At 64.5% G+C, this 56,660-nt stretch carries 54 protein-coding genes and 2 tRNA genes (2 of these 56 cut by a window edge); 22 read left to right on the top strand and 34 right to left on the bottom strand.

All coding sequences use genetic code 11. The features are described from left to right. From FJV43_RS24530 to mobB, 13 genes are all read right to left on the bottom strand, one after another. Positions 1-350: the start of an ABC transporter substrate-binding protein gene (locus FJV43_RS24530; protein ID WP_239621659.1), read on the bottom strand. Its footprint begins 847 nt before the window's first position; 350 of the gene's 1,197 nt are visible here — the first part of the coding sequence; the start codon lies at positions 348-350; its stop codon lies off the left edge, out of view. Positions 351-366: 16 nt separating this feature from the next. Next, positions 367-1,224, bottom strand: a complete 858-nt coding sequence (locus FJV43_RS24525; protein WP_239621658.1) for an alpha/beta hydrolase — start codon at positions 1,222-1,224, stop codon at positions 367-369. Next, complete coding sequence (locus FJV43_RS24520; RefSeq protein WP_239621657.1) at positions 1,221-1,664, bottom strand: hypothetical protein; 444 nt, start codon at positions 1,662-1,664, stop codon at positions 1,221-1,223. Before FJV43_RS24520 ends, FJV43_RS24525 begins: the two co-directional genes overlap by 4 nt. A gap of 136 nt (positions 1,665-1,800) precedes the next feature. After that, a complete protein-coding gene (locus FJV43_RS24515) occupies positions 1,801-2,883 on the bottom strand; it encodes a HupE/UreJ family protein (RefSeq protein WP_239621656.1) in 1,083 nt (360 codons plus the stop codon). A gap of 12 nt (positions 2,884-2,895) precedes the next feature. Continuing rightward, positions 2,896-3,369 carry a Cys-tRNA(Pro) deacylase gene (gene ybaK, locus FJV43_RS24510; RefSeq protein ID WP_239621655.1) on the bottom strand — a complete coding sequence of 158 codons (474 nt, stop codon included), beginning with the start codon at positions 3,367-3,369 and terminating at the stop codon, positions 2,896-2,898. 223 nt (positions 3,370-3,592) lie between these two features. Further along, complete coding sequence (gene fdhF, locus FJV43_RS24505; RefSeq protein ID WP_239621654.1) at positions 3,593-6,361, bottom strand: formate dehydrogenase subunit alpha; 2,769 nt, start codon at positions 6,359-6,361, stop codon at positions 3,593-3,595. Continuing rightward, positions 6,358-8,064 carry an NADH-ubiquinone oxidoreductase-F iron-sulfur binding region domain-containing protein gene (locus FJV43_RS24500; RefSeq protein ID WP_239621653.1) on the bottom strand — a complete coding sequence of 569 codons (1,707 nt, stop codon included), beginning with the start codon at positions 8,062-8,064 and terminating at the stop codon, positions 6,358-6,360. The genes fdhF and FJV43_RS24500 overlap by 4 nt, the downstream gene beginning before the upstream one ends. A 383-nt stretch (positions 8,065-8,447) precedes the next feature. Then, positions 8,448-10,100, bottom strand: coding sequence for an OFA family MFS transporter (locus tag FJV43_RS24495; RefSeq protein ID WP_239621652.1), 1,653 nt, complete (start codon positions 10,098-10,100; stop codon positions 8,448-8,450). A 341-nt stretch (positions 10,101-10,441) separates the two neighbouring features. Continuing rightward, positions 10,442-12,466, bottom strand: coding sequence for a cache domain-containing protein (locus tag FJV43_RS24490; RefSeq protein WP_239621651.1), 2,025 nt, complete (start codon positions 12,464-12,466; stop codon positions 10,442-10,444). Beyond that, entirely contained in the window at positions 12,459-13,892 is a 1,434-nt protein-coding gene (locus FJV43_RS24485) for a sigma-54 dependent transcriptional regulator (protein WP_239621650.1), read from the bottom strand. The genes FJV43_RS24490 and FJV43_RS24485 overlap by 8 nt, the downstream gene beginning before the upstream one ends. Positions 13,893-14,034: 142 nt before the next feature. Beyond that, entirely contained in the window at positions 14,035-14,268 is a 234-nt protein-coding gene (locus tag FJV43_RS24480; RefSeq protein WP_061024365.1) for a sulfurtransferase TusA family protein, read from the bottom strand. Positions 14,269-14,314: 46 nt separating this feature from the next. Next, complete coding sequence (gene glp / locus FJV43_RS24475) at positions 14,315-15,571, bottom strand: gephyrin-like molybdotransferase Glp (RefSeq protein ID WP_239621649.1); 1,257 nt, start codon at positions 15,569-15,571, stop codon at positions 14,315-14,317. A 9-nt stretch (positions 15,572-15,580) separates the two neighbouring features. Then, positions 15,581-16,108 carry a molybdopterin-guanine dinucleotide biosynthesis protein B gene (gene mobB, locus FJV43_RS24470; RefSeq protein ID WP_239621648.1) on the bottom strand — a complete coding sequence of 176 codons (528 nt, stop codon included), beginning with the start codon at positions 16,106-16,108 and terminating at the stop codon, positions 15,581-15,583. Positions 16,109-16,315: 207 nt separating this feature from the next. Between mobB and fdhD the strand changes: the two genes are divergently transcribed. Further along, complete coding sequence (gene fdhD / locus FJV43_RS24465) at positions 16,316-17,206, top strand: formate dehydrogenase accessory sulfurtransferase FdhD (RefSeq protein WP_239621647.1); 891 nt, start codon at positions 16,316-16,318, stop codon at positions 17,204-17,206. A gap of 1 nt (position 17,207) precedes the next feature. Beyond that, entirely contained in the window at positions 17,208-17,843 is a 636-nt protein-coding gene (gene mobA, locus FJV43_RS24460) for a molybdenum cofactor guanylyltransferase MobA (RefSeq protein ID WP_239629584.1), read from the top strand. A gap of 5 nt (positions 17,844-17,848) precedes the next feature. On the opposite strand, the gene FJV43_RS24455 is transcribed toward mobA, so the two are convergent. From FJV43_RS24455 to FJV43_RS24440, 4 genes are all read right to left on the bottom strand, one after another. After that, entirely contained in the window at positions 17,849-18,160 is a 312-nt protein-coding gene (locus tag FJV43_RS24455) for a hypothetical protein (RefSeq protein WP_239621646.1), read from the bottom strand. Between the two features lie 90 nt (positions 18,161-18,250). After that, positions 18,251-20,200: a molybdopterin biosynthesis protein gene (locus FJV43_RS24450; RefSeq protein ID WP_239621645.1), complete on the bottom strand. Its 1,950-nt coding sequence runs from the start codon at positions 20,198-20,200 to the stop codon at positions 18,251-18,253. A 13-nt stretch (positions 20,201-20,213) separates the two neighbouring features. Next, the gene (locus FJV43_RS24445; RefSeq protein ID WP_239621644.1) at positions 20,214-21,320 is read right to left on the bottom strand and encodes a molybdopterin-binding protein; all 1,107 of its coding nucleotides are present in this window, start codon (positions 21,318-21,320) and stop codon (positions 20,214-20,216) included. 54 nt (positions 21,321-21,374) lie between these two features. Next, positions 21,375-22,202, bottom strand: a complete 828-nt coding sequence (locus tag FJV43_RS24440; protein ID WP_239621643.1) for a substrate-binding domain-containing protein — start codon at positions 22,200-22,202, stop codon at positions 21,375-21,377. A gap of 286 nt (positions 22,203-22,488) precedes the next feature. Here FJV43_RS24440 and FJV43_RS24435 point away from each other — a divergent pair, with 286 nt between their 5' ends. Together FJV43_RS24435 and FJV43_RS24430 are read left to right on the top strand one after the other, a co-directional pair. Next, positions 22,489-23,382, top strand: a complete 894-nt coding sequence (locus FJV43_RS24435) for a helix-turn-helix transcriptional regulator (RefSeq protein ID WP_239621642.1) — start codon at positions 22,489-22,491, stop codon at positions 23,380-23,382. 99 nt (positions 23,383-23,481) lie between these two features. Beyond that, complete coding sequence (locus tag FJV43_RS24430; RefSeq protein ID WP_239621641.1) at positions 23,482-24,696, top strand: ABC transporter substrate-binding protein; 1,215 nt, start codon at positions 23,482-23,484, stop codon at positions 24,694-24,696. Positions 24,697-24,885: 189 nt separating this feature from the next. Here the strand turns inward: FJV43_RS24430 and FJV43_RS24425 are convergent, their stop codons facing one another. After that, entirely contained in the window at positions 24,886-25,860 is a 975-nt protein-coding gene (locus tag FJV43_RS24425) for a TAXI family TRAP transporter solute-binding subunit (protein ID WP_239621640.1), read from the bottom strand. A 106-nt stretch (positions 25,861-25,966) separates the two neighbouring features. Between FJV43_RS24425 and FJV43_RS24420 the strand changes: the two genes are divergently transcribed. The 6 genes from FJV43_RS24420 (at position 25,967) to FJV43_RS24395 (ending at position 32,570) form a co-directional block, all read left to right on the top strand. Then, the gene (locus FJV43_RS24420) at positions 25,967-26,941 is read left to right on the top strand and encodes a tripartite tricarboxylate transporter substrate binding protein (protein WP_239621639.1); all 975 of its coding nucleotides are present in this window, start codon (positions 25,967-25,969) and stop codon (positions 26,939-26,941) included. A gap of 403 nt (positions 26,942-27,344) precedes the next feature. After that, positions 27,345-27,420, top strand: a tRNA-Ile gene (locus tag FJV43_RS24415). A gap of 333 nt (positions 27,421-27,753) precedes the next feature. Then, complete coding sequence (locus tag FJV43_RS24410) at positions 27,754-28,512, top strand: restriction endonuclease (protein WP_239621638.1); 759 nt, start codon at positions 27,754-27,756, stop codon at positions 28,510-28,512. 5 nt (positions 28,513-28,517) lie between these two features. Then, positions 28,518-28,991, top strand: coding sequence for a hypothetical protein (locus FJV43_RS24405; RefSeq protein WP_239621637.1), 474 nt, complete (start codon positions 28,518-28,520; stop codon positions 28,989-28,991). Positions 28,992-29,216: 225 nt separating this feature from the next. Then, complete coding sequence (locus tag FJV43_RS24400) at positions 29,217-31,160, top strand: ATP-binding protein (protein WP_239621636.1); 1,944 nt, start codon at positions 29,217-29,219, stop codon at positions 31,158-31,160. Positions 31,161-31,640: 480 nt separating this feature from the next. Then, positions 31,641-32,570, top strand: coding sequence for a DUF4238 domain-containing protein (locus tag FJV43_RS24395; protein WP_239621635.1), 930 nt, complete (start codon positions 31,641-31,643; stop codon positions 32,568-32,570). A 121-nt stretch (positions 32,571-32,691) separates the two neighbouring features. On the opposite strand, the gene FJV43_RS24390 is transcribed toward FJV43_RS24395, so the two are convergent. The 8 genes from FJV43_RS24390 to FJV43_RS24355 all read right to left on the bottom strand — a co-directional run bounded on the left by FJV43_RS24390 (position 32,692) and on the right by FJV43_RS24355 (position 36,944). Continuing rightward, on the bottom strand, positions 32,692-33,642 hold the full coding sequence (locus FJV43_RS24390) for a hypothetical protein (RefSeq protein ID WP_239621634.1): 951 nt from the start codon (positions 33,640-33,642) through the stop codon (positions 32,692-32,694). A gap of 45 nt (positions 33,643-33,687) precedes the next feature. Beyond that, positions 33,688-33,792, bottom strand: a tRNA-OTHER gene (locus FJV43_RS24385). Continuing rightward, a complete protein-coding gene (locus tag FJV43_RS24380; RefSeq protein WP_239629582.1) occupies positions 33,793-34,281 on the bottom strand; it encodes a helix-turn-helix domain-containing protein in 489 nt (162 codons plus the stop codon). Positions 34,282-34,510: 229 nt separating this feature from the next. Further along, a complete protein-coding gene (locus tag FJV43_RS24375; RefSeq protein WP_239621633.1) occupies positions 34,511-34,738 on the bottom strand; it encodes a hypothetical protein in 228 nt (75 codons plus the stop codon). A gap of 111 nt (positions 34,739-34,849) precedes the next feature. Next, positions 34,850-35,185 (bottom strand): helix-turn-helix domain-containing protein, encoded by a 336-nt coding sequence (locus FJV43_RS24370; RefSeq protein ID WP_239621632.1) that lies wholly within the window; start codon positions 35,183-35,185, stop codon positions 34,850-34,852. Between the two features lie 242 nt (positions 35,186-35,427). Next, on the bottom strand, positions 35,428-36,225 hold the full coding sequence (locus tag FJV43_RS24365) for an adenylate/guanylate cyclase domain-containing protein (protein WP_239621631.1): 798 nt from the start codon (positions 36,223-36,225) through the stop codon (positions 35,428-35,430). A gap of 280 nt (positions 36,226-36,505) precedes the next feature. Continuing rightward, entirely contained in the window at positions 36,506-36,718 is a 213-nt protein-coding gene (locus FJV43_RS24360) for a hypothetical protein (RefSeq protein WP_197967483.1), read from the bottom strand. Between the two features lies 1 nt (position 36,719). Next, on the bottom strand, positions 36,720-36,944 hold the full coding sequence (locus tag FJV43_RS24355) for a hypothetical protein (protein ID WP_239621630.1): 225 nt from the start codon (positions 36,942-36,944) through the stop codon (positions 36,720-36,722). Positions 36,945-37,460: 516 nt separating this feature from the next. On the opposite strand from FJV43_RS24355, the gene FJV43_RS24350 reads away from it, so the two are divergent. Together FJV43_RS24350 and FJV43_RS24345 are read left to right on the top strand one after the other, a co-directional pair. Continuing rightward, the gene (locus tag FJV43_RS24350; RefSeq protein WP_239621629.1) at positions 37,461-37,829 is read left to right on the top strand and encodes a rhodanese-like domain-containing protein; all 369 of its coding nucleotides are present in this window, start codon (positions 37,461-37,463) and stop codon (positions 37,827-37,829) included. 207 nt (positions 37,830-38,036) lie between these two features. Continuing rightward, positions 38,037-38,216 carry a hypothetical protein gene (locus FJV43_RS24345; protein WP_239621628.1) on the top strand — a complete coding sequence of 60 codons (180 nt, stop codon included), beginning with the start codon at positions 38,037-38,039 and terminating at the stop codon, positions 38,214-38,216. Positions 38,217-38,513: 297 nt separating this feature from the next. On the opposite strand, the gene FJV43_RS24340 is transcribed toward FJV43_RS24345, so the two are convergent. Beyond that, positions 38,514-39,704, bottom strand: a complete 1,191-nt coding sequence (locus FJV43_RS24340; protein WP_239621627.1) for an adenylate/guanylate cyclase domain-containing protein — start codon at positions 39,702-39,704, stop codon at positions 38,514-38,516. 116 nt (positions 39,705-39,820) lie between these two features. Then, on the bottom strand, positions 39,821-40,405 hold the full coding sequence (locus FJV43_RS24335; protein ID WP_239621626.1) for a HutD family protein: 585 nt from the start codon (positions 40,403-40,405) through the stop codon (positions 39,821-39,823). Positions 40,406-40,619: 214 nt separating this feature from the next. Between FJV43_RS24335 and FJV43_RS24330 the strand changes: the two genes are divergently transcribed. Beyond that, a complete protein-coding gene (locus tag FJV43_RS24330) occupies positions 40,620-41,075 on the top strand; it encodes a hypothetical protein (RefSeq protein WP_239621625.1) in 456 nt (151 codons plus the stop codon). A gap of 5 nt (positions 41,076-41,080) precedes the next feature. On the opposite strand, the gene FJV43_RS24325 is transcribed toward FJV43_RS24330, so the two are convergent. Further along, positions 41,081-43,177: an adenylate/guanylate cyclase domain-containing protein gene (locus FJV43_RS24325; RefSeq protein ID WP_239621624.1), complete on the bottom strand. Its 2,097-nt coding sequence runs from the start codon at positions 43,175-43,177 to the stop codon at positions 41,081-41,083. A gap of 305 nt (positions 43,178-43,482) precedes the next feature. Between FJV43_RS24325 and FJV43_RS24320 the strand changes: the two genes are divergently transcribed. Genes FJV43_RS24320 through FJV43_RS24305 form a run of 4 tightly spaced genes read left to right on the top strand, consistent with a single transcriptional unit; the run spans position 43,483 to position 46,027 of the window. Beyond that, the gene (locus FJV43_RS24320; protein ID WP_239621623.1) at positions 43,483-43,788 is read left to right on the top strand and encodes a DUF2282 domain-containing protein; all 306 of its coding nucleotides are present in this window, start codon (positions 43,483-43,485) and stop codon (positions 43,786-43,788) included. 43 nt (positions 43,789-43,831) lie between these two features. After that, positions 43,832-44,749 (top strand): DUF692 domain-containing protein, encoded by a 918-nt coding sequence (locus FJV43_RS24315; protein ID WP_239621622.1) that lies wholly within the window; start codon positions 43,832-43,834, stop codon positions 44,747-44,749. Next, positions 44,739-45,521: a DNA-binding domain-containing protein gene (locus tag FJV43_RS24310; protein WP_239621621.1), complete on the top strand. Its 783-nt coding sequence runs from the start codon at positions 44,739-44,741 to the stop codon at positions 45,519-45,521. Before FJV43_RS24315 ends, FJV43_RS24310 begins: the two co-directional genes overlap by 11 nt. Continuing rightward, positions 45,518-46,027, top strand: coding sequence for a DoxX family protein (locus FJV43_RS24305; RefSeq protein ID WP_239621620.1), 510 nt, complete (start codon positions 45,518-45,520; stop codon positions 46,025-46,027). Before FJV43_RS24310 ends, FJV43_RS24305 begins: the two co-directional genes overlap by 4 nt. 130 nt (positions 46,028-46,157) lie before the next feature. On the opposite strand, the gene FJV43_RS24300 is transcribed toward FJV43_RS24305, so the two are convergent. Genes FJV43_RS24300 through FJV43_RS24290 form a run of 3 tightly spaced genes read right to left on the bottom strand, consistent with a single transcriptional unit; the run spans position 46,158 to position 48,241 of the window. After that, entirely contained in the window at positions 46,158-47,003 is an 846-nt protein-coding gene (locus FJV43_RS24300) for an SDR family oxidoreductase (protein ID WP_239621619.1), read from the bottom strand. A gap of 1 nt (position 47,004) precedes the next feature. Continuing rightward, positions 47,005-47,565 carry a carboxymuconolactone decarboxylase family protein gene (locus FJV43_RS24295; RefSeq protein WP_239621618.1) on the bottom strand — a complete coding sequence of 187 codons (561 nt, stop codon included), beginning with the start codon at positions 47,563-47,565 and terminating at the stop codon, positions 47,005-47,007. Next, entirely contained in the window at positions 47,543-48,241 is a 699-nt protein-coding gene (locus FJV43_RS24290) for a TetR/AcrR family transcriptional regulator (protein WP_239621617.1), read from the bottom strand. Before FJV43_RS24290 ends, FJV43_RS24295 begins: the two co-directional genes overlap by 23 nt. A 166-nt stretch (positions 48,242-48,407) precedes the next feature. On the opposite strand from FJV43_RS24290, the gene FJV43_RS24285 reads away from it, so the two are divergent. The 5 genes from FJV43_RS24285 (at position 48,408) to FJV43_RS24265 (ending at position 53,442) form a co-directional block, all read left to right on the top strand. Beyond that, positions 48,408-49,619 carry an ABC transporter substrate-binding protein gene (locus FJV43_RS24285; RefSeq protein ID WP_239621616.1) on the top strand — a complete coding sequence of 404 codons (1,212 nt, stop codon included), beginning with the start codon at positions 48,408-48,410 and terminating at the stop codon, positions 49,617-49,619. 2 nt (positions 49,620-49,621) lie between these two features. Then, positions 49,622-50,515 carry an MBL fold metallo-hydrolase gene (locus FJV43_RS24280; protein WP_239621615.1) on the top strand — a complete coding sequence of 298 codons (894 nt, stop codon included), beginning with the start codon at positions 49,622-49,624 and terminating at the stop codon, positions 50,513-50,515. 230 nt (positions 50,516-50,745) lie between these two features. Beyond that, on the top strand, positions 50,746-51,714 hold the full coding sequence (locus tag FJV43_RS24275; protein WP_239621614.1) for a tripartite tricarboxylate transporter substrate binding protein: 969 nt from the start codon (positions 50,746-50,748) through the stop codon (positions 51,712-51,714). Positions 51,715-51,958: 244 nt separating this feature from the next. Continuing rightward, a complete protein-coding gene (locus FJV43_RS24270; protein ID WP_239621613.1) occupies positions 51,959-52,498 on the top strand; it encodes a VOC family protein in 540 nt (179 codons plus the stop codon). Positions 52,499-52,629: 131 nt separating this feature from the next. Then, on the top strand, positions 52,630-53,442 hold the full coding sequence (locus FJV43_RS24265) for a methyltransferase domain-containing protein (RefSeq protein ID WP_239621612.1): 813 nt from the start codon (positions 52,630-52,632) through the stop codon (positions 53,440-53,442). A gap of 28 nt (positions 53,443-53,470) precedes the next feature. On the opposite strand, the gene FJV43_RS24260 is transcribed toward FJV43_RS24265, so the two are convergent. After that, positions 53,471-55,024: a L,D-transpeptidase gene (locus tag FJV43_RS24260; RefSeq protein WP_239621611.1), complete on the bottom strand. Its 1,554-nt coding sequence runs from the start codon at positions 55,022-55,024 to the stop codon at positions 53,471-53,473. Between the two features lie 265 nt (positions 55,025-55,289). Next, positions 55,290-56,660 carry the 3' portion of an oligosaccharide flippase family protein gene (locus FJV43_RS24255; protein ID WP_239621610.1) on the bottom strand. Its footprint extends 66 nt past the window's final position, so only the last 1,371 of its 1,437 coding nucleotides appear in the window; the start codon falls outside the window, past its right edge; the stop codon is at positions 55,290-55,292.

The following is a 56,660-nucleotide window of genomic DNA, read 5'->3' as shown; positions in this document are numbered from 1 at the left end:
ATCCTGTTCTTCTGCTTGGCGACTTCGAGGATGGCAAAGCCGGCCGAAGAGGCCGCGCCGTCCGCAATCATGTCGACGCCCTCATTGTCGAACCATTTGCGCGCGGTGGCCGATGCGATATCCGGCTTGTTCTGATGGTCGGCCGAGATGATCTCGATCTTCTTGCCGAGCAATTCGTTGCCGAAGTCCTCGGCGGCGAGCTTTGCAGCGGCAACCGAGCCTCGCCCGCCATTGTCGGCGAACACGCCGGACTGGTCGTTGAGCACGCCGATCCTGATCACATTGTCGGCTGCAAGCGCCGTGCTCGCCTGTACGGCCAGAATTGCCGCCATGATCCAACGCAACTTCATAAGATACGCCTCCCGTTTACGAATATTGCTTGTTGAGGATGTCTTGCAGCACCGGCGCGATGTAGCGTCGGAACTGTTCCGGGTTTTCACTCATGGGAAAATGGCCGAGCCGCTCCATCACGCTCGCCTTGGCGCCGGGAATGCCGGCGGCTGTCCGCAGCGTGTCCTCCGGCGTGCAGGAGAAATCGTACTCGCCGGTGAGGAGATAGAGCGGACACTGGTTGGCGTCGATGTTACAGGTGCGCCCGCGCAGATCGCCATCGACGCGATAGAAATGGAGATCGCCCTTGAAGATGCCGGGGCCGCCCTGCTTGTAGCCCCACAGCGTCTCGTTGCGCGAAGCTTCCGGGCCGCCAGGCGCAATCAGTCCGGACACCAGGGCGGCACAGACCTCGCCGCCATGAACGTCAGGCCGGTTCAGCCAGGCCGTGTCGTACCAGGGCTGCTGGAAGTCCGCAGCCTCGAGACCGATCAGGGCGCGGAATTCGCCCGCATGCTCGATGGCGAGATTGAGCACGATACGGCCGCCGATCGAGCAGCCCATCACCACCGGCCGCTCCAGCTTCAGCGCGTTGCAGAACGCACGGATGGTCGCGGTGTAGCTCGCGGTGGTCAGCCGATATTCGGTGCCGTATTGGCTGTCCGGCGGATTGGACTTGCCGTGCCAGGGCATGTCGAAGGCGATGACGCGGAAATGCCTGGTGAACTCGTCATCCACGAGCAGATGTCGCCATTGCCGTGCATCGGAGCCGGCGGTGTGGAGGCAGACCAGTGGAATGCCGCTGCCGTTTTCCTCGAAGTAGATGCGGTTGATCTCACCGCCGATTTCGACATGCACGTAGCGCCCGACGATCGGCTCGACGAAGCCGCTCATGACGCGCCTCCAAAACCGTTCTGTCGGGGCAGCGCCAAGAGATCCTTGAAGTACTGAAGATGCGTCATGAAGGGATGCAGATCCCCTTCAAGGGTCGCCTGTCCGCGCTTGGTCAGCGCGAGCAGGTCATGCCAGCCCGTCGGCGGCATCTTCTGCCAATAGGCGGCAAGCGCAGCCGGCGTCGCACGGTAGGCGAACCGCCACGAGCGCATCAGGACAGGAGCCGGCGTCATATCCACGATCTGCCCGGCGCGGATGGCAACGTGAAATGGCTGGGTGCTCGGCCCGAGCAGGCAGTCGACGTCGAGCCAGCGCCCGCGGGCGGCCAGGGCGGCATCGCGTGCCAGCAAGTCGGGGATCGCCGTGAAAGCCGCGATGACGGCGTCGGGCATAAATGACACCGGCTGGCCGTCGCCTTGATGGACGCGTTCGGATTCCATCGTCCCGTCCCTCCCCATCCATCGTTCTGTCAGACAGAACGTTATTCTATTTCATCTTCGCTTCTATACAGAGCTTGTGGGCGAACTCAAGTGCATGGGGCCCACATGCGGTGCCGCGGGCCGGCGTAGCCCGAGATCAAGCTTCGAGGACGCGCGCGAGCAGCCAATAGCCGCCGAGCAGGCCGATCACCGCGGACACTGCATAGACCAGCCCCGCCGCCCTCACCGGCTCGGACCGATCCTCAGCACTCAGTCGATCGGCCACGCGGAGGATCGGCAGCGCGACTGCGACGATCGCAACTTGTCCGATCTCGACACCGATGTTGAAGGCGGCCAACGCCGGCACCGCCGCGTTGGGTGGCAGCCCGATCTCGCGAAGCGCACCGGCGAAACCAAAACCGTGGATCAGCCCGAACAGAAAGGCCATGCGCCAGCGCTTGTCGACATCGCGCGAGAAGAAGTTCTCCACGGCGACGAAGACGATCGAGGCCGCGATCGCGGGCTCCACAAGGCTGCTCGGGATGACGAGGACATCAAGCGCGGCCAGCGACAAGGTGATCGAATGGGCGATGGTGAAGGCCGTCACGATCTTGACGACCGGAATGAGCCGTCTTGCCCACAGCACCACGGCAATCAGGAATGCGACGTGATCGTAGCCGAGGAAGATGTGCTCGATGCCGGTGAGGAGATAGCGCTGCATCGTCGACCACAGCGGCGGCGCGGTCGAGAGGGTGACCGTCGTGTTGCCAGCGTCGAGCAAGGCCTGCGCCTCCGATCTGCCCTGCGCGACCAGCACGACCTGTCGCGCGGCCGGGTCTTTCTCGGTCAGCACGGTCGAGCGATAGATGAGGTCGCCGGGGGCGTCGGCGCAGGCAAAGCTGTTGCGATAGATGATGCCGTCGCCGTCCGCCAGGATCGCTGCATTTCCGGCCGAGCAAGCCCTGGCGTCGGCTGTCACATTCAGGTGCGTGCTCATATAGACGAGGATGGCGGATCTGGCTGCTTCGACCGCCGCAGGATCGACCGCGTCCTGCCGCGTATCATAGATCCTCGTGCCGATCAGGCGATCGACATCGCTGCCCTTCAATCCGATCTCGACGCTCACCGTGCGATCGGCGGTCAGCACCACGCGCGCCGTGACGAGGTTGACCTGATGCGCTTCAGCCGGGAGAGCGATGCCGAGCAGCGACGCAAACCACAGGAGCAGCGTGCACCTCACGATCCCGCTCCGTCACGCCAGCACATCCGCCACGACCGCCTTCAAGACATCCCGCACATCGGCCGGCTTCAGCCGCACCTGCAAGCCGCGCTGGCCACCATTGAGATAGACCAGCTCATGCGCGAGCGCGCGCTGCTCGAGTATGGTGCGCACCGGCTTGCGCTGGCCGAACGGGCTGATGCCGCCGACCTTGTAGCCGGTAACGCGCTCCGCCTCGGGCGGCTTCATCATCTGCGCCGACTTGCCGCCCGCGGCAGCGGCGAGCTTCTTCATCGAGACCTCCTGGTCGGACGGCACGATCACGCAGACCGGCTTGCCATCCACCAGCGCCATCAGCGTCTTCAGGACCCGCGCCGGGTCCTCGCCGAGCGCGGCAGCCGCCTGGAGGCCGATACTCTCGGCGTCGGGATCATAATCGTAGGCATGGACGGTGAAGGCAACACCGGCGGCCGTGAGCGCGCGCGTGGCTGGGGTGACTTTGGACATGCGCCAAATCTACCACCCTGATTGCGAGGAGCGAAGCGACTACGTGGGCACATTTGCCCACCACACAACTACCGTCATCGCCCGGCTTTGACCGGGCGATCCAGTGCTCCGAGACAGTTGTGGCTCAATGGATGAGCCGCGGCGTACTGGATGCCCCGCCTTCGCGGGCATGACAGCGGTTTGTATGGCAAGTCTCGTGCGCGCGGTAACGACGAGACCTTCCCTACTCCGCAGCGTCGCGCATCTCCGCGCGTTCGGCTCTGACCGCGCAGAACTTGAACTCCGGGATCTTGCCGAACGGATCGAGCGCCGGGTTGGTCAACAGGTTCGCCGCCGCTTCCGCATAGCAGAACGGCATGAACACCATGTTCTCCGGCACGTCGCGGTCGGATCGGACCTTGACCTCGACGGCACCGCGGCGGGTCTCCAGGCGAATGAAATCGCCGGGCGCGAGCTGCTTCCTGCGCATGTCCTTCGGCGACATGAAGGCGACCGCCTCCGGCTCGATCTGGTCGAGCACCTGCGCACGGCGCGTCATCGAGCCGGTGTGCCAGTGCTCCAGCACGCGGCCGGTCGAGAGCACCATCGGGTATTCGTCGTCGGGAATCTCGTCCGGCGGGATCACCTTGGCCGGCACGATCTTGCCGCGGCCGCTCGCGGTCGGGAAACCGGTCGTGAAGATGATCTCGTTGCCGGGCTGGTCCGGAGCGTCGACCGGATAGGTGACGGCGCCTTCACGCAGCAGCCGCTCCCAGGTGATGTTCTTCAGCGACGGCATCAGCTGCGCCATCTCGGCGAAGACGTCGCCGGCGCCGGCATAATTCCACGGCAGGCCCATGCGCTTGCCGATCTCCTGGATGATCCAGAGATCCTGCCGCGCATCGCCGGGCGGCTTGATCACCTGGCGCGCGAGCTGGACGCGGCGGTCGGTGTTGGTGAATGAGCCCTCCTTCTCGGCGAAGGCCGAGGCCGGCAGGATGACGTCGGCGTGGAACGCGGTCTCGGTGACGAAGAGGTCCTGGACCACGAGATGATCGAGCATGGCGAGCGCCTGGCGCGCATGCTGGAGATCGGGATCGGACATCGCGGGGTTCTCACCCTCGATATACATGCCCGTGATCTCACCGGCATGGATCGCGTTCATGATCTCGACCACGGTCAGGCCGCGCACGGGATCGAGATCCTGCTGCCAGAGCTTTTCGAAAGCGCCGCGCATGTCGTCACGCCCGACCGGCTGGTAGTCCGGCAGGAACATCGGGATCAGGCCGGCGTCGGAGGCTCCTTGCACGTTGTTCTGGCCGCGCAGCGGATGCAGGCCCGTGCCGGGACGGCCGACCTGGCCGGTGATCAGCGCCAGCGCAATCAGACAGCGCGCATTGTCGGTGCCGTGGACATGCTGGCTGATGCCCATGCCCCAGAAGATGATCGACGATTTCGCCCGCGCATAGGTTCGCGCCACCTCGCGCAGCGTCTGCGCCGGGACGCCGCAGATCGGCTCCATCTTCTCCGGCGTGAACTCCTTGATCTTCTCCTTGAGCTCCTCGAACCCCTCGGTGTAGCCGGCGATGTACTGATCGTCGGTGAGGCCCTCGGTGATGATCGTGTTGATCATCGCGTTCAGCATGGCGACGTCCGAGCCGGGCTTGAACTGCAGATGCTTGGTCGCATGACGCGACAGCGACTGCCGGCGCGGATCCATCACGAACAGCTTGGCGCCGTTCTGCTTCACCGCGTTCTTGATGAAGGTCGCGGCGACCGGATGGTTCACGGTCGGATTGGCGCCGATCACGATGATGACCTCGGCGTCCATCGCCGCAGAGAACGGTGCCGACACCGCGCCCGAGCTCAGGCCTTCGAACAGCGCCGCCACGGACGAGGCGTGGCACAGCCGGGTGCAATGATCCACGTTGTTCGAACCGAAGCCGGTACGCACCAGCTTCTGGAACAGATAGGCCTCTTCGTTCGAACCCTTGGCCGAACCGAAGCCGGCCAGCGCCTTCACGCCCTTCTCGTCGCGGATCTTGACGAGCCCCCTGGCCGCGATGTCGAGCGCTTCCTCCCAGCTCGCCTCGCGGAAATGGGTGAACGGATTGGCCGGATCGACCTGGTCGTTGGCGTCCTTCTTCGCATTCGGCAGCCGCACCAGCGGCTTGGTCAGGCGATGCGGATGGTGGATGTAGTCGAAGCCGAAGCGGCCCTTCACACAAAGACGATTGTGATTGGCGGGGCCGTCGCGGCCTTCCGCATAGATCACCTTCTCGTCCTTGACCTCGTAGGTCACCTGACAGCCGACGCCGCAGAACGGGCAGAGCGAGTCGACCTTCCTGTCGGCATAGGTGACGCGGGTCTGCTTCTCGTCCAGCATCACGGCCGGCATCAAGGCGCCGGTCGGGCAGGCCTGCACGCATTCGCCGCAGGCGACGCAGGTGGACTCGCCCATGGGATCGTCGAAGTCGAACACGATCTTGGAATCGTGATTGCGATAGGCCATGCCGATGACGTCGTTGACCTGGACCTCGCGGCAGGCGCGCACGCAGAGGCCGCACTGGATGCAGGCATCGAGATTGACGCGCATCGCCGGATGGCTGGCGTCGGTCGCCCAACGCTCGGCGGCGGGGAAGCGGCTCTCGGTGACGCCCGTCGTCTCGGCCCAGTGCCAGAACTTCGAATCCGGATCGTGCGAGGTCTCGCGCGCCGGCTGGTCGGCGACCAGCAGCTCCATCACCATCTTCTGGGCCGACACCGCGCGCGCGGACTCGGTTTTCACCTTCATGCCGACCGATGGGGTGCGCTTGCAGGACGCCGCCAGCACACGCTCGCCCTCGATCTCGACCATGCAGGCGCGGCAATTGCCGTCGGGGCGATAGTCCGGTGCCGGCGAATAGCACAGATGCGGAATCTCTCGTCCTTGGCACTTTGCGACTTGCCAGATCGTTTCGCCGGGATTGGCCTCGACCTGCTTGCCGTCGAGCTCGAACGTAATCTTGGTCATTCGGCCGCTTCCTTGAACTCGTCAGGGAAATATCTGATCACGGAGGACAGCGGATTCGATGCCGCCTGTCCGAGCCCGCAGATCGAGGCATCGCGCATCGCCTGGCTCAATTCGTCCAGCAAGGCCCGGTTCCAGACCGGCTTTTGCATCAGCAGCGCCGCCTTCTGGGTTCCGACGCGGCACGGCGTGCACTGGCCGCAGCTCTCGTCCTCGAAGAACTTCATCAGGTTCAGCGCCGCCGCGCGCACGCTGTCCTTTTGCGACAGGATCACGATCGCGGCCGATCCGATGAAGCAGCCGTATTTCTCCAGCGTGCCGAAATCGAGCGGAATGTCGTCCATCGACGCAGGCAGAATGCCGCCGGACGCGCCGCCCGGAAGATAGGCGTAGAACTGATGGCCATCGGCCATGCCGCCGCAATATTCCTCGATCAGCTCGCGCACGGTGATGCCGGCGGGCGCGAGCTTCATGCCGGGATTCTTGACGCGCCCCGAGACCGAGAAGCTGCGCAGACCGTGACGCTCGTGACGGCCATGGCCCTTCCACCAGTCGGCGCCCTTCTCGACGATGTCGCGCACCCACCACAGCGTCTCGATGTTGTTGATCAGGGTCGGCAGGCCGAACAGACCGACCTGGAAAGGATAAGGCGGCTTGTGCCGGGGCAGGCCGCGCTTGCCCTCGATGCTTTCGAGCAGCGAGGATTCCTCGCCGCAGATGTAAGCGCCGGCGCCGCGCCGCATGTGCAGGGTCGGGCCGCCCGGCGGCAGCTTTGCGATCTCGCGCTGGAGGATCTCGCGCGCGGCCGGATACTCGTCGCGCAGATAGATATAGACGTCGGAGGCCTGCACCACATGCGCGCCGATCAGCATACCCTCGATGAAACGATGCGGATCGGTTTCGAGATAATAGCGGTCCTTGAAAGTGCCGGGCTCGCCCTCGTCGCCGTTGATCGCCATCAGCCGCGGGCCGGGCTCTCCCAGCACCGCGCGCCATTTGCGCCCCGTCGGGAAGCCGGCACCGCCGAGGCCGCGCAGCGAGGCGTCGTCGAGCGCCTTCAGCAGATCGTCCTTCGGCAGCTCGCCCGAGCGCACCTGGCCCAGCAGCTTGTAGCCGCCCCCGGCGACATAGGCGTCGTAGTCGACATATTCGGGCAGATGCGCGTGAGTGTCGCCGGCCTTTGCCGCCGCCATCACATTTGCGACGGTGGCGTGATCGACGAAGTTGTGACCGACCTCGGCAGCGGGTGCGGTATCGCAGCGGCCGACACAGGGCGCGCGCACGACGCGGATGCCCGGTCCGGCTTTGCTTTGCAGATCTTGCAGCAGCTTCTCACCGCCGAGCATCGCGCAAGTGAGGGAGTCGCAGACGCGGATGGTGAGCGGCGCAATATCCTGCTCGCCCTCCTTCACCACGTCGAAATGGGCGTAGAAGGTCGCGGTCTCGAACACCTCGGCGAAGGAGAGCTTCATCTCGTCGGCGAGGGCGGCCAGATGCGCGGCCGAGATCTGGTGATATCTGTCCTGGATCTGGTGCAGATACTCGATCAGCAGGTCGCGCCGACGCGGGCGGTCGCCGAGCAGCAACTCAATTTCATGCGCAGCGGCCGGATCGACCTGGCGTCCCTTCGGGGTCGCCTTGGCGCGCCGGCGTCCCTCTCCGGGATGCTCGAAGGAGCGGACCTTGTGCACGTCGTCATGGCTCATCAATTCGTCCCGATCTCGACTTTTAGAACGGCTCCACTTTTAGCTCCTGGCATGCCAGATGCCAAGCGATTTCTCATGCACTCGGAAGCAGTTAAGCGCAGCTCAGGGGTAACCTGGATCGCTGACGGGTACGACCTTGCGTTCATCCAGCGCGCGCTAACTCTGAGAGCGAAGCCTTTATTGATGTCCAGATCAATAAACGCTTCCCATGCTGCGATAGCGAAAGCCTATCGATTGCGAGTTTCGGAGTATGCAGCGCGACGCTCCATTGGCAGCGACACAAATGAGCTTGCGAACCATCGAAATTCCCCAGAAGTCATTTTGAAGCGATCGGGATGAGCAGCGGGAGCGCGCATGGCGCGCTCCCGGCGGTGAATGCGCGATCAGAAAATCTTGACCGCGCTCTCCAGGGTCTTCCAGACACCCCAGGCGAGCGGAATGCCGACGAAGGCCCAGAACAGCGCCGCCTTGGCGTCGAGCCCGCCGAAGCCGATGCCGTAGGAGCCGTGCGGTCCGGCGGCGGCGGCGCTGGCGCTGGCGGCCTGGAGCTTGGCGACGTCGGCATCGCTCATATGCCACTTCGAGTCGACGGGCTTGATCAGGTAGTTGCAGATCAGGCCTGCGACCAGCATGGCGCAGAGGATGTACATGGTGGTGTTGTAGAGCTGGTCGCGGGGAACGCCGGCCGCGAGCTGGAACTCGCGGATGTAGTTCACCACGACCGGGCCGATGATGCCCGCGGTCGACCATGCCGTCAGCAGGCGCCCGTGGATGGCACCGACGAACTGGGTGCCGAACATGTCGGCGAGATAGGCCGGCACGGTGGCGAAGCCGCCGCCATACATCGACAGGATGATGCCGAAGCCGAGCACGAAGAGCAGCTTCGAGCCCATCGCCGCGAAGGTCGGCGCCAGCGCGTAAAGCACGATGCCGAGGATGAAGAACGTGTAGTAGGTGTTCTTGCGTCCGATCTTGTCCGACAGCGAGGCCCAGAAGAACCGGCCTCCGATGTTGAACAGCGACAGCAGGCCGGCGAAGCCCGCGGCGATCGCCGCGATCTGCGCCTTCTGTCCGGCATCGAGCTGGTTGAAGCCGACGTCGGGCAGGCCGATCAACTTGCCGGCGAAGATCTCCTGAAGCATCGGCGAGGCCATGCCGATCACGCCGATACCGGCTGAGACGTTGAGACACAGCACCCACCAGATCAGCCAGAACTGCGGTGTCTTGTGCGCGTCATTCAGGTGGACGTTGTTCTTGGAGATCATCGCATTGGCCTTGACCGGCGCCGTCCAGCCCTCGGGCTGCCAGCCGGTCGGCGGAATGCGATAGCGGAACGCGCCGATCATCATGAACACGAAGTAGATGACGCCCATCGCAACGAACGTCTCCCAGACGCCGACCGAGGTCGGGCTCTTGAAGTAGTTCATCAGGAGATTCGCCAGCGGCGCGCCGATCATGGCACCGCCGCCAAAGCCCATGATGGCCATGCCGGTCGCCATGCCGCGGCGATCAGGGAACCATTTCACCAGCGTCGACACCGGCGAGATGTAGCCGAGGCCAAGACCGACGCCGCCGATCACACCCGAGCCCAGCCACATCAGCCAGAGCTGGTGGGTGTAGATGCCGATCGCGCCGAGAAACAGGCCGCCGCACCAGCACAGAGCGGCGACGAAGCCGGCCTTGCGCGGACCGACCCGCTCGAGCCAGCCGCCCCAGATCGCGGCGGAGACGCCGAGCAGCACGAAGAACAGCGTGTACATCCAGCCCAGGCTGGCGACCTTCCAGTCGCAGCTCGTGGTGAACAGCTCCTGCCACAGCGACATGTCCGGACAGGCCTTCGGCGCCGTGACGCCGATCGCACGCGACAGCGGCAGCCAGAACACCGAGAAGCCGTAGGCCATGCCGATACAGAGATGGATGCACAGCGCCGCCGGCGGCACCAGCCAGCGATTGAAGCCGGCCGTCGCGATCGTGCGTTCACGATCGAGGAAGCCGGAAGCACCGACCGGTGCAAGAACAGTATCGGCAGTCGTCATAAGCATTACCTCCCAGGCTCGGCCTTGCCGGCACATCGGTTTGAGACCGGTCGTGCGCGAGCTCGGCAGCCGCGCATGACTGGTCGGATTTCATGCCGAAGCGGAATCATCCGGTGCGCATCGCGTCATATGCGCCGAGCAAGCAGCCGATCGCGGGTTGTCCCTCGCCTCGCAAGCAGCGTTGCCGTGACGGCTATTGCGCCCTCATCCCCCCTCAACACCCTGTCCTGAGATGAGCAACGCGCGTGCCAGAAGTCGCATCGTGACGATTCAACGACTTCCCGCAGCGCAATGTGCTACGCCGGACAGAATGTCCTGGAAGCCTCGGACAAAATGTCCAATCAGGTCGCTTCCGGCAGCCACACCGTGAATGTACTTCCGGAGCCGACGCGGCTTTCGGCCGTGATCTGTCCGCCCTGGCGCTCGATCAGCGTCTGGCTGATGGAGAGGCCCAGCCCGGTGCCTTGCCGCCGCTTCGTGGTGTAGAAGGGATCGAAGATCTTTTCGATCACCTCTTCGTTCATGCCGATGCCGGTATCGGTGACCTCGATGGCGACGCCTCGATGGCCGTCGCGCTCGACATCGAAGGAGCGGAGCGTCAGGGTTCCGCCGTCCGGCATGGCGTGGATCGCGTTGACGATGAGATTGACCAATACCTGCTGCAGCTCGTTGCGGTTCATCAGCACGAGCCGGTTGGCGCGGTCGTCCCTGACCACGGCGATCTCGGTCTTGTTCAGAAGATGCTGCACCAGCGGCAGACAGTCGGAGATGACGCTGGCCGGCGCATGGCGCTCGACATAGCCGGCATATTCCTCCGGCCTTGCAAACTGCAACAGCTTGGTCACGATCTGGCTGATGCGGTGAATCTGCTCGTCGAGCAGTCGAAACTCGACCTTCGCCTTGTCGGCATCGGCGCCGAACACGCTGCGGATGACGTCGAGATTGCCCTGCATCACCGCGATCGGATTGTTGATCTCGTGGGCAACGCCGGCGGTGATCTCGCCGATCGCAGCCAGCTTCTCGGACATGATGAGCTGCTTGGTGGTGGCCTCGAGCTTGAGATTGGCGTGCTCGAGGTCGCGGGTGCGCTCCCGTACGCGGACGTTCAGTTCCTCATTCCACTCCCGGAGCTGCCGGTCGCGTTCCTGGATCTGGTCGAGCAGGCTGTCGAGATGAACCGCGACGCGGCCGATCTCGTCACCCAACACCGGCATGCTGGTGCGCGCGGAGAGGTTGCCGCGCTCCACCTCGGCGATCGTCGCCGTGACGCGCTCCAGCGGCATGAAGATGGAGGTCGCCCAGCGCAGGAAGATCGGCACGGTCGCGGCGGTGATCGCGATGAACGCTGCGACGATGATGACCAATGTCTGGTATTTGGCTTCGCTGAAAGGCTTCTCCAGGAAGCCGACATAGAGCATGCCGACCCGCTTGCCGTAACTGTCGACCAGCGGCTCGTAGGCGGAGATGTACCAGTCGTTGACCACGAAGGCGCTGTCGAGCCAGGTGCGCCCCTCGCCCAGCACGGCGGAGCGCACCGCCGCCGACACGCGCGTGCCGAGCGCGCGCCGTCCCTCGAACAGGCGGACGTTGGTCGATATCCGCACGTCGTCCAGGAACAGCGTCGCGGTGCCCTGGCTGCCCTCCGGCAGGCTCGCCGCGCGATAGACGAGATCGTTGATCGTGTCGATGAATTCCAGATTCTGGTTGAGCAGCGTGCCGCCGACCAGCGCAGCGGCGCCACCGTCGGGCAGCATCGCCCGACTCGCCGCATGCACGACCATGCCGCGCGTCTCCGTGCTGCGCTCGGTCGGCACCGCGTTCGGGGTCGGCACGAGGTCCAGTCGCGCGCGCTCGGCCAGGGCCGGCGAAATTGCGGCGAGCTCGTCATTGCCGAAAATGTCGACGCCCGTCGCAGGGACCTGGCCCGACAGCGCCGACACGATGATCGGCCAGTCACTTCTCGGTTGATGCTGCAACGGCGGCGATGAGGCCAGGACGTCGCCGCGACCGTTGGTCAGATACAGGAAATCGAGACCGATCTCCCTGCGGGTCTCGTCGAGCAGATCCTGCAGGGAGCCGCGCGCATCCGGCGCCAGCACCTCGTGGAAGCGGGCCGACAGGCTGAGCGCCCGGATCTGGACGCCGGTCTTTTCCAGGATGCGGGCAAGATATTGGTGGGCGATGGTGAGATCGCCGTTCACCTTGGAGATCAGGGTCGCGTCGAACTTCGCGTTCCAGCGATAGATCGCAACGCCGAGCAGGAGCGGCAGGATGACCAGCATCGGCAGCAGCGCGATCGCGAGCAGCCGGAAGCGGACGGAGCGTCCCCGCACGGGCTCGCCGCTGCGGCCGGCAGCATCAGACATCCCACAACGCGCATTTGCGGTCGATGGTCTTGCGCGAGATGCCGAGACGCCGAGCCGCCTCCTCGCGGTTGCCATTGACCTCCTTCAGCACGCCGAGAATGTGACGGCGCTCGAGTTCGGCGAGACTGTCGGCTGGCGCCGACTGACCGTTGTTGCGGGGACCGGCGAAATCGTCGGGGAAGGCGCCGAGGATCAGCGTGCGCTCGATCAAATTGCGCAGCTCGCGCACATTGCCCGGCCAATCATAGCTTGCGAGCGCCGCCCGCACCGAGGCGTCGATCGGCACCGGCGGCATGCCGAGCTGCACCGACAGCTTGCTCATGAAGATGGTGGCGAGCTCCTGCACGTCGTCGCCGCGATCCTTCAGGAGCGGCAGGCGGATCTGCATCACGTTGAGCCGGTAGAACAGATCGGCCCGGAAGCGGCCCTTCTCGACCTCCTGCTGAAGCTCGGCATTGGTCGCGAAGATGAAGCGCAGGTCGACCGGAACTTCACGCTCGGAGCCGACCGGACGCACGCGGCGGTCTTCGAGCACGCGGAGCAGCTTGCTCTGCATCGGCAGCGGCAGCTCCCCGATCTCGTCGAGGAACAGCGTACCGCCATGGGCATACAGGAACAAGCCCTCGCGGCCCGAATCGGCGCCGGTGAAGGCGCCCTTGATGTGTCCGAACAGCTCGGCCTCGATCATGTCGGGCGGGATCGCCGCGCAATTCACCGGCACGAAGGGCTTGTCGGCGCGGTCGGACAGCGAGTGGATCGAGCGCGCTGCCACTTCCTTGCCGGTGCCGGATTCACCGGTGAGGAGAATCGAGGTCGGCAGGCGCGCGACGCGCGCAATGGTCTCACGCACGCGCAGCGTTGCTACCGACTGTCCGATCAGATTGTCGCGCAGAAAGGTGCGGTCTGACGAGGCACGCAGAGCGTAGCGCAGGACATAATTCTCGCGCTGGAGGCGGACGCGGTCGAGGCATCGTGCCACCGCGTTGAGGATCTGGTTGGAGCGGAACGGCTTGAGCACGAAATCGGCCGCACCGGCGCGCAGGGCCTGGATCGCGGTGTCGAGGTCGGCATAGGCGGTGATCAGGATCGCGTCGGCGAAAAAGCCGACGGCGCGCTGCTCGGCGAGCCAGTCGACGCCATTCTTGCCTGGCATGATGTTGTCGAGAATGACGACGTCGTAGCGGTTGGAATCGAGCTTGCGCGAGGCCTGGTCGGTATCGGCCGCCTCGTCCACCAGCTTGCAGCGCGGCGCAAGCGTGCGCACCAGGAAATTGCGCATGCCCGGCTCGTCGTCGACGATCAGGATGGAGGCCTGCGCCAGCGCGCTGAACTCCGGTCCTGCAGCCGCCTTGCCGAGCTTGACGTCAGGCTCGCGTCCCACCGCGGGATTTGCGGCTGCGCTTGCCCTCGATGTTGAGAAAGTCATGCCCGATGTCTTAGGTTTGAGAATCTTGGGTTTGAGATCATCCACCGCGATAGTCGGCGTCTTTCGCAGCGCAGCGAAAGCTACGGCCGTTCCCCCGCAGGCGCAGCATAGTCAAACGTCGCCGCCGCGAATATTCGCCTTTTTACGGGGCGCCGCTCTTTTCGACCAGGAACACGATGCGCGCCTCGTTGCGCTCGGTGATCTCGACCTTGTCGCCGGTCTCGCGGATCAGGTTCGGAATGTCAATCACCGACAGGGGATCGGTGCAGTGAACCTCGAGCTGATCACCCGGCTGCAAAGGCTTGAGCGCCTTGCGCGTCTTCAGGGCGGGCAGCGGGCATTTCAGTCCGGTGAGATCGAGCATGGTTCTGGTCATGGCTGCAACATGGCGGGACCGGTCGATCGCGTCAACGCAAGGGCGCCTAGAGCAGACCCGCGTAGGACAGGAAGCCGACGTCCTGCCCCGGCTCGACATTCGTGATGTCCTCGCCGAGTTCGACGAGGCCATCGGTCTCGACCAGCGACGACAGCAGCCCGGCCCCTTCGCGCGGAAACTTGATCGCCTCGAGCGCACCGTCCTGCGCGCGCCGCAGCGAGGCACGCACATATTCGCGCCGGCCGGCCTTCTTCCTGTAAGTGAACGCCGCGCGCAGCGGGATGGGCGTCAACGGCTCCGGCAAGCCACCCGCCAGCGCCAACACCGTCGGTCGCACCACATGGACGAACGTCACGAAGCTCGCGACGGGATTGCCGGGCAATCCGATCAGCGGCGTGCCGCCGATGATGCCCATCGCCACGGGACGGCCGGGCTTGATCGCCATCCGCCACAGCACCAGCGAGCCGATGCTCTCGACCGCCGCCTTGACGTGATCCTCCTCTCCGGTCGAGACACCGCCGGTGGTGAGGATCAGGTCATGGTGACCTGCGACCTGCTTCAAGCCGTTCGCGAGCGACGTCCGCTCGTCGCGCAGAATGCCGAGGTCGCTGACCTCGCAGCCGAGCCGGCGCAGCATCGCCATCAGCATGAAACGGTTGGAATCGAACAGCTGCGAGGCGGTGCGCGGTTCGCCGGGCGACGTCAATTCATCCCCGGTCGAGAACACGGCGACACGGATGCGCCTGACGACCTCGAGCCCCGTCAGGCCGAACGCGGCGGCAAGGGCGACATGCTGCGGTCGCAAGCGTTGGCCGGCGCGCAGCGCGACGTGACCTTGCGGAATGTCCTCGCCTGCGGGACGGACATTGGCCCCACGCTTCAGCCCCGGCGGCAGCACGATCCTGCCGGAATCATCGATGCGGACGTCCTCCTGCATGAAGACGGTGTCCGCATCGGGCGGCATCGGCGCGCCGGTGAAGATGCGCGCGGTGTGACCGGGCTTGATCGGCGCCTGTGCAACGCCGCCGGCCTGGATGCGACCGTCGAGCGGGAACGCCCGTTCGGCGCTTTCCGGAAGGTCGGCATTGCGCAGGGCGTACCCGTCGACGGCGGAGTTGGTGAACGGCGGCAGCGGCAAAGGTGCGGCCACATCGCGCGCGAGCACGCGCCCGTCGGCGTCGACCAGCGCCACGGTTTCGAGATCGACAATCGCGTTGACGCGCGTCGTGATGAGGCCAACGGCTTCATCGACCGACATCATCGGGCCGCCGAAGGCAAAGCAATCGTCCGATAGTTGCGCCATGGTGCCTCGTCAGCGTATCGCGGCGCTCTTTGCCACCGCTTCCTCGACCGGCATCGCCGCGCCCAGCAACAGTTCCGCGGCAGCCGCGATATCGTCGAGATGGACAGTCGGCAGCCTGGTGTCAATCGCGACGTCGCTCGCAATCCCGGCAATCCCGGGATCATCGGGAAACAGCAGCGGCTTGCCGTTGCCGGCGCGGTGCACCTCGATCTTGCGATGCGGCTCACGCTTGAAACCCTCGACCACGACGAGATCGACGGCGGAGAGCTTGCCGAGCAGCTCCGGCAGCCGCGGCTCCGCCGCCCCGCGCAGCTCGTGCATCAGGGCCCAGCGGTTCGAGGAAGCGACCAGCACCTCCGCCGCGCCGGCCTCGCGATGGCGCCAGGAATCCTTGCCGGGCACGTCGACGTCGAACTGGTGATGCGCATGCTTGATCACGGAGACACGCAGGCCTTGCGCATTGAAATGCGGGATCAGCCGCGTCAACAGCGTAGTCTTGCCCGCACCGCTCCAGCCTGCAAGGCCGATGACTTTCATAACCGTTCGATCTCCGCCAACGGCTCGCTGGCCGATGGAACCTCCGGCCTCTCCCGTCATTGCGAGCGTAGCGAAGCAATCCAGACCGCCTCCGTGGAAAGATCCTGGATTGCTTCGCTGCGCTCGCAATGACGAACGGAGGCATTTTGTCCATTCCCCGCCATGCATATATCGGCTTGACCCGAATGTCATGCTAACCTCGCCGCCATGATGAAGATCGACAAAGCCCCGGTGCCCCTGATCATCCCCAACCCCGACGACCCGCGCCTGACCCAGAGCGTGACCGGGACCGACCAGACCGGCGCCAGGGTCGAGATCAAGGTGCCGATGGAGCGGCCGCTGACGCTTTACCTGAACGCCCAGGAGATCGTCACCATGATGACGATCGGCGACTATCCGGAATATCTGGCGCTCGGCTATCTTCTGAACCAGAACATGCTGAAATATAACGACGCGGTCACCGAGGTCGAATACGACGACGATCTCCAGGTGGTCGTGGTGCGCACCGAACATCACACCAATTTCGAGGCCAAGCTGAAGAAGCGCACGCAGACCTCGGGCTGCGCGCAAGGAACCGCCTTCGGTGATCTGCTAGAGGCCGTCGAGAGTGTCGCGCTGCCGAAGGCCGAGCTGCGGACCTCCTGGCTCTACCAGATGACGCAGACCATCAACACCATGCCTTCGCTCTATCTCGAGGCCGGCGCGATCCACGGCTGTGTGCTGTGCAAGGCGGGAGAACCACTCTGCTACACCGAGGACGTCGGCCGCCACAACGCCGTCGACAAGATTGCTGGCTGGATGTACCGCCACGGCGTCGAGCCTGGCGACAAGATCCTCTACACCACCGGGCGTCTCACCTCGGAGATGGTGATCAAGACCGTCCGCATGGGCATTCCGATTCTGGTGTCGCGCTCCGGCTTCACCGCCTGGGGCGTCGATCTCGCAAGGCAGGTCGGGCTGACGCTGGTGGGACGCACCCGCGGAAAGCGCTTCATCGCGCTCGCGGGCGAGGAGCGCATCGTCTACGACCAGAACCTCGCTTACGTCGAGGAGGAATCGGCCAGGCACAAGCGCAAGGGTGAAGGTGGTGACGACTAGGATTCCGGCAACGAGCGTTCCATCGACTCTCGTCGTGCTGCTCGCCGGCGGCCTCGCACGGCGCATGGGCGGCGGCGACAAGCCGATGCGCACCATTGGCGGGCGTACCATCCTGGAGCGCGTGATCGCGCGCCTTTCGCCCCAGTGCAGCGGGCTGATCCTCAACGCGAACGGCGATCCCGCCCGCTTTGCTGCCTTCGGCCTGCACGTCGTCGCCGACGACGTGCCCGGCTTTCCCGGCCCCCTCGCCGGCATCCTCGCTGCGCTCGACTGGACCGCGACGAACCGGCCGGAGATCGAATGGGTGGTCAGCGCCGCCGGCGACTGCCCGTTCCTGCCGCGCGATCTGGTTGTCCGCCTGCATGAAGCACGCGTGCGCGAGAACGCGCAGCTCGCCGTTGCCGCATCGGGCGAGCAGTCGCATCCCGTGATCGGCCTGTGGCGGGTCGCCTTGCGCGACGAGCTGCGCCACGCGCTGGTCGTCGAAGACCTCCGCAAGATCGACCGCTGGACCGCACGCTATCCGCTGGCGACCGTGACGTGGCCCACCGAGCCGCTCGATCCGTTCTTCAACGCCAACACGGTCGAGGACATCGCCGAGGCCGAGCGGCTGGCCGCGCTGGACGACGCGGCCTAGCGGCGTTACGATTTCGGAAACTCGTTGAGAAGCTGCGCCCAGATGATCGCGAAGGCGATCAGGCCGCAGAGACCGAGGGCAGTGGTGAATCGCGGCAGACGGCCGATCGCAACCAGCAGCCAGGCCGGCAGAAAGAACGCCCCGAAGACCATGCCTAGCGGAAACACCGCGAGCCATTGAAAGCCGCTGCGGTCCCCCTGCGGGACATTCGCGATGTGATAGAAGGTGTAGAGCCAGAACAGCGTTCCGGCCGTCGCGATGAGTGTAGCAAGCCTGCGGAAATTGAAGGGCGTCGATGCAGTCGTGACCTGGCTCATATTCCTTGGTCGTAGCGGCGGCCATCCAAGTTCATGCTTGCCATCTCCTCCCCATCGCGCATGGCTCGAACGCCGCGCCTCGCCTGTTGTCTAGGCGGGCCGGAAACCCGCTCGCCCGAGCGCCGCGCGCACCTCATTCGAGCCGAGTGCGTCGAGAAAGGCCTGGACCGCCGGGCGCGATTTGCGCGCCGTCACCAGCGCAAAGTCATAATGCTCTTCCGCGAGCGCAATGAAACCGAGGCCGGCCGCATCGGCGACCGGCGCAATGGTCATGCCCCAGTCGGCGCGATGCTGCGCGACGGCCGCCGCGACGGCGTTGTGCGAGCGCGGCTGGTTCCAATAGCCTTCCGGGCGCGCGCCGCCGAGCAGCCGGTCGATCAGGATGCGGGTGCCGGCACCCTGGTTGCGGTTGACCATGATGCAGGCGGGATCAAAGAGCGCGCCGGCCACCGCCTCCTTCGCATCAAGGCCCTCGAAACGCCTGTCGCCCTTGCGGAAGACAATGCCCTGCATCCGCCGCCAGCCCGGCACGAGCTCGAGGCCGTCGACGAGATAGGGCGAGTTGTAGCTCTCGCTCTTGTCGTCGAACAGGTGGATCGGCGCGACATCGCATTCGCCGCGCTTGGCGGCTGCGAGTCCACCGAGGCTGCCGACGGCGATCGAGCGCACGGCCAGGCCGGCATGCGCGAGCCCAGCGGTGACGAGATCGAGGCCGGTGCAATGGCTGCCGACGATGACGAGATCCGGCACGCGCACATGCGGCGTGAACAGCGTCACCTCGGTTGCGGTCCCGGCCGGCATCTGGTCGGCGAGCGCGTCGATGCGCAAGAAACCGTCGGCCTGCGCGAAGGACGTGATCGCGCCAGAGCCCTTGCCGGAGGGATAGGCGATTAACCCATTCTTGCCCTCGACCAGCGAGACCATGACGAATTCGGTGCGACCGAGCTCGGACGCAATGCGCACCGGTACGGTCGCGTTGACCTTGGCATCGGAGCGCGGCGGCAGGCCGGCCATCCTGCGCAGCACCGGCACGATCATGTCGTGGAAGGTGAACATCGCCGAGGTCGGAAAGCCAGGCAGGATCACCACCGGCTTGCCGTCGCACACCGCAAGGCACAGTGGCTTGCCGGGCTTGAGCGCAACACCATGCGCGATGATGCCGGGTGCGCCGAGCCGGCCGATGATGCGATGGGAGAGATCGCCCGCGCCTTTCGACGTACCGCCCGACAGCACCAGCATGTCGGAGTCCGCGAGCGCGCGGCGCATGGCCGCTTCGAGCCTGGCTTCATCGTCGGGAATGGCGCCGAGGAAGACGGCCTCGCCGCCATTCTCGTCGACCGCGGCCGCGACGATGGCGCCGTTGGTATCGTAGATTTCGGCAGGCGCGAGCGGCTGGCCGGGCTGAACCAATTCGTCGCCGGTGGAGATCACGGCAACCCGCGGCTTGCGCACGACACTCGCCTCGGCAATGCCGCAAGCCGCCAGCATGCCGATCTCACGCGAGCCGACGAGGGTGCCGGCGCGCAGCAGCGCCTCGCCGCGCGCGATGTCGGATCCGGCGTACGAGACGAATTGGCCCGGCGAGACGGCGCGACGGACGTCGATCGCATTGAGGCCCGCCGGCTGGGTGTGCTCGACCATGACCACGGCATCGGCACCGCGCGGCAGCGGACCGCCGGTGGCAATCGGCGTCGCGGTGCCGGTCGCCACCTGCAGCCTCGGGGCGGTGCCGCAATGAATGGTCTCGCCATTCAGCGCGAGGCGCACGGGCGCGCCCTCGCCGGCCGCCGCAAGATCCGCGGAGCGCACCGCAAAGCCGTCGACATTGGACCTGTCGAACGGCGGCACGTCTATCGGCGCGGTGACGTCCTCGGCGAGTGCCGCACCGAGCGCGGCGGCGAGCTTGCGCGACTCGCACGGAAGCGCGCGCGGGAACAAGGCCGCCTCGAAGCGCGCCAGGGCCTCCTCGCGCGAGAGGATCTCGAGGAACTGCTCCTGCTCGAGCGCGCTGCGGTCCGGTGATTTCGGGATCATCGTCATGCCACGACCCATATCACTCCCGCAACAGATGGGCATCGACCGCCGTACCTGCCGCAAATCCCTCGTGACTGGCGGGAATGACTAGCCACGCGTCCGCACGGGCGATGGCCTGAAGCGGCCATTCGCCCACGGCAAGCGGCATCCAGGCGCGATGTTCCCCGGCCAGCAAAGCGATCTCGGCGATGCCGACACCGGATGCGATTTTTCGCGCGAGCGGCAAGGTCACCCGTTGGCGCGGCCGACGCGCCGACAGACGATCGACCAGCGGCAGCACGAGCGCGAGCCAGGCCGCAAGCGCATGATCGGGCGAGCCGGGCAAGGCGACGACGGGAACCTGTCCGAGCCGTCCGACCGCGGCAGTGCGTCCGGGCTGGAGCGCAAGGCCGTGCGCCATCACCTCGCCGCGCTGGGCCAGGGCCATGATGGCGGCGTCCTGGCGGCCGACGCCGCTGCCGCCGATCATCAGCAGAAGATCGCAAGAGGACGCATCGAGCACATAGGCAATCGATGCTTCGTCGCGTGCCCGAGCTTGACGCGTCTCGACGTCGAGTCCCGCCGCCCGCGCGAGCCCGGCGACCATATGCATCGTTGCCGTTGCGCCCGGAACATTGACGATGTGCAGCCGGGGCCGCCGCACGCCGAGCTTCTCCAGACCCGCAACGCGCGCCATCAAGAGATCGGCCGCACCGACCGGATGGCCCTCGGCGCCGGCAGGCGTGCCTTCCGCGATGTCTTTGCCGGCGCGCCGGACGCCTTGTCCGGGCACGCCCTCCGCCAGCACCTGCACCAGCGGCCCCGACACCTCCACGGCATCGGCATCGAGCACACAGTCGGATCCTGCCGGCATCGCGTCGCCGGCCTCGACCCACACGGGCACGCTTGTCAATGGCAGCGGCGAATAAGAGGACGCGCCGACGAGATCGTTGGCGCGCAGCGCCCAGCCGTCCGCGGCGGCGATGTCGTGGGGCGGACGGGCCGCGAGCAGCGGCGTGCCTGCCGCGATGCAGCCGGCGGCTTCTGCCAGCGGCAGCTCGACCGCTGCACGCGGCTCAAGCCCGTTCAGCAACGCGGCGAGGGCGCTGTCGAGCGGCGTCAGCGAGGGCGGCAGGCGCTGGGTCATGCGCCATGATGGACCATGCATCGCCCGCTTTGGCAACCGCCGGCGATGCGAGCCTCAACCGCCCGACCTGTCGGAGTTGGGGAAGAACAGCTGCTGCCCGTCGACCTTGTAGCCGGCGATCGCCGTCTGCCCCTCCGGCGATGTCAGCCAGTCGATGAAGGTCTGCCCGAGGTCTTTCTTCACGTTCGGAAACTTCGCAGGGTTGACCAGCATCACGCCGTACTGGTTGAGCAGACGCCTGTCGCCCTCGACGACGATGTCGAGATCGCCGCGATCTTTGAAGGCGATCCAGCTGCCGCGGTCCGCCAGCACATATGCATTTGCGGCGCGCGCTGCGTGGAGCGCCGAGGCCATGCCCTGCCCGGCCTCGCGATACCAGGCGCCCTTGGCGGCGGCGATGTCGATGCCGGCGACGATCCAGAGGGCGAGTTCGGCGGCGTGGGTGCCTGACCGATCGCCGCGCGTCACGAACGGCGCGCCCTTGGCTTCGATCGCCTTCAGCGCCGTTGCGATGTCCTTGCCCTTCACGCCCGCGGGATCGCTCTTCGGCCCTATCAGCACATAATCGTTGTACATCACGTTGTAGCGCTTCACGCCAAATCCGTCGGCGATGAATTTCTCCTCCTGAGGCCGCGCGTGCATCAGCACGACGTCGACCTCGCCCCGTCGCGCCCCGTCGAGCACTTCGTCGGCGCGCCGCGCGATCACGGTGACCTCGATGCCGGCCTTGTCGCGGAAGATCGGCAGCAGATGATCGAGCAGGCCGGACTCCTGCGTCGCCGTGGTCGTGGCGAGGACGATGCCGCGGTCCTCCGCGGATGACGCCGCAACGCCCACGGCAAGCCCGCAGAGAAGCGCAAATACAACGGACAGGCGGCCCATGATCGGGGTTCCCTTGGCTATGACGTTATCATGATGATGAGCGATTGCGCCGCACTCGTGACGCGTTTTCGCGCGGCCTGGCCGGGAAATTTCGGCAACGCCGCCGAGGCGCGCCGCGCGAGCGATTGATTCAGGATCGTTCACCAAAGCAGAAATCGCGCGTGCGGGATGTATTGCAAAGCGGCGAGATGATCGGGCATGGTTCCCGCCGACAAAAAATCTGAAATGCAGAATTCCACCTGCGTCGGGCGTCAAAAAGAAGCAATAATTTGCATAGGAATGCAGGATGGAATTCCTGACGACCAGCGAAGCCGCCGAATATCTTCGGCTCGGCGAACGCAAGCTTTACGAACTCGTCACCACCGGTGCGATCCCCTGCACCAAAGTGACGGGGAAATGGCTCTTCCCGCGGCACGAGCTCGACCTCTGGGTCCTGTCGGGACTGGCACGTCCGGCCGGCATGTTGATCGCGGAGCCGCCGCCGGTCGTCGGCGGCAGCCAGGACGAACTATTGGATTGGAGCCTGCGTGAATCCGGCTCTGGCCTGGGATCGATGAGCGAGGGCAGTGCGCGCGGGCTGGAGCGCCTGCAGCGTAACGAGGTGATGGCTGCGGCGGTGCACTTCCACGCCTTGACCCCCTCCGACGATCTCGCCAGCGATGCCAGTATCGAAGCCCTGCGGGCCACGCCGGACCTGCATGACGTGGTGCTGGTCGCGTTCGTGCGCCGCGAAGAGGGTCTGGTGCTGCCGCACGGCAATCCCAAGCGGCTGCACGGCCTGACCGACGTGCTCGCACTCGGCGCCCGGATGGCGATGCGGCAACAGGGCACGGGCGCGCAGATGCTGCTCGACGTGCTCCTGAAGCGCGCGGGCGCCTCGACGCGCGATCTGCGCCGGATCGAAACGTCGGCCCTGACCGGGCCGGATCTTGCCGAACTGGTCCGCGCCGGCCAGGCCGATTGCGGCATCGCGACGCGCGCTGCGGCGCGCTCGGCCGGTCTCGATTTCGTGCCGCTGGTCTGGGAGAATCTTGACCTCGCGATGCGGCAGCGCAGCTATTTCCGCCCGGCGATGCAGGCCGTGCTCCGCTTCCTGAGCGAGCCGCGGCTGCGCCAGCGCGCCGAGGAACTGACCGGCTACGATCCCTCGCCCGCAGGACAGATCCGCTTCGCGGCCTGACGTTGACGCCTGCCCCCGAATAGTTGCAAAAGAAACCAATTCAGCCGGGCCATACCCGGATGCAACACCGGCCAACGAGCCGGCTCAGGGAGGACAAGCGTGAATCCAACCAGATTTGGACTGCCGGTCGCGGCTGCCTTGGTGACGGCATTGCTGCCGGGTGCCGCAATGGCCCAGGTCTCCGACGACGTCGTCAAGATCGGCGTGCTCACCGACATGAACGGCCCCGCCTCCGCGCCGACCGGCCAGGGCTCGGTGACCGCGGCGCAGATGGCGATCGACGATTTCGGCGGCACCGTGCTCGGCAAGCCGATCAGCGTCGTGATCGGCGACCACCAGCTCAAGGCCGATATCGGCGCCTCGCTCGCGCGGCGCTGGTACGACATCGAGCAGGTCGATCTGATCGTCGACGTGCCGGTCTCCGCGGTCGGGCTCGCGGTGCAGAACATCGCCAACGAGAAGAAGCGGCTGTTCATCACCCACTCCACCGGCACCGCGGATTTCCACGGCAAGTTCTGCTCGCCTTACGCGATCCAATGGGTGTTCGACACCCGCGCGCTCGCGGTTGGCACGGCGGATGCGGTGGTCAAGCGCGGCGGCGACAGCTGGTTCTTCATCACCGACGACTACGCCTTCGGCCACTCGCTGGAGCGCGATGCGTCCGCCGTCGTCACCGCCAATGGCGGCAAGGTGCTGGGCTCGGTGCGGCCGCCGCTGGCAACGCCCGACCTCTCCTCCTTCGTGCTGCAGGCCCAGGCTTCCAAGGCCAAGATCATCGGCATTGCCGCCGGTCCCCCCAACAACATGAACGAGATCAAGACCGGCGCCGAGTTCGGCGTGTTCAAGGGCGGCCAGCAGATGGCGGCGCTGCTCGCGCTGATCACCGACATCCACGGCCTCGGCCTGCAGGCGGCGCAAGGCCTGCTCCTGACCACGTCGTTCTACTGGGACATGGACGACAAGACCCGCGCATGGTCCAAGCGCTACTTCGCCAAGATGAACAAGATGCCGTCGATGTGGCAGGCCGGCGTCTATTCCAGCGTGATGCACTATCTCAACGCCATCAAGGAAACCGGCACCGACGATCCGCTCAAGGTCGCGGCGAAGATGCGCGAGAAGCCGATCGAGGATTTCTTCGCGCGCAACGGCAAACTGCGCGAGGACAATCTGATGGTGCACGATCTCTGGCTGGTGCAGGTGAAGACGCCGGAGGAGAGCAAATATCCGTGGGACTATTACAAGATCCTCACCACGATCTCCGGCGACAAGGCGTTCGGCCCGCCGGACCCCGCCTGTGCGATGGTGAAGAAGTGAAAGTGGGCCGCGCTGACGGTGCACCCTCTCCCCTTGTGGGAGAGGGTGGCTGCGCGAAGCGCAGCCGGGTGAGGGGTTGTCTCCGCGGGACCAACTCTCATTTGAATCCGCGGAGACAACCCCTCATCCGGCGCTTCGCGCCACCTTCTCCCACAAGGGGAGAAGGAGGGAAGTGCGGATGCAGCGCGCTTATTTCACCACGCCGATCTCGCGAAAATACTTCATCACGCCGGGATGGATCAGCTCCGGCCTCGGCGCTGCCGCGACGGTGTTCGCCGCATTGGTCTCGCAGGCCTGGGCGAGCTTCCTGCAGAACGTCGCCTCGACACCGTGCAGCGTCTTCGCCAAGCGATAGGCGACGTCGTCAGGCAGATCCTCGCGCGTCAGCACGAAGCTCCACGAGCCCAGCGAAGCGATCGGCGCGTCCTGATTCGGATAGCTGTTCGCCGGCACCAGCAGCGGCTTCAGGAACGAATGCCTGGCGCGGATGCGCGTGATCTCTTCGGCACTGGGCGCGATGAAGCGCGCGCCTGCCGGGCTCGAAGCGACCGCGGCAAAGCCGGGCCAGCCGATGCCGGCGCCCCACAGCGCGGCGACGCGGCCGTCCTCGACCATCGCGGGGCCATCGCCGGCGCGGTCGAGATAGACGGCCCTGAAGTCCTCGTCCTGCTTCAGGCCGAGCCCATCCAGCACATAGCGCGCCAGGATCGGCAAGCCCGAGCCTTTCGCGCCGAACGCGACGGGCTGACCGACGAGATCCCGGATCGTCCTGTAGGGACTATCCGCGCGCACCACGAACATGCCGGGGTTCGAATAGATCGCGGTGAGGATCTTCAGCCGCACGGGTGCGCGGCCGATGCCGGCGAAGGCTTCATAAGCCGGCTCGCCCGCGACCAGCGCGAGATCGAGCTCGCCCTTTTCCAAAAGCGGGATGTTCTCGCTGCTGCCCCTGGTGTTGCGGGGTGCGATGGACATTTGCGGATCGGCCGCGTTCATCACCTCGGCAAAGGCGTTGCCGTAGAGCGGAAAGCCGCCGCCGGGGGTTGCGGTGCCAAGGCTGATCGTCAGGCTGATCGTCGTGGTCGGAATGGCCGTGCCTCCGGTTTGCGCGACGGCGGGACTCAAGAGCAGCGCCGCACAGATGAGGATCATCGCGAATCTCATGGTCGCTCCTGGCGGACCTGCGTCAACACCGACTTGCGACGATATAGGCAGCGACCCGATTTTGTGAAAGCATGCAGCCAACCACAATAAAGCAATGGGAGGTGTCATGTTGCGAAATTTGCGTCACGGTTTGTTCGGACTCGCAGTTCTCTTAGGTCTTTTCAGCACCACCCCTCCCGCCTCCGCCGCCTATCCCGACCGCCCCGTGCACTGGCTGATCGGCTTTTCCGCCGGCGGCCCGGTCGACATCGTGGCGCGGATCATGGCGCAGTGGCTGTCGGAGCGGCTCGGCCAGCAGGTCATCGTCGAGAACCGCACCGGCTCCGGCGGCAACATCGCCGCCGCCGCCGCGATCAACTCGCCGCCGGACGGCTACACGCTGCTGTTCGTCGCGCCCAACAACGCGATCTCGACCTCGCTCTACAAGAAGCTGCCCTTCGACTTCCTGCGCGACACCGTGCCGGTCGCGAGCATCATGCAGCTCACCAACATGCTGGTCGTCTCCAACGCGTTTCCGCCGAAGACGGTTCAGGAGTTCATCGACTATTGCAAGGCCAACCCCGGCAAGATCTCCTATGCCTCCTCCGGCAACGGCACCTCGGTGCACATGTCGGCCGAGCTGTTCAAGGTGATGACGAAGTGCGACATGGTGCACGTGCCCTATCGCGGCTCGGCCATCGCCTTTCCCGACATCATCTCCAACAAGGTGCAGCTGATCTTCGACAATCTGCCCTCGGCCATGGAGCAGGTGAAGGGCGGCACCGTCCGCGCGCTGGGCGTGACCTCGCCGCAGCGCTGGCCGAGCGTGCCCGACGTGCCCGCGATCGCCGAGACCGTGCCGGGATTCGAATCGGTCGGCTTCTACGGCATCTCCGCGCCGAAGGGCACCCCGCCCGAGGTGATCGAGATCCTCAACAAGGCCGTCGGCGAAGCGTTGAAGGACCCGAAGCTGGTGGCCAAGCTCGCCGAGACCGGCGGCATCCCCAAGCCGATGACGCCGGCCGAGTTCGGCAAGCTGGTCGCGAACGAGACCGAGAAATGGCGCAAGGTGGTCGAGTTCGCCGGGGTCTCGGTGGACTAGCAGCGGCGCGCCGCGGCGGCCGGCGCTCGCAAGCAAGACGTTTGAGGGGGCCGACAGGCCCTCTCAGAACAAAAAGTGCGAAAACGACCCCATGCACAGTAGAAGAATTGAGCAATCACAGCGGCTTACGGAATCGCCAAATGGACACCGGCCGGATGATCGCCAGGGCCGTTTGACTTGTCGGGCAAAACAGTGGCAGAATGCGATTATTCCGAATTCAGCAATCGTCCGGCGCGCAGCCTGTTCCGCGCAGCGGCGGCGTTCCGCTCGAACAGGCCGCCTGGTTCGGCGCGACCGAGGACCACTTCGCCTTGAAAACGCTTGAGGATTGCACCCCCGCCTCAGGCCCTGTAAACGAACCGCGCACCGTTGCCGGCCACCTTCTCGCGGCCGCCTCGCGGCGGGGCCTGTAGCTCAATGGTTAGAGCCGGCCGCTCATAACGGTCTGGTTGCAGGTTCGAGTCCTGCCGGGCCCACCAAATACGTCAGCATCTTACTCGGTCTTCGTTGCCCTCAGCGCGACGACCGCACCAGAAACCGCACCAGATACGTGCACTTTTCGTTCGGGGACAGTGTCACTCGACGCGTCAGAGAGACAGTTCGCTTGATAGTGTCCGCGTGGGGCGACCTTCAATCGACGTCGCTAGTTTTACCTCGATCGCGAAAGCCCTAGTTGAGACCGTGCTTGCGGCCTACCTGTCCCACAAGGTCTACCAAGCCGGCTACAGCCGCGAACTGGCCCCTATTTGCCCGTCAGACCGCGCAAAGGGGCTTTTGCGGTATATTCTCACCCGATTCCGTAGGGACTAGGCATGGCCAACGATGGCAAGGACCTGCAACGGCTGATTCGCATCATCGAGTCAGCGCTTGCGGCAGGGACAGATATCAAGGTCGACTCGCCGAAGTTCTTCACGGACAAGGTGACGGGGAAACATCGCGAGCATGACGTCGTGTTGACGATAACCCACGACCATCACGAACTCGTCGTCGCCCTTGAATGCCGTGATAGGTCAAGGCCCGTCGGAGTCGATGCGATCGAGGCCTTTCACACGAAATGCAACGACACCGGCATTCACTCCGGCGTTATCGTTTCCTCCAAGGGTTTCTACAAGACCGCGCGCACCAAAGCCCAGCATTACGGCATTCGCTGTCTCACCCTGGACGAGGTCGAGGGCTTCAATTGGTTCACGCCCACCGATCTGAACGTCTTATCGTGCGAGCTTGTTCAGGCCCGGCTGTTCGTCGCATTTGATCCGTATCTCGATGTGCAGCTCTCAGACCTGTTAGTCTCGACGGGGCAGACCCTGAGCAACGAAGCCATCAACGCCACAGCTTGCGGCGTTCTCAATACGTATCGGAAGAACTTGCCGAGAGACCTCGGAAAGCACGAGATCCATGTCGATATCGTGCCCGGATTCAGCGCGGTCATCGACGGCGCGACCCGCCACACCAGCCGCGTTGTCTTGACCGTCGCGAACGTCTCTATCGGCAATTTCAAAGCGGACTTCGTCACCTCCACCAATCCTGATGGCACGATAGTGGTCTCGGTTGTTCCAACACCGAAAGAATGAAGCCTATGGCTCACCAGCTCGCATTTCCCATTACCAAGGTCATTACCGACAATCTGTCACTGGTCATGATGTTCGCGTACTCGCAACCCCCGTTGCGCGAATTTCGTCGCAACAGCTTCGCTGGCGGTTGGGAGCTGATAGATGAAGTCCTGTTTGGCATTCCCGAGCAGTTGGCTACCCGCGCCATGATCGAACTCGTCCTGCTTTTCCGCACCCTGGACGACCATGAAGATTTGGACGACGGCTCTCTGGGCTCTCAGTTCGGAACGCTCCACCTCAAGAGCGGCAACATAAAGCCTCTCTCGATACGAGATGTCGCGAACAAGACCATCCACGCCAAGAAGATCGAGTGGGTATTTGACGACCACAAGAAGCCGGTTCTGAAAACCACAGCGCACGACGACTCCCGTGAGAATTGGACCCACGCGGAGATCGACCTCAATACGTTCGCCGTCGGTTGCCGCATGATGACGGGCTAATGCTGACTTCAAACAACAAGCCGCGCGCCCGTATTGCAACCCGGTCTTCAGTTTATGCCCTTATGGGTGTATAACGTCCCTGTTTCAACCTACGTCCATTTCGCACCATCCTTTCCGCCTCTGATTCGCCGAGCCATTTCAATGTTGTGGACCAATCTCAGAAATCAGGTCCGGCAGACCCCACTCCCGAAGTGGAAGCCGCTCATCCCGCTATTCGAAGCGGTCATGAACTCGTTTCAGGCCATCCGGGACGTAAAGCGGTCGAACAAGGACGGCTTCATCAAGATCACCATCGAGCGGGACGCTGTCCTCCTGGACGAGGAGTTTGCCCCAATCCGGTCCTTCACCATCACGGACAACGGCATCGGCTTGAACGACGAGAACTTCGACTCGTTCAATACGGCGTTCTCAGACCACAAGCTCGCCCGCGGCGGCAAGGGCCTTGGCCGGTTCACATGGCTCAAGGCGTTCGACAAGGTCGAGATAGACAGCACCTTCAAGGAAAAGGGAGAAGAAGCCCAGCGCCGGACGTTTACATTCGACGAAGACTACGAGATGGACAAAGAGGGCCTACCCCAAGCAACGCCCGGCCGCGGCACCGGGACCACGATAGGGCTCATAGGCTACCGCGAGCCGTACAAAGGCACATGTCCGCGGACAACTGACCAAATTATCCAGAAGCTCATTGAGCACTTTCTGCTCATCTTCTTGGAAGACGACTGCCCGCGCGTGAGCGTCACGGACCAAGGCCTTGTCCATTCGGTTAATGAGGTGTTCGACAAGGAGTTTCGCGCGACCGCTGCCGCGCATGAGTTTCACATCAAAGGCATGCCTTTCACGCTGCACGGCTTCCGGCTCACGACCCCGAGGCTATCGCGGCACAAGCTCGTCTATTCAGCCAATCAGCGTGGCGTGGTCAGTGACAAGCTCGAAGCATTCGTTCCAAACCTCAATACCCGGCTCATCGACCGTGACGGCAATTCGTTCGTCTACCTCGGCATCGTGCAGAGTCCATACCTGACCCAACACGTAAACCCAGCCCGTACGGATTTCGATTTTGCCTCTGGTGATGACGGCGAGGTGGACCAAGCCTCGCTCTTCGATGACGAGATAAAGCGCTCAGAGATACGTGACGAGTCTCTGAAGCACATCGAGGCAGACCTTCGTGAAGCCATCCAGAGCATCAACGAGGTCAAGGAAGAGAAGCTGCGCAACTACGTGAAGTCAGACGCGCCGCAGTACAAAATCCTTATGAAGTACACGCCCGAATTCATCGACAAGATATCTCCGAACGCCACAAAGCCCGACATGGAAACGGCGCTTCACCGCGAGCTGTACCAGCGTGAAGTAAAGATGAAGGCCGAAGGGTCGCGGATCATCAAAGAAGCCGAAAAGGTCGACGATTACGAGGCCTACCATCGACGGCTCTCCGCATTCATGGAAGAATACAACGAGCTGGGAACCTCGGCGCTCGCCCAGTACATCATGCACCGCCGCATTATTCTTGAGTTCCTTGAGCGCGCCATTTCATTGGGTGACGGCGACAAGAAGTACCCTCTTGAAAAGGTGGTGCATCAGCTCGTCTTCCCGATGCGCTCCACCTCAGAGGAAATTCCCTACCACGAGCAGAATCTTTGGATGATCGACGAGCGGCTCACCTATCACACGTTCCTCGCTTCCGATAAGCAGCTCCGCTCACTTGAAAACCCCGAGAGCGACTCGCAAAAGCGCCCCGACCTTTTCATTTATGACCAAAAGCTTGTTTACGGTGAAGGCGATCACCCCATCAATTCCATTACGATATTGGAATTCAAACGCCCCGAACGCGATGACTATTCCCAGGACGACAACCCCGTCATTCAGTCGCTTGAACTTGTCGACTCTATCCGCTCCGGCGAGTTCAAAGACTCGAAAGGCCGCCGCATTTCTGTGGCAAATGAGAAGATCCCTGCATTCTGCTACGTCATCTCAGACATTACGCCAACACTGAAGCGCGTTCTGAAAACAATCGACGCAACACCGACGCCCGACAATCAGGGGTACTACGGCTTCCATAAGACCTATGCCGCTTACTATGAGGTCATTGATTACAATAAACTGCTCGGCGACGCGAAGAAGCGGAACCGTATCTTCTTCGACAAGCTCAACGTGCTGCAGACCAACAACTGAGGCGTAACTTCTTGATACGGTGAAAAGGTACCGTAGCCTGCTCCCATGCAATGGGAGTTCTATGCGGCAATCTCGATTGAAAATTCACGCCATCGCTTTCTCTTGTAACCCGCAGGGGTCCTGACGTTCGTCACGCTTGTTTTTTCGTCAGAGCAGAAAGCCAAGTAATGCACTGCCTTTTGACATCCTCATGCGCCTACGGAGCCGAAGTATGCTGTCCGATGTTAGTTTTGATATCCCGGTCGTATCGGTTGAGCGCGCCTCGCCGGCGGGGCCGGAAACACAAAAGCCGCTCTCTTACGAGACGGCCCGAGTGATGATGCCTGGTAAGGCGCGGAATGCCCCGATGGAAACACCCTGCGCCTTATCCTTACCTTCCATCATGAGCACATAATGCCGTAGAAAAATGGGCGGGAGAGCGCAGTGGTGGGAAGAAGTCGAAATCGGCCTGTAAAACATCATTATGTTCCGCAGTGCTACTTGCGCCAATTCGCCAACAAGAAGGGCAAGGTTTTTCAGGTCTCGGTGTTCGACCGGGACGAACAGCGCTCCTTCAAGAACAACGTCAAAGACGTGGCGTGCCAAAACTACTTCAACCGGATTCACCTCGACGGCATGGACCCCAACACGCTCGAAAGCGCGATGTCTGAGTTTGAGAGCGGTCTCGCCGAAGCGCTGGTCCGTATCAATGAAGCGCGCAATCTCGAGAACGAAGACGACAAGTCCCATCTGATCACGCTCATTGGACTTGCGGCGCTGCGGAACCCCGACATGCGCAAGAACATTCGAGGCATTGCTGACGGCCTCGGCCGCATGCATATCGCCGCTCGCCTGCAGAGCCAAGCAACGTACGACGCGAGCGTTGCCGAAGCCAAAGCCGAGGGCGCGTTACCTGACGAGTATGATGTCACCTATGAGGAAATGGGAGCGGCGCTCGAAGATGGCGACTTCAAGATCGAACTCGACAACAACGCGCTCATAAGTCTCGAATTTCAGTTGCTTGACCATACGATACCGCTCCTGCATAAGCGAGGCTGGCATCTGTTGCGCGCACCCGAGGGTTCAGGCGGATTCATCACTTCTGACCGGCCGTTCTACCTCATGTGGGAAGATCCGTCCATGCGCGAAGGCCCGCTTGCGCCCGGCCTTGCTATGATGGGCACGGACATCTATTTCCCGATCTCTCCTTCCCTCGCCGTCGTCGGCGCGTTCAATGTCGGCAACACGATCGAGGATGCAAGCGAGGAGACTGTGGCGGTCTGTAACAGCACAATGCCCGACGGGGCCGACCGTCAAGTTTACTCTCCCGACCACAAATTCAAATACGCGCGCACGCGCGAAGAAGAGCCGCGCACCGGCAACCAGCTCATCTCCGATAAGCGGTTCTTGCGGAAGCGTTGGTGTGGATAACCCCTAATGGCGGTCGCGCAGCACACCAGCTAGGCAAGGCCCACACGTTCACAATCCGAAGAGGCAAGCGCCGCAGGCAGGAAAGGTGGACGCACGAGCAAAGGGGCGCGACCGTCTAACCTCAGTCATCCTTCGACATCAGATTGCTGCAGTATCCGCAGAGAGAACTTGAGTCATCTGACACATTGTTTGGAGTGAGCGGCTCACCGCACCTGTCGCAGTTTTCAAGAGAGAGAAAGCAATTGGTGCACTGATTTTCTTCCTCCCAGATTACATAGGTCTTGGTCGTACACTCCGGACACATACCGAGAGGGTCTTCGCCACCGTCTTTCACCGCAAAATGGCTCTCGTACTCGAAATGAGCTTCGAGAGCCGTTTCCATCAACGTGATGGCGTCAATCTTCTCGCCGCATTGTCTGCACTGTGCATCAGCAAAACCAGACTCATTGCGAGTTTGGTCGAGTCGGTAAACCAAATGCGAGCCACACTTGGGACAAGGGCGAGCGGCTTGCAACAAGCTTTCAGACTTCCAATCGACGCCGTCGAATGTCTCAGTGCACTGCTTGAGTTCCCGGTCATACAATTCCTTGGCGCCGAGCATGACGGCCCAGCTATCGCCGAGATGTTCGTTGGGTTGCTCTTTCAGCGAATTGAAGAGGTCGACCACGACGGGGAACGCGCGGGCAATCGCCTCACGAACCTTCTTGCTCGAAGCGTTGCTGTAGTAGTGCTCCATGTCATTGCGAATGCTGTTCAGGTCGCTGAGCTTCGAGCGGTCGATGCTCAACCCGAACGCCTTGAACCGCTCGCCAAGCTCATTGAAATCGACCGTCTTGTTATTCGCCTCGAAGGTCACGCCGCCGTTGCCGTCGGGGACCGGCACGAACTTGGTGCCGAGCACGTCCTTGACGGCGGCTTTCGGTGCCGCGCGCACGAGAACTTCCTTCGCGAGCAGCAACGTGCCGGCGTAGAAATTGCGAACGGCCGAAAGCGCCCGCTTCGGGTCGTTGTGCTCGTAATCCTCGATCCCGAGCTGGATAGACTGGATGGCGTTATCGAACAGGGTATTCATGGCCTAGGGGCCTCTTACGTATTCGGGAACTCATATTGCAAACAATGGGCGCGGCTACGGGACTTGAACCCGTATCTCCCTGTCTCTAGGTTGGTGTTGCGAAGACCCCTAGATCGAAAACAGGCGCTCTATCCTTTGAGCTAAACCGCGTTAGGCCGATGCCGCCTCCAGCTTCTTGCGCTTGAGGCGGGCCTGCTCGGCGGCCTTGGTGAACTCCGGCTCGATCGACTTGAGCTTGGTCACCAGCCCGTCGAGCGAGAAGGCGTTGCTGGTCTGTTGCTTCTTGCCGAGGTATCGGGCAACGCGCTTCAGGTATCCCTTCTTCTCAAGCTGCGTCAGAACCCGTTGGACCTGCCGGGGGCTTTTGCCTATGCGGGTGGCAATGGTCTCTTTTGCCAAGAACGGGTAATCGTCAGCGTCCCACCAGTGCATGAGAAGCTGCGCTGTGATATTGAACTGCAGCGGCGACAGCTTCAGCTTGGCCTGCGCGCGCAACAGCAGGTTCGGCAGTGGCGTATAGCCGAGCTTCATGACTTTCGGCGACCACTTGTCTTCGGCCCGCATTTTCTTCTTCTTCGGCTGAAGAGGAAGGGCGACGACATTGTTGGGCGGCGTCCCGGTGTCTGTTTGCTGTTTCATAGGCAACGATATGCTCCGTCTGAAATCGATCAACAAGTGGCGCAAACCGCGCGGGGGGAGACAAATCTGACCTCCCCCTACAATGTACTTGGCGTGCTGGATCACGAAGTACCAAAGTTGCGGTGTACTATTTCCCAGGACACCCGCGGCTCCCGGCACCGAGACAGATATGTCTCTGGTAGGGAGACGGAAGTGTCTCCCTAAAAATTTCAATCAGCCTACAGGCCCGCTACTTCTTCCACGTGATGATGACGTCCTGGTGGGGCAAGCCGTCCTCCCACGAGAGCTGGATGCGGTGTCTGGTCCCGTCCATGTCGAAGACAAAGGCGGCGGGCCTGTAGAGCGCCTTGTCGAGGCCCGTGCCGGTCACGTTATGGTCGGCAGCGAGAAGCGCGAACTCCAATCCCTGCAGGTCCAGCGTGATACCCATGATCTCGTCGCCGCCAGTCTTCACCACGGGCGCAATCTGGAGTTACGGTGACAGTGCACTCAATGGTCAGCCACTTTCACCGGGCCTGCGAACAACCGCGCACCAGCACTGAAAGTCCAGCGATATCCCCGATCGCCCTCAAACCAACTCCAACCTCAACGACCGCCCGACCATCTTCGCTGCCCGCTGCAGCGTGGCCAGTGTGACGTTGCCGTCCTTCGGGTCGAGCAGGCGGCCGATCTGGCTGCGCGAGGTCTTCATGCGCTGGGCCAGATTGTTGCGGGAGATGTTGTTCTCCTTCATCGCCTGCTCGATCTGCCACGCCAGGACTTCCTTGACGGCAATGGCTTCGAACTCGTCGCGCTTGCCTTCTTCGCCGAGGAAGTCATCGAGCGTGGTGAGCTTGGCGGTGGAACGAACGGCCTTCTTCTTCCTCGCCGCGGTCTTCTTGCCGGCCATCTTGGCCTCCTTCATTTCTCGAACTCACGGTTTCTGCGGCGCGCAAGGGCAGCTCGTCCGGCGGGGTCCTCTGCGTCTTCTTGATGAACCCGTGCAGGACCAGAATGCGGCCCTGCTGCGCGCTGAACAGGACGCGGGCGATCCGGCCGCTGGGCAGCGAGTGCGCACTTCCCACAAGCCATCGCCCAGCGCGCGGCACAGCGGCATTCCCACCGGCCAGCGGTATTGAACGCGCATGAGGTCCAGACCCCCCCCCCTCACCCCACCACCCGCCACAGCCTCCACCTCTCCGGCACGCCCTTGAGCCGGTGCACGCCGTGATCCCTCAGGTTGATCGTGGACTGCGCCGTCATCAGCTCCTTCACCGCGCTCGACACCAGCACCTCGCCCGCGCGCGCCTTTGCGGCGACGCGGGTGCCGATGTGGAAGGCGAGGCCGACCATTTCGCCACCGCTGATGGTGTATTCGCCGGCGTGCAGGCCGACCCGAATCTCGAGGCCGAGCGTGCGCATGGCCTTCTGGATCGCGGTCGCGCAGGCGATGCCGGCGGCGGGCTTTTTGAACGTCGCGAGCACGCCGTCGCCGGTGGTCACGACCTCCTTGCCGCCGCACGTCTTCAGTTCTTTTCGGACCGCGGCGTAGTAATGGCCCATCACCTTGGTCCAGCGCACATCGCCGAGCTTGGCGGCTTTCGCGGTGGAGCCGACGATGTCGACGATCAGGATGGTGGCGAGCGCCTGCTTGAGCTCGGCGCTGCGTGCGGCCGAGGGGCGCCGGTTCGCGATGGGTCCGGTCAGCGGCTCATAGCGATGATTGCGGCGCCGCGCGATTGCGGCTTTCGTGTAGTCCTGCGCGCGCTGCGCGGTGCCGCAACGAACCGTCTTCTCCTGCGGCAGACGCGACCAATAGACCTTGCGCCCGGCACCGGCGCCATGCACCTCCACGGCGCCCCACTTCAGGAAGACCGCCGAGCCAACGCGCCTGACACACCACGCCTTCGACGTGTACCCGGAGACGTTCGACTGATGGACACCGATGCGAAGGAATTTCGGCATGAATGTGCGGCCAAAGACCGTTCGGGCGTAGCTTGTCGCAAAACCTAGTCGCACAACCCGGTGTTGGCAACCTGACTCCCGTCCCGCCGCCCGCCCTGCGGAGCAATCGCATGTGGAAGCGACGTCCCTATGGCCATCCTTCGAGACGCCCGCAATTGGCGGGCCCTCAGGATGAGGACGGAGTGCGCGGCAGCAGTTTCAGCGGGCACCGATGCCGCTCGGCCTCCCCCTGAGGAGATGCCATTGCGATTGCCCTGCACTGCGCCCCCAGGCTGGCAGCCTAGATTCCTCTGCCGCCGCCCTGTTTGCCGATCGTGCAGCGCCACCCGGCCAGACGTTCGGCCGGATGCTGCGCCATCCATTCGGCGAGCTGCGGCGCGCCGATCAGGCATGACTGCATCGTGACGTCGGCGAAGTCCGAGGTCGTGACGATCTGTTCATGACAGTCGGTCGGAGACGAGAGGCTGCAGAGCACGGCAATGATCCTGATCATCTCACACGAGCTCCTTCGACCAATCGTATTCGGGCCTGGCCGCCGAGCGCGCCACCGGTTTGGCGGCGTCGACGCTCGAGGCCTTTTCGGCGCGGCGCTGATAGTCATCGGCGAGCAGCTTCAACCGCGTCGCGACCACCTCGTCGGTCATGCTCATCGCAGCGCGCAGCAGGCTCTGCGCCGTTTCCATGTATTGCTTGCCTCGTCGTGACATCTGCAGTGTCATGGCATCCTCGCACGGTTCTCTGGAGATATTTCGAAGGCAATCGGGACACGGCCGAACCAGTCGCGGTCATCCCGGCGGCGGGTCGCGAAACGTTCGACGCACTTCTTCGAGCAGAGAGGCTTGCGCCACGCGTAATACCTGACCAGGCCGAACCGGCCGTCGCAGACGGCGCAGCGCCCGGTTCGACCATGAGGATTTCCAGAGCAGGTTGGCATTGACGTCTCCTCTCGTTGTCGCCTGATGTCGCCGATCACCTCTTCTGTTGCACCGGGGCTTGCCTCGCCTTCCGATGAAGCGGGCGGCATTCGTCGTCCAAGCCGCCAACGAAGCCAATCTACGAGTCCTGCGCGGCGATCTCTTTCACCAAGGCGCCCTCAATTGCGCATCTGCACGACGCGCGGCCCGGCACATGGCGGGCCGGCTAGCGCCGGTCTGCCGGGCGCGGCGTCGATCGACTGGAGGCGCAGCGAAAAGCGTTGTGCTATCCTCCCGCGGGGGCGGCAGGAGAGAGAAACCATGGCAACGAGTGTCAAGCAAATGCTGGAAGCTGCGAACGCGGCGGTCCCGAAGATCACCTCCGACCAGGCGGCCGAGATGATCAAGAACGGCGACACGCTGGTGGTCGACGTTCGCGATGCGCCGGAAGTCGCCGCCAGCGGCAAGATCGCGGGCGCCGTGCATGTCTCGCGCGGGATGCTGGAATTTCGCGCCGACCCGGAATCGCCCTATCACGACAAGGCGTTCGACAAGACCAAGACCGTCATCCTCTATTGCGCGTCCGGCGGCAGATCGGCGCTGGCCGGGAAGGTGCTGAAGGATATGGGCTACGAGAAGGTCTACAACGTCGGCGGCTTCAAGGATTGGTCCGGGGCAGTCGAGAAATAGGCGGAACCGGCAGCGCGGTTCCCTGCCCGGGCTGTCACGGCAAGGGGCGCATTGGCGGCGCGCCTTGCGGGACCTGCGGCGGGCGCGGGACCGTCGTCCGGGCCATTGGCGGTACATGACCTTGCCGCGTCGATCGGGACTTCATCTTCGTGGCAACGATTGGCCGTCACGCGTGTTGTCCTGACCTGGAACACAGCGAGGCGCGCCATGGGCAAGGATAACGAACTGAAGCCCGACGACTTCCCGATCGAAGCCGACAAGGACAAGTTGAAGACCCACAAGGGCGAGCCCGTCGCCGACGCCGAATCGGAGCAGATTGCGAATGAGATCGCCGACCGGCTGAACGAGCACGCGCACCGGGAAGAGCAGGATCGCTGGTCGGCGTAGCGGCAACCGCCGCCCCGCAGGATTGGAACGACCAGGCGTTCCCGCGCATTGGCCCGCGCCGGATCCCACATGATCCGGCAATGGCGGCCCCGGCACGAACCGCCCCCGGACGGCCGGGGCCGCCTGATCGCGAGCGAAAGGAGCGAACATGAAAGCGCTTGTTCGAGCGCCCCGGCGAGATCAAAGACGGAGCGCCCCGGGGACAACGAAAGGCAAAGCCAGGGCGGCCAGATGAACGCACCGGGCGCCGGCACGATGGGAACGAACCGCAAATAGGCGCGGGCGGAGGTCGCGCCCTCACTCCGGATACGCGAACAGATCGATCGGCTCGCTGAAGCCGCGCACCGCGTGCTGGCCGACATGCTCCAGGGCGAACTCTTTCTCAACCAGCTCGGCGAAGGCGCGCGACAGCAGCACCTTCTTGCCGATCGTCTTGGTCAGCGCCTCGAGGCGGGAGGCCATGTTGACGGCCGGGCCGATCACGGTGAAGTCGAGCCGGCTGGTCGATCCGATATTGCCGTACATGACGTCGCCGACGTGGACGCCGATGCCGTAGTTCAGCGGCGCACGGCCGGTGCCGCTGTTCCGTTCGTTCAGCGCGGCCATGGCCTGCCGGGCCTCGGCGACGGCGCGAAGCAGGTTTGCGCAAGCGTCGGGCGCGCTGAGCGGGAAGATGGCGAGCAGCCCGTCGCCGATGAATTTCAGGATCTCGCCGCCGTGCCGCGCGATCGGCTCCGACATCGCGTCGAAATAGTCGTTGAGCAGGTCGATGACGTCGTCGCGCGGCCAGTTGTCGGAGATCTTGGTGAAATCGCGCAAATCGCAGATCATGATCGCGGCGCGGACCGTGGTGCCGGTGCCGCGCCTGGTGGCGCCGGCCAGGATCAGCTCGCCGGCATGGGAGCCGACATAGGTCTCCAGCAGCGTGCGGGCCAGGCGGTTCTTGATGCGGATCTCGCTGACCAGCGCCAGCACCGGCAGCAGCTTCTTGAGGCCGGCGATATGCGCGTCGTCGAACCCGCCGGGCCGGTCGGTCGCGAAGGTGACGATGTGGCGCTTACCGAGCGTATGGTAGAGCGGCCAGGCGACATAGTCGGTGAGGCCCTTGGCGCGCATCTCGTCATAGAGGGCGTGCTTGCGGCCGAGCGAGGGATCCTGCTCGAGCTTCTCGCGCAGCTCGGTGGCGCCGTCATGGATCTCGTGGGCGGCACTGCCGATATATTCGGGCCGCTCGCGAACTTCATAGTCGACCAGCGCAATCTCAGCCTCGCGGCTCCCGTCGGACCACATCATGCGGGCCCCCAGCCATTGCGGGTGATTGATCAACACGTGGAGCGTCGCCCGCTTCACGGGAATGCCGGCCTGCTGGAGGCGGATGCACATCTGCGCGAAGATGTCGTCGATGAAGCGCTCGTCGCGCGTGCCGTTGGTCAGCCAGTCGATGACGCCGTCGGCAGGCGTGGGGGCAAGGTTGTCTGGCGCGGTCATATTCTGCCCCTCGAGCTGCGGTCTGCTACCGAAGCAGATATCATGCTCCGGCCCGGCGGCGTCAACCTGGCCAGTTGCATGGATTGTGCGCAGCAGGCGACCGGTGCAGCGGTCGCCTAAGCGAGCAGCCGGATCGATCCCAGCACCGCGAGGCCCGAGACGAGCGCGAGCGTCGCCGGCTCCGTCAGCTCGACCTTCAACGTGCCCTCGTCGGGAATCGTAAAATTCTCGTCATCGAGACGGATGCGGCATTCGCCGCGCGCGGCGTAGACGAGATGGGTGCCTGCCGCGAGCGGCCGCTCGCCGGGCTCCCTGAGCGCGAGAAGATCGATCTCCGCCGCACCGCGCCGCGCCATGAGGTTCACGACCTCGACCGGACCGGCCTCGAGCTCGGTGACGATCTCGAGCTCGCCGGTGAAGCGCACGGTCGTAAAAGGTTCACGTTCGTCGAATGCCTGCGTGGGCGACTTCAGCACGAGCCCACGCCCGCCCACGACCATCTGCAAGCGGTCGATGCCGGGCATGTAGGAGAAGGGACCGGGCGCCACGATCGGCGTCGAAGCAAAGCGCCAGAGCAGGCTGTCCCAATTCTTCCGGGGCGCATCGTCCCGATGAGCGTCCGCAATGTCGGTGAAGATGCCGCCGCCATTCTTCCAGGGCGAGCGGGTATAGTTTTCGGGCTCGAGCAGCGTGGTTTTCATGTCTTTGGGTCATCCGGGAACAGCAAGAGGGCACGAGCTACTCACGTATCATGCGCCTGACGGACTGGCTTAGCCAATCGGCTGGACCGTTCTTGCTCAGCCCTGATCACCAGATCATGCGGTTCAGATTGATGACACTCGGCGCACTGCACGCTAAGATTGCACGTTTGATTTAAATGACGTCCTTCTGGCACTGCCTTTTGGGCGATCTTCCATGTTCAAAATTATCGAGAGAAGCGATCTCACCGAAATCCACTTGCGCCACGTTCCCGAAGGCCATTTTTACATGTTTCGAGTTACCATCGTCGGAGGTCGGCACCTGATCGAAACAGGAAAGATGGCTGAAAATCCACATCCGCACACCGCGGCCTATAGTTACGCGCGTCAAGCAAGGGAGTTTGAAGCCGAAATCGCAAGTCGACGTGATTATCTGTTACTTCCTCTTGAGCGTTTTGCATCACCCATCTTGGTGGAATCACCAGCTCCGGAGGATGGAGCTTCTGATATGGCAGCGCGACAGTCGCAAAGGGCTCAAGACGCACCTCCTGCCGAGGCAGCACGACCGTTGCAAACGCCTCAAGACGACAAAGCGTCATCCAAGTTCTCTTTAATCATGGGCATACTGCTATTCGTTGGGCTTCTCGCGCTGCTCCATGCCCTATCTCGCTGACGCCGTCATTTCGACGTCAATGCCGCGACGGCCCGCCAGGCGGCGTCGGGCGCAGCCGACATGAGCTGCCGGCAGCGGTCGCGCATCAAGGCGGCCGGACGATCGTGGCGGCGCTGCTTCAACACCGCTTCGAAATCGGCGAGCGCATCAGCAAACCGGCGTGCGCGATAGGCGGCGAGGCCGCGCTCGTAATCCGCGATCCAGCCGATCGCGTCACTATCATCGGCCGTCTCGCCCGCGATCCCGATCAGCTCGTGGACGGAGATCCCCTCCTCGCGTCCGTAGACCGCGATGCTGTCGACCTCGCGCGTGATGACGACGCCGCGCGCCAGACGTTCGGTCGCCGCGCCGAGCAGGATCCGCGTCCCGTAGGATTTGTTGGCGCCTTCGAGCCGGCTGGCGACGTTCACGGCATCGCCGATCACGGTGTAGTTCAGCCGCAGCTCCGAGCCGATATTGCCGACCAGCATGCGGCCGGAATTGATGCCGATGCGGATCTGGAGCGGCTGGCCGAGATCGTCGACAAGGCCCGACTGTTCGATCGCGCTCCGGCAGGCGAGCGCCGCGCGGCAGCATCGCGCGGCGTGATCGTCTTGCGGCTGCGGCGCGCCCCAGAACGCCATCACGGCATCGCCGATGAACTTGTCGATGGTCCCGCCATGGGCAACGATGATTTCCGAGGTGATGTCGAGATAGCGCGACAGCAGCGGCACCACGCGGTCGCCCATCCGCTCGGACAGCCCGGTGAAGCCGGCAATGTCGATGAACATCACGCTGAGCTCCTGGACGCTGCCGCCGGGCCTCGCCTCGACGCCCTGGCGCAACAAGCCGCGGACGAGATCCGCCGGGATGAACTTGCGGAAGGCCGACAATCCCGCCGCCATCTCGGCGATCGCGCCCGACAGGCTCGCGATTTCCCTGAGCCGCGACGGATGGCGGCGGACCTGCTCCAGCGCGAAGGCCTCGACATGGCGCAGCTCGCCGACGACGCGTGACAGCGGCGCGGCAATGACGGAGCGCGCCAGCGTCGCCGAGGCCAGCGCCGCGAGCACGGCGCCGATGGCAAGGCCAAGGATCAGGCGCCGCAGCGTCGTCTCGACCGGCCCGAGAAACTCGGCCTCGGGGATCACGGTCGCGAGCGACCAGCCGGGAAACGACAGCGGCGTCAGCGCGACTTCATAGGCGGCGCCGCCCGACATGAGCCGGCTTCGCCAGGCCTCCCTGCCGCCGGCCTCGCCCGCCTTGCCGAGCGCCAGGCGCGCGAGCGGCAGCAGCGCCGTGTCGCCGCGCGCCGGATGGAGCTCGTCGGCATCCTTGTCCGGCGCCGCGACGAGCTCGCCGCTATCGTCGACGATGAAGGCGGTCCCCGTGCGCCCGACCTCGAGCTGCGACAGGAAGCGCGCGAGCCTGGTGTATTCGATGACGACGGCCAGTACGCCTTGCCGCTCCTGATAGACGTCGATCGGCCCCGCGAAGGCGATCGACGGCCGCACGCCAGTCGCATGGTCCAGCACCCTGAACCATTGCGGATCATCCGCGGTCAGCCCGGCCTTGAACCAGGCCTGATCGGCGACGTGAAACGAGGTCGGCTCAAAGCGGCGGTTGGCGAACTCGATGTCGCCGGGCACCACCTCATATTCATCGACGCGGCGCTGGCCGGCATGGTCGGTCCGCGAGATCTCCATCATCTCCAGGCGGCGATCGCCGAGCTTGTGCGCGGCGAAGAAGGAGCCATCGGGCCAGCCGAACGCGACCCAGGAAATCGTCGCCTGCGACTGCAATTGCGAGAGAAAGACGAACTCGCGCTTGTCGGCCTCGCGAGTGTCGAGCACGTTCTGGAGGAACAGCGTGCGGATCGCCGTGTGGGCGGCGCGCGCCTCGTCGACGATGGCCGAGACCTCCTTGCGCACGGCCGCGACGATCTGCTCGTTGATGGTCGAGGCGAGCTGCCGGCTGGTCGCCTCCGCCGTGCGCCACCACAACAGGCTCGACAGCGCGGCCGTCAGCAGGATCGCGGCCAGGACCAGCGCGGAGACCGCAAGGCGGATGCTGACCGTCAGCCCTGCGATCGCGCGAAGCCGTCGTTCGGAATCGACTTTCATCGCTGCTTTCGCGCCTCGTTGCGAGTCACTGACATGTCTTACGCCGCCGGCGCTCGTTCGTTACGTCTGGCAGGAGCGAGCGCGCACAGCCAATGCCCGGCGGCTACCATCTCGATAGAAGCTGGGCATTGGCTTCGAGCCGACGCTTGCCCGCTAATCCCCGCTCGAGCGCACCGCCCGTGCGCCCGATCCAACCGGTCTCACGGATTCGTGAGCAAGCTGCCTGTAACGCAGGTGGCGAGCGGAGCGAAGGAGACCATGCGCAGTCGCCTGCCAGGCGACGCCATCTCGAACAGGAGAACTCGATGTCTGCCAAACATGCTGTCACCTCCCTCGTCCTCGCCGGTGCGATGTCGACCGCGCTCGCGACCCTTGCCGCCGCCAGCCCCCTGACCAAGGCCGAGGGCGATGCGGCCGTCGCCGCCAAGAAGGAGAAGTGCTTCGGCGTCGCACTGAAGGGCCAGAACGATTGCGCAGCGGGTCCGGGCACGACCTGCCAGGGCACCTCGACCGTCGACTTCCAGGGCAACGCCTGGAAATTCGTGCAGGGCGGCACCTGCACCAGCATCGAGCTGCCGAACGGCAAGAAGGGTTCGCTCAAGCCGGTGTAACGGCCGGCGCGACATCGCCAGGACGCACGAACGGAGCAGCACGATGAGCACGGTGACCAATTCGACCGGACCTGCGGCCGTGCCGCTCCGTTTCGGGACGCCCATCGGCGGCGTCGCCGGGACGAGCTTCAAGCCCGAGCATCTCCCGGCCATCCTCGCGGCAGGGCCTCGGCGCGGCTTCTTCGAGGTCCACGCCGAGAACTACATGGGCGCCGGCGGCCCACCGCATCGTGCGCTGGAGGCGATCCGCCGCGACCATCCGCTCTCGCTGCATGGCGTCTGCATGTCGATCGGCGGGCCCCGGCCGCTCGACAAGGCGCATCTGGCGCGCTTCCGCGGCCTGGTCGCACGCTACCAGCCGGCGCTGGTCTCCGAGCATCTCGCCTGGTCGACGCATGAGACCAGCTTCTTCAACGATCTGTTGCCCCTGCCCTATACCGAGGCGACGCTGGCTTGCGTTTGCGATCACATCGACCAGGTGCAGGAGGCGATCCGCCGCCCGCTGCTGCTGGAAAACCCCTCGACCTATGTCGCGTTTCGCGAGTCCTCGATGAGCGAGACCGACTTCATCCGCGCCATCGCCGAGCGCACCGGCTGCGGGCTGCTGCTCGACGTCAACAACGTGTTCGTATCCGCAACCAACCAGGGCTTCTCGGCGCTCGAGTATCTTGCGGAGTTTCCGCTGTCGCGAGTCGGGGAACTTCATCTCGCGGGCCATGCCGAGCAGGCCGACGACGAAGGCGACCTGCTGTTGATCGATAGCCATGACGGTCCGGTCGCGGACGCCGTCTGGAAGCTCTACGAGATCGTGATCCGGCGCCGCGGCGCGGTGCCGACGCTGATCGAGTGGGACAGCAGGATACCGGACTGGCCGGTGCTCCAGGCGGAAGCCGCCGCGGCCCAGGCAATCCTCGACCGTCATCAGTCCGCCGTGCCGGCAGGAGACCGCCATGCCGCATGACGCCGGCCTGTCCTTCGCCGCCTCGTTCGCGCCGGCGCTGCTGGATCCGGCGCGCAGCACACCCGCGGACTTGACCGGCCCGAACGGCAAGGCCGCCGGCCGGCGCTACGACGTCTACCGCAACAACGTCACGGTCAGCCTGATCGACGCGCTGGCCGCGATCTATCCGGCGGTGCAGCGCATCACCGGCGCCGACTTCTTCCGCGCCATGGCGCGTACCCATGTCCGCGGCAATCCGCCGACATCGCCGCTGCTGTTCGAATACGGCCGCGACTTCCCGGAGTTCATCGTGCGGTATGAGCATGCGCAGGCCATGCCCTGGCTCCCCGACGTCGCCCGCATCGAACGCGCCTGGCTCGATGCCTATCACGCCGCCGACGCGCTTCCGCTGTCGCCGGCCCGGTTGTCGGCGGTGACGTCCGATCGTTTGGCCGATCTGGTGTTCGTTCCGCATCCCGCCACGCGATGCCTGCGCTTTCGATATGCCGCCGTGACGATCTTTGCCGCCAACCGCGACGATGCACCGATCATGCGCATCGATGCCTCCACGCCGGAGGATGCCCTGATCACGCGACCCGAGTTCGACGTCACCGTGCGCCGCCTTCCGCCCGGCGGGGCGGTCTTCGCGGACGGCCTGATGTCGGGGCGACCGCTCGGCGAGGCCGCGGCGTCGGCGCTGGAAGCTTCAAGCGAGTTCGACATCGCCGCGAACATCGCCGGACTGATCGAAGCCGGCGCTTTCACCTCGCTCGCTTGCGGAGACCCATCATGATCACGGACCGGCACATGGCCACCGACAGCGGCCTGCCGTCGCCCGGAGTGCTCATCGACAAGGCCAATCATCTGGTGCAGACGGTTGCGACGCCCTCGCTCGTCCAGCTCGTACTGCGCGTCGCGCTGGCGGTGCCGTTCTGGCGCTCGGGCATGCTCAAATGGGACGGCTTCCTCAGGCTCAACGACACCGCCGTGACGCTGTTCAGCGACGAATTCATGCTGCATCTGCCGGGCGGGCCCTATCACTTTCCGGCACCGACGGTGATGGCCTTCCTGTCGGGTTCGGGCGAGATCATGTTCCCGATCCTGCTGGTGCTGGGACTGGGCACGCGGTTCGCGGCGCTCGGGCTATTGTTCATGACGCTGATCGTGGAGCTCACGGTGCCGGATGGCTGGCCCATCCACCTCACCTGGGCCGCCATGGCGCTGGGCATCATGGCTCACGGGCCGGGGCGCATCTCGCTCGATCATCTGATCTGTCGCGCGCGATCGCACGGGCGATAGGCACGCACAATGTCGTGCATCCACACGACGACCGTCATCCCCATCCTTCGAGGCTCACCTTGCGATGCGATGCATCGCAAGGTGAGCACCTCAGGATGACGTCAGTGCGTGCGGTTGGCCGTTTAGGCCTTCACATCCCGCTCAAGCCGCTATCGACCGCGAGGGTCTGCGCGGTGACGTAGACGCTTTCGTCCGAGAGGAAGAACAGCACGGCATAGGCGATCTCCCATGCCGTTGCCTGGCGGCCGAATGGAATGTGGCCCTTGCCGCGGTTGGGGCGCCCAGCGCCGGCCTCGCGGCCGTTGGGAGTGTCGACGAGGCCGGGATAAACGAGATTGGCGCGGATGCCGCGCCGCGATCCGAGATGGGCGATGTTGCGCATGAGGCCGCCGAGCGCGGCCTTGGAGGAATCGTACACCGCCATCTGCGAGCCGGCCTTCAGCGCGGCGATCGAGGAGATGAAGACGATGGCGCCACCATCGTCGAACTTCGGCAACGCGGCGCGGCAGCATAGCATGGGGCCGCGGACGTTGACGTCGTAGATCTTGTTCCACTCGTCCGGGCTGACCGCGTCGAGCCCGACCTTGCCGAAGGTGCCGATGTTCAGCACCATGCCGTCGAGCCCGTCCATGGCGCGGTGCGCTTCCGCGATCATGCGCTGAACGTCGGCCTCGGACGTGACGTCGGCGGCGATGGCAAAGGCTTCACCGCCCTCATCGGTGATGCGCTTGACGGTCTGCTCGGCAGAGCTGCGGTTGAGGTCGGCCACCGCGACCTTGGCACCTTCGCGTGCGCATAGAATGCTCATGGCCCGGCCGTTGCCGATCGGATCGGTGGCGGCGTCGAAGACGCGCTGGCCGCCGCCGACGATCAGGATGCGGCGCCCTGTCAGGCGCCCCCTGCCCGGCGCTTCGCCCAGCGATTCCGCGCTCGGCGGACGGACGTAACGGTCCGGCTTGCTCTCGGTCTCCGCCATCTCAGCTGCCCTGTTTCTTGCCGCCGTCATAGACCTTCATGCCGGCTGCGGGGTCGAGATCGGTTTCGGTCGCCTCGGTGAGGCGCGCCATCATCATGTAGAAGCCGAGCGCGACGATGGATTCGACGATCTCCTGGTTGCTGAAGTGCTTTCGCGCGGCAGCGAAGGTCGCTTCCGCCACGCGGACGTTCTCGACCACCTCGCGACCGAATTTCAGCAAGGCACGCTCGGCCTCGCTCAACGCGGCGGCGTCGTAATCTGCGCGCTCCACGGCATCGATCTGTCCCTGCGTGCAGCCGACGCCGAGCGCGATCGGCACGTGCTGGCGCCATTCATAGGCGCCGCCTTCGAGCTGCGCGGCCTGGAGGATCAGCAGCTCGCGGTTGACGGCCGATAGCTTCTGCTTGTGCAGGATCGAATTGCCGAGCCGCATCGCCGGGATCATGTTGGCCTCGGCGTGGGCCATCATGCGGAAGATGTTGAGCTTGACCGGCATGCGGTCGAACGAGGCGCGGATGTCGCCGCTCGTCGTCTCCGGATCAATCAGGGGCAGCCTTGCCACGCGTTTCTCCCTTGGGCTTTCGTTTCTTGTTGTCGTCGTCATGGCCTGCCGCAATCAGCGACAGGAAGAACGCGAGATAGCGGTCGATCGCCTCGATCACCTTCGCTCGCGGCGAGGGCGCCGCGCCCATCACGTAATGTTCGAGACGGATGTAGATCAACCCGGCGGCGAACAGCCGCGCGGTCTCGCGCGGATCGGGGGTGGAAACCAAACCGGCGAGCGCAAAGCCGCGGAAATAATCCGTCATCAGGCTCTGCTCGCGCGCGTAGAAATGATCGGCGAACTTGGCGCGGATGCCGGGGACGCGGTTGCGCTCGGCGGTGATCACCTTCTGAAACTGGTGCTCGCGCGGATCGGACCATTGCTCGACGAGGTCGAGCGCGAACTGCCGGCAGAACGCGGCGGGCTGCCGCGCGAGCTGCCTGTAGCGCGCCTCCTCCAGCCGGCTCGCGGAGCTGGCCGGACCGTGCTCGGCGACGATCGCCTCCAGGATCGCGGCCTTGCCGGGGAAATGATTGTAGAGGCTGCTCTCGCGGATGCCGACGCGCCGGGCGAGCTCGCGCATCGAGGCGCCGCCATAGCCGCTTTGCGCAAACAAATTGAGCGCTTCGGAAAGGATGCGCTCGCGGGTCGTGGGCGCAGCCGCTTCCGCCGCGCTGGAGGTGTGGACAGCCATGCGGCTTGACTAACGAACGATCGTTCGCTAGTCAACCGTACGAACGATCGTTCGTTTCGCAAGTCTGGCGGCAACGGTCGCGGCCCGCAAGTTCGCTTTCGGGTGCTGTCCTCGCGTTTCAACTCCGCTCCATCGAGAGGCGGAGAGCAATTTGGGAGATGACGTCATGGCGCGCCTTGCCCGCCGTCGGCTTTATGCGGCCTGCATCCTGTTGCCGCTGCTCGCAGCAAGCACCGCCCAGGCCCAAAGCGCGAAATACGATCCCGGCGCCGACGACAAGACCATCAGGATCGGCACCACCGCGCCGCTGAGCGGCCCGGTGTCGGCCTTCGCGCAGATCGCCAAATCGGCGGAGGCCTATTTCCGCAAGGTGAACGACGAGGGTGGCGTGAACGGGCGACGCATCCAGATGATCATCGCGGATGACGCCTACAGCCCGCCGAAGACGGTGGAGCAGACCCGGCGGCTGGTCGAGAGCGAGGAAGTGCTCTTGATCTTCGGCGGCGTCGGTACGCCAACCAACAGCGCCGTGCACAAATATCTCAACGAGCGCAAGGTGCCGCAGCTCTTCCTCGGCTCCGGCGCAGCCAAGTGGGATGACCCGAAGAATTTTCCGTGGACCGTCGGCTGGCAGCCGACCTATCGCGACGAGGCGATCGCCTACGCCAAGTACATCAAGGCGAGCCACGCCAATGCCAAGGTCGGCGTGCTCTACCAGAACGACGATCTCGGCAAGGACTATCTGAAGGCGCTGGAGGAAGGGCTCGGCAGCGGCGAGGCGATCGTCGCGCGGGCGGCTTACGAGACCTCGGCCCCGACCGTCGACACCCAGATCCTGCAATTGAAGACCGCGGGCGCGGATGTCGTCCTCGTCGCGGCGACGCCGAAATTCGCGGCGCAGGCGATCCGCAAGATCGGCGAGATCGGCTGGAAGCCCGTGACCATCATCTCGAACGTCTCGGCCTCGATCAGCGGCGTGCTGGAGCCGGCCGGCAAGGACAATTCCACCGGCGTCATCTCCAGCCAGTATCTGAAGGACGCGACAGACCCCGCGCTGAAGGACGATGCCGGCTACAAGGAGTGGCTGGCGTTCATGGACAAGCACATGCCGGACGCCAACAAGAGCGACTGGCTCAACGTCTACGGCTACACCATCGCGCAGACGCTGGTGACGGTGCTGAAGGCATCAGGCAATGACCTCACCCGCGCCAACGTCATGAAGCAGGCGACCACTATGAAGGACGTGCGCCTGCCGATGCTGATCAACGGGACCGCCGTGAGCAATTCGCCCGAGCGCTTCACGCCGATGACGAGCCTTCAATTGATCCGTTTTGACGGCACGCGCTGGGTGCCGTTCGGCGGTCTCCTGAAGAACTGATCATGCGGGGGTTGCGGATCGGCAGCATGCGGGTCGATCTCGTCAGCGAGATTCCTGCACTGGCGTTCGACAAGAGCTGGCTGTTCGCCAACGTCACCGACGATGTGATCGCGGAGAACCGGAGCTGGCTCGACCAGCGCTATATCGAGCCCGAGACCGGCCGCTTCATTCTCAGCCACCATTCCTACCTGGTGCGCACGCCGCGCTGGACCGCGATCGTCGACACCTGCTGCGGCAATCACAAGCATCGACCGCGCGTGCCGGCATGGAACGAGCTGAATCAACCCTATCTCGAAAACTTGCAGGCGCTGGGCGTTGTCCCCGAGCAGGTCGATTTCGTGATGTGCACGCACCTGCATGTCGATCACGTCGGCTGGAACACGCGCCTCGTGGACGGGCGCTGGGTGCCGACCTTCCCTAACGCGCGCTATCTGATGGGGCGGGCCGAGTACCACCATTTCGAGGCCGCGCACAATGCTGCGCCGAAGAGCCCGGTGAACCACGGCTCGTTCGCGGATTCCGTGCTGCCGGTGGTCGCGGCCGGCCTCGCCGAATTGGTCGAGACCGACCACCGTCTGTTCGACGATCGCGACGCGGCCCTGCGCTTCGCGCCGGCGCCCGGCCACACCGCCGGCAACATGCAGATCCTTCTCAATGGCGGTCACGAACACGCGGTGATGTCCGGCGACGTCATCCATCATCCGATCCAGTGTGCCGCGCCGTGGCTGTCGAATGCCGCCGACGTCGATCCGGCTGCGGCACTCGCAACGCGAATGGCGTTGCTGGAGGAGCTCGCCGACACGCCAAGCTACCTGCTCACCGGCCATTTCCCCGCACCGACCGCGGGACGCGTGATCCGGCACGGCGAGGCCTATCGATTTCGTTTCGAGGACTAGACCATGAAGCTGAGTTCGATCGGCGGCCCCGGAGTTCACCTCTCCCCAGCGGGGAGAGGTCGGATTGCGCAGCAATCCGGGTGAGGGGCCGCAATGCGAAGCGAGACCGTAACCCCTCACCCGGATCGCATCTTTCGATGCGACCCGACCTCTCCCTATGGGAGAGGTGATCCGAGCTCGTGGCTCGCAATCGATTCAACCAAAACCTATTCTTCTTCAGGAGATGCCACATGATGCTGCGCACGGCCACGCTTTCGTTTCTCGCATTGCTGTCGGCGACGCTGGCGTTGCGCGCCGAGGACCCTGCCGCCTACCCCACCCGCAAGATCAAGATGCTGCTGCCCTATGCGGCCGGCGGCGGCGGCGACGTGGTCGGCCGGCTGCTTGCAGACAGGATGAGCAAGACGCTCGGACAGAGCATCTATATCGAGAACCACACCGGCGCCGCCGGCACGCTTGGCACGCAGATGGTCGCGACATCTCCGAATGACGGCTACACCATCACCGTCGGCGGCATGACCACGCATGTGCTTGCCCCCGCGATCTATCCAAAGCTGCCCTACGATCCGATCAAGGATTTCACGACCATCGGCCGCGTCGGCACCTCCTCCATCATGCTGGTCGCGACCAGGAACTTTGCCGCCAATGACATCAAGGGCCTGGTCGCGCTGGCCAGGAAGGGCGAGCCGATCCAGTACGGCAGCTGGGGCGTCGGCTCGACCGGTCAATTCTGCGCGGAGATCCTGATGCAGCAGACCGGCATCAAGATGGACCACGTGCCGTTCAACGGCATCGCCAAACTTGCCGGCGATCTGCTCGGCGGCCACATCTCGCTCGCGACGCTCGACGTCGCCACGGCGACGCCGCTGGTGAAGGACGGCTCGATCAAGGCGCTCGCCGCCTGCGGCGAACGTTCGCCGAGCCTGCCGGATGTCGCCAGCTACAAGGAACAGGGCGTGGCATTCGATCGCAGCCTGTCCTGGGCGATGTATGCGCCGGCGGGGCTCGCTCCGCCGACCGCGCAGAAGCTGTCGGCAGCCCTGAAGGAGGCGCTCGGCGACGAGGTAGTGAAGCAGAAGCTTCTGGGCCTCGGCATCACCCCGCAATTCGTCCCTGGCGACGAGCAGCGCGACATCAATGCCCGCGACATCGCCGCCTGGAAGCAGGTTGCCAAGGATGCAGGCATCGAGGTCAAGTGAATAGCTGGGCTATCGCACATGAAGAAAGACTTGGCGGAGAGCTTGCTCGCGGCCATCCTTCGAGACGCCCGCCTACGGCGGGCCCTCAGGATGAGGTCGGGTTTTACAGCAAGATTGCAGACCCTCATGGTGAGGAGCCCGCCAAGGCGGGCGTCTCGAACCATGCAGGCCGCGCTTGTCCGGCAGCCTCTTGCTGCCAATGCGATAGCTCCGAAGTGAACAAGGCAGGAATGGGAGCGCGGGCATGAGCCGCATCTTCGGCGCGGTGCGCCAGAACGGATATGTGGTGCGGGACATTCACGCCGCGATGACGCACTGGATCGAGGTGATGGGCGTCGGCCCCTGGTACTACATGGACCGGGTCAAGACCGATTGGTTCCGCCATCGCGGCCAGGATTCCGCCGTCGAGATGAGCATCGCACTGGCCAATTCCGGCGATCTCCAGATCGAGTTGATCCAGCAGCGCAACGACGCGCCTTCACTTTACAAGGAGTTTTTGGACGCCGGGCACGAAGGGCTCCAGCACATGTCGTACTGGAGCCACGACTATCAGGCGCTCTACGACAGGGCGATCGGGCTCGGCTACAGGATCGGCCATGAGGGCCAGATCGGCGGCGAGAAGGGACGCTTTGCCTATTTCGACACGCAGGCCCATCCGGGCACCGTGATCGAGATTTCCGACATCAGCGGCACCAAGGGACCGTTCTTCGAGAAGGTCCGGCAGGCCGCGATGAACTGGGACGGCACGCGGCCGATCCGCGAGGTCGGCGGCGGAAAATCGTAAGGCTCGATGACCGGCTCTGCCGATGTTCGCTGAGGGCGCGCAACGCCGTGCTGAGCCGGTCTATTTCACATCCTTGCCGGCGCATCCGTGGTAAGGTCGGGCCTCACGTCCGAACCTTCAGCGAGGCAAGCATGTCCGACACTGACAAGGTTTTCGCCGGCCCCATCCCAAAGCTCTACGATGAGCATCTCGTCCCGATGATCTTCGCCGGTTACGCCGACGACATCGCAAGACGCATCGCCGCGCTCTCGCCCTCCGCGCTGCTCGAGATCGCGGCCGGCACCGGCGCCGTGACGCGCGCCGTGGCGGCGGCGTTGCCGGGCCGCGTCCGCTACGTTGCGACCGACCTCAACGAGCCGATGCTCGCGGTCGCGGCGCAGCGTCAGGCGGGCGATGACCGCATCTCCTGGCGCCAGGCGGATGCGTTGGCTCTTCCGTTCGGCGACGCCGAGTTCGACGTGGTCTGCTGCCAGTTCGGCGCCATGTTCTTTCCGGACCGCGTCAAGGGCTATTCAGAAGCAAAGCGCGTCCTGAAGCCGGGCGGCACGTTTCTCTTCAATGTCTGGGACCGCATCGAGGAGAACGTGTTCGCCGATGACGCGACGACCGCCCTGGGCAAGCTGTTTCCCGACGATCCGCCCCGCTTCATGGCGCGGACGCCGCACGGCTATTTCGACCAGGCGATCATACGGGCCGATCTCGAGCGCGCAGGTTTCGGCAACGTCTCGATCGAAACACTGGCAGCCACCAGCCGAGCACCGTCGCCCGACCTCGTGGCGTTCGCCTATTGCCAGGGTACGCCGCTGCGCGGCGAAATCGAGGCGAGAAGCGGCGGCGATCTTCAGGCCGCGACGGACGCTGTCGCCGCTGCGATCCGCGCGCACCATGGGTCCGGACCGGTCGAAGCCAAGATCCAGGCCCTGGTGATCACGGCGCGGCCATAAGCTTGCGCCGCAGGCAAGCCCGGCTTCCCTACCAAAAGCCGCGCTGCATCGGCTGCGCCGGCTGATAATACTGATATTGGCTGCGCCGGCGCGGATTGGCCGGCTGGACGTACGGATCACGCTGCTGGAAGAAGAAGCCGAAGCCGTTACCGCCGTTGTCCCAGCCGTCATCGCTCGCGATCATGGCAGGCGCGGTCGGCTTGCGCGTGATGAAGCCGCCCTGCGGCTCGTTGCTCAGCACCGCGACGAACTCGGTGCGGTAATTGGTCTCGCTGCTCAGGGGCTCATCCGAAACGACGATCGACGAGCGCGGCAACGCGGTCGGTCCGATGCGATCCCACACGTCCTGCGGGATGGTGATGCGGTCGAGCGCGTTCCTCGCCTCGTCGCCGTTCTCGATCGTGACCACGTTCCAGCGCAGGCCGATATCGGTCTTCGCCATCGCCGTGAAGATATGCGTGCCGAGCGGCTGGTCGGGATTGCGGATCGTGACGGGAACCTCGATGCTGGTGTCGAACACCTCGCCGCCGCCGTCGGGCGCCGGCTTGTGCGTGTTCCGCCGCACGTAGAGCTTCTGCGTCGCGCGGCTGATGTAGACCGAGACCGGCTCGCCTGCGAGCTTCGCGTCGGTCGCCGCCTTGACGGCGTCGGCTTTCCGGGTCGCGGCCGCCTTTGCGGCGTCCTTGGTGGCGGCCACCGCATCGCGCTTCTGCTGCGCGGCCGCCCTGGCGACCTCGAGCTGCGTCGCCGCGTCGGCCGCCTTGGCCGCCGCCTTTTGCTGCAGCTCCTCGGCCTTGGCGCGGGCCTGATCGGTTTTGGCGTTCGCGAGCGTCTTGTCGGCGAAGGCGAGCTCGGCATCTGCGCGGGCCTTCTGCTGTTCCAGCTTGCGCAGCGCGGCAGGAAGCGAGGCAGCTTCCTTCGCTGCAGCGGAAGCAGCCTTCTTGGCCGCATCGGCGGCCCTCGTGGCCTCCTCGGCCTCGGCGGAGAGCTTGTCGGCCAGGCCGGGCGCTGCCGCGATGGCGTCCGGCTTCGGCACGAACAGCGAGGGGTGGGAGAAGTCGGCCGGGACCGCGTCGTGCGGCGAGATGATCACACGCATCCCGATATTCGTCTTGTCGAACAGATTCTCGGCAAAGCCGAACGGCATGCGCACGCAGCCGTGCGAGGCGGCATAGCCGGGCAGCGGTCCGCCATGCAGCGCGATACCGTTCCAGGTGATGCGCAACATGTTCGGCATCCAGGCATCGTCATACATGGTCGAGCGGTGATCCTTGTCCTTCTCGACGATGGCGAACACGCCCGCGGGCGTCTCGCGGCCCGTGGTGCCGGTCGACACCGGCGCGCGCATGATCCAGCCATCGGCATCGTAGAAAGTGACCTGCTGGCTCTTGATCGACACGATCGCTATGATCGGCTCGCCGGCCACACGCGGCGCCACGGCCTCGGCCGCCTGGCGCGGCTGCTTGGCCGCGGTTGCCGGTGTCGCCGTCAATGCGACCATTGCCGCCAAGGCCACGATTCCGGAAGGCCCCCAACGCCGCATCGCCACGGTGGATTTCGCCGTCGTCAGTCGGTTTTTCATGCCATCCTCGGTCGAAATGCCAGTCCGCCTGTGTCGATCACGCGTCAGATTGGAATCATTGGATTAAGAAATCGCAGCCGGCTTACGTTCCGTCTGTGGCGAGATTCGGCATGTTCCCGCGACAAATCTCTCATATACGACGGTTTGCGCAGGCGAAAGGCGGCCTACGGCCGAGGCCGGTCCGAAGCTGGCGTCGATTGCTGCGGCAGAATGTCCGGGCAAGCCCTGGTGCAGCCTTACGGGCCGACGCCGGGCGGCACGCTCGCTAAGCGCCGAGCGCCTTGCGATTCAACGTTCGCAGGAAACGCAGCGACAACGTTCGCACGTTCGCAACATTCAGCAACCAGGCCGCAGCCGCATAAGCGAGGCCGCCGGCGAGACTGACGATGGCGAGCGGCACGAGGCCGGTGCCGCCCGCTTGCGATCGCGCGATCAGGATCGCGGCCGCCATCACGGCTGCGGAGACGGCAACGCCGGCGAGGCGGTTGAACTCGAACGGAACCGGGTGGGCCCGATGCATCAGGACGACGGCAGCGAGGAAGCCGATCGCCTCGGTCGCCAGCGTTGCCAGCGCCGCGCCGTGGAGGCCATAGCCGGGGATCAGCGCGAACATCAGGATCACGCTGACCACGAGCGTGAGGAAGGACTGCGCCGACAGCATGAAGGGCCGCTCGGCGAGCTGAAAGCTGATCTGCACGTAGAACTGATTGGCGATACCGAAGGAGCGGGCGAGCACCAGGATCGGCAGCAGCGCCGAGACGCCGGCGCGGAAGTCGACGCCGACCAGCGTGCCGGCCACCTGGTCCGCCGCAAGCGCGAGCCAGACCGCAACGGGTGCAACGACGACGAGCAGCAGCTCGAGGCTTTCGGTCAGCCGCTCGCGTGTCGTCTCGCCGTTGTTCTCGGACAATGACCGGAACACCAGCGGCACGGTCGCCGCGGCAACGCTGGATGCGATCATGACCATGAACTGGCGCGGCAGATCGGCGGCAACGCCGAAGATGCCGGCAGCGTCCTTGCCGAGCAGATAGGCGACAATGAGCCGGTCGGAGGCCGAATAGACGGCGACGGACAATCCTGCCAGCGTCAGCGGCAGGCCGTAGCGCGCCAGCTGCATGAACTGGCTGCGCTGGAAGCGCGCGATCCTGGTGCGGTCACCGACGAGGTTCAGGATGATGCCCGTGAGCGACCCCAGACCAAACGCGGCGAGCAGCCCCAATCCACCCCAGCCGAGCCAGATGCCGAGCAGACCGAAGCCGACGCTGGAGACGCTGCGCACGATCGAGATCGCCGCGAACCGGTAGGGGCGCAATTTGGCGCGCTCGAACTCCTGGCCGACGTCGACCGCGTTGGCCATGATCGCGACGAACATGCTGGCGAGCAGCAGCTCGACACTGACGTCGCTGCGGAGCAGGAAGACCAGCGGAGTGGTGGCGCAGAGCACCGCGGCCGTGAGAGCGAAGGCGACCATCGCCGTGCCGCGGAAATCGACCTCCGCCGACATCGCCTGATAGCGGGACACCGACAGCTTGATCCAGGCGAAGAAGATCGCGCCCAGAATGCCCGCAAGACTCATGCCGACGACATAGACGCCGTATTCCGCCGGGCTCAGGAGCCGCGTATAGGCGGTGACAGC

Origin of the sequence: Bradyrhizobium sp. I71, assembly GCF_022354745.1 — a bacterium.
Lineage (GTDB): Bacteria > Pseudomonadota > Alphaproteobacteria > Rhizobiales > Xanthobacteraceae > Bradyrhizobium > Bradyrhizobium liaoningense.
The sequence above is the reverse complement of the archived record's forward strand: the minus strand, read 5'-3'. Positions and strand labels throughout refer to the sequence as shown.

Bases quoted from the DNA above. Each gene is read 5' to 3' on its own strand.
- FJV43_RS24525 (WP_239621658.1), bottom strand. From the start codon at position 1,224: ATGAGCGGCTTCGTCGAGCCGATCGTCGGGCGCTACGTGCATGTCGAA.
- FJV43_RS24520 (WP_239621657.1), bottom strand. From the start codon at position 1,664: ATGGAATCCGAACGCGTCCATCAAGGCGACGGCCAGCCGGTGTCATTT.
- ybaK (WP_239621655.1), bottom strand. From the start codon at position 3,369: ATGTCCAAAGTCACCCCAGCCACGCGCGCGCTCACGGCCGCCGGTGTT.
- fdhF (WP_239621654.1), bottom strand. From the start codon at position 6,361: ATGACCAAGATTACGTTCGAGCTCGACGGCAAGCAGGTCGAGGCCAAT.
- FJV43_RS24500 (WP_239621653.1), bottom strand. From the start codon at position 8,064: ATGAGCCATGACGACGTGCACAAGGTCCGCTCCTTCGAGCATCCCGGA.
- FJV43_RS24495 (WP_239621652.1), bottom strand. From the start codon at position 10,100: ATGACGACTGCCGATACTGTTCTTGCACCGGTCGGTGCTTCCGGCTTC.
- FJV43_RS24490 (WP_239621651.1), bottom strand. From the start codon at position 12,466: ATGTCTGATGCTGCCGGCCGCAGCGGCGAGCCCGTGCGGGGACGCTCC.
- FJV43_RS24485 (WP_239621650.1), bottom strand. From the start codon at position 13,892: ATGACTTTCTCAACATCGAGGGCAAGCGCAGCCGCAAATCCCGCGGTG.
- FJV43_RS24480 (WP_061024365.1), bottom strand. From the start codon at position 14,268: ATGACCAGAACCATGCTCGATCTCACCGGACTGAAATGCCCGCTGCCC.
- glp (WP_239621649.1), bottom strand. From the start codon at position 15,571: ATGGCGCAACTATCGGACGATTGCTTTGCCTTCGGCGGCCCGATGATG.
- mobB (WP_239621648.1), bottom strand. From the start codon at position 16,108: ATGAAAGTCATCGGCCTTGCAGGCTGGAGCGGTGCGGGCAAGACTACG.
- fdhD (WP_239621647.1), top strand. From the start codon at position 16,316: ATGATGAAGATCGACAAAGCCCCGGTGCCCCTGATCATCCCCAACCCC.
- FJV43_RS24455 (WP_239621646.1), bottom strand. From the start codon at position 18,160: ATGAGCCAGGTCACGACTGCATCGACGCCCTTCAATTTCCGCAGGCTT.
- FJV43_RS24450 (WP_239621645.1), bottom strand. From the start codon at position 20,200: ATGACGATGATCCCGAAATCACCGGACCGCAGCGCGCTCGAGCAGGAG.
- FJV43_RS24445 (WP_239621644.1), bottom strand. From the start codon at position 21,320: ATGACCCAGCGCCTGCCGCCCTCGCTGACGCCGCTCGACAGCGCCCTC.
- FJV43_RS24440 (WP_239621643.1), bottom strand. From the start codon at position 22,202: ATGGGCCGCCTGTCCGTTGTATTTGCGCTTCTCTGCGGGCTTGCCGTG.
- FJV43_RS24435 (WP_239621642.1), top strand. From the start codon at position 22,489: ATGGAATTCCTGACGACCAGCGAAGCCGCCGAATATCTTCGGCTCGGC.
- FJV43_RS24425 (WP_239621640.1), bottom strand. From the start codon at position 25,860: ATGAGATTCGCGATGATCCTCATCTGTGCGGCGCTGCTCTTGAGTCCC.
- FJV43_RS24420 (WP_239621639.1), top strand. From the start codon at position 25,967: ATGTTGCGAAATTTGCGTCACGGTTTGTTCGGACTCGCAGTTCTCTTA.
- FJV43_RS24410 (WP_239621638.1), top strand. From the start codon at position 27,754: ATGGCCAACGATGGCAAGGACCTGCAACGGCTGATTCGCATCATCGAG.
- FJV43_RS24405 (WP_239621637.1), top strand. From the start codon at position 28,518: ATGGCTCACCAGCTCGCATTTCCCATTACCAAGGTCATTACCGACAAT.
- FJV43_RS24400 (WP_239621636.1), top strand. From the start codon at position 29,217: ATGAACTCGTTTCAGGCCATCCGGGACGTAAAGCGGTCGAACAAGGAC.
- FJV43_RS24390 (WP_239621634.1), bottom strand. From the start codon at position 33,642: ATGAATACCCTGTTCGATAACGCCATCCAGTCTATCCAGCTCGGGATC.
- FJV43_RS24380 (WP_239629582.1), bottom strand. From the start codon at position 34,281: ATGAAACAGCAAACAGACACCGGGACGCCGCCCAACAATGTCGTCGCC.
- FJV43_RS24370 (WP_239621632.1), bottom strand. From the start codon at position 35,185: ATGAAGGAGGCCAAGATGGCCGGCAAGAAGACCGCGGCGAGGAAGAAG.
- FJV43_RS24365 (WP_239621631.1), bottom strand. From the start codon at position 36,225: ATGCCGAAATTCCTTCGCATCGGTGTCCATCAGTCGAACGTCTCCGGG.
- FJV43_RS24360 (WP_197967483.1), bottom strand. From the start codon at position 36,718: ATGATCAGGATCATTGCCGTGCTCTGCAGCCTCTCGTCTCCGACCGAC.
- FJV43_RS24355 (WP_239621630.1), bottom strand. From the start codon at position 36,944: ATGACACTGCAGATGTCACGACGAGGCAAGCAATACATGGAAACGGCG.
- FJV43_RS24350 (WP_239621629.1), top strand. From the start codon at position 37,461: ATGGCAACGAGTGTCAAGCAAATGCTGGAAGCTGCGAACGCGGCGGTC.
- FJV43_RS24345 (WP_239621628.1), top strand. From the start codon at position 38,037: ATGGGCAAGGATAACGAACTGAAGCCCGACGACTTCCCGATCGAAGCC.
- FJV43_RS24340 (WP_239621627.1), bottom strand. From the start codon at position 39,704: ATGACCGCGCCAGACAACCTTGCCCCCACGCCTGCCGACGGCGTCATC.
- FJV43_RS24335 (WP_239621626.1), bottom strand. From the start codon at position 40,405: ATGAAAACCACGCTGCTCGAGCCCGAAAACTATACCCGCTCGCCCTGG.
- FJV43_RS24330 (WP_239621625.1), top strand. From the start codon at position 40,620: ATGTTCAAAATTATCGAGAGAAGCGATCTCACCGAAATCCACTTGCGC.
- FJV43_RS24325 (WP_239621624.1), bottom strand. From the start codon at position 43,177: ATGAAAGTCGATTCCGAACGACGGCTTCGCGCGATCGCAGGGCTGACG.
- FJV43_RS24320 (WP_239621623.1), top strand. From the start codon at position 43,483: ATGTCTGCCAAACATGCTGTCACCTCCCTCGTCCTCGCCGGTGCGATG.
- FJV43_RS24315 (WP_239621622.1), top strand. From the start codon at position 43,832: ATGAGCACGGTGACCAATTCGACCGGACCTGCGGCCGTGCCGCTCCGT.
- FJV43_RS24310 (WP_239621621.1), top strand. From the start codon at position 44,739: ATGCCGCATGACGCCGGCCTGTCCTTCGCCGCCTCGTTCGCGCCGGCG.
- FJV43_RS24305 (WP_239621620.1), top strand. From the start codon at position 45,518: ATGATCACGGACCGGCACATGGCCACCGACAGCGGCCTGCCGTCGCCC.
- FJV43_RS24300 (WP_239621619.1), bottom strand. From the start codon at position 47,003: ATGGCGGAGACCGAGAGCAAGCCGGACCGTTACGTCCGTCCGCCGAGC.
- FJV43_RS24290 (WP_239621617.1), bottom strand. From the start codon at position 48,241: ATGGCTGTCCACACCTCCAGCGCGGCGGAAGCGGCTGCGCCCACGACC.
- FJV43_RS24285 (WP_239621616.1), top strand. From the start codon at position 48,408: ATGGCGCGCCTTGCCCGCCGTCGGCTTTATGCGGCCTGCATCCTGTTG.
- FJV43_RS24280 (WP_239621615.1), top strand. From the start codon at position 49,622: ATGCGGGGGTTGCGGATCGGCAGCATGCGGGTCGATCTCGTCAGCGAG.
- FJV43_RS24275 (WP_239621614.1), top strand. From the start codon at position 50,746: ATGATGCTGCGCACGGCCACGCTTTCGTTTCTCGCATTGCTGTCGGCG.
- FJV43_RS24270 (WP_239621613.1), top strand. From the start codon at position 51,959: ATGAGCCGCATCTTCGGCGCGGTGCGCCAGAACGGATATGTGGTGCGG.
- FJV43_RS24265 (WP_239621612.1), top strand. From the start codon at position 52,630: ATGTCCGACACTGACAAGGTTTTCGCCGGCCCCATCCCAAAGCTCTAC.
- FJV43_RS24260 (WP_239621611.1), bottom strand. From the start codon at position 55,024: ATGAAAAACCGACTGACGACGGCGAAATCCACCGTGGCGATGCGGCGT.